Source organism: Sporolactobacillus shoreae, from assembly GCF_004684935.1.
In the GTDB taxonomy this organism is placed as follows: Bacteria; Bacillota; Bacilli; order Bacillales; family Sporolactobacillaceae; genus Sporolactobacillus; species Sporolactobacillus shoreae.
In genome coordinates, this window is sequence record NZ_SRJD01000002.1 from 115,343 (window position 1) to 173,013 (window position 57,671).

General features: G+C 43.8%; 52 protein-coding genes, 3 pseudogenes and 2 riboswitches (2 of these 57 running past the window's edge). Of the genes and pseudogenes, 43 read left to right on the forward strand and 12 right to left on the reverse strand.

The annotated features are described in order from the left end of the window. A protein-coding gene (locus tag E4665_RS02475) for an ABC transporter ATP-binding protein (RefSeq protein ID WP_135347229.1) crosses the window boundary here: on the forward strand, positions 1-759 show its 3' portion. 339 nt of this gene lie to the left of the window's left edge; the window shows 759 of its 1,098 coding nt (coding positions 340-1,098); the start codon falls outside the window, past its left edge; the stop codon is at positions 757-759. 347 nt (positions 760-1,106) lie between these two features. Beyond that, positions 1,107-2,234 carry a glycosyltransferase family 4 protein gene (locus E4665_RS02480; protein ID WP_135347230.1) on the forward strand — a complete coding sequence of 376 codons (1,128 nt, stop codon included), beginning with the start codon at positions 1,107-1,109 and terminating at the stop codon, positions 2,232-2,234. 205 nt (positions 2,235-2,439) lie between these two features. Here the strand turns inward: E4665_RS02480 and E4665_RS02485 are convergent, their stop codons facing one another. Continuing rightward, entirely contained in the window at positions 2,440-3,003 is a 564-nt protein-coding gene (locus E4665_RS02485) for a sigma-70 family RNA polymerase sigma factor (protein WP_167815080.1), read from the reverse strand. A gap of 478 nt (positions 3,004-3,481) precedes the next feature. Here E4665_RS02485 and E4665_RS02490 point away from each other — a divergent pair, with 478 nt between their 5' ends. From E4665_RS02490 to E4665_RS02510, 5 genes are all read left to right on the forward strand, one after another. Then, positions 3,482-4,558 (forward strand): ROK family transcriptional regulator, encoded by a 1,077-nt coding sequence (locus E4665_RS02490; protein ID WP_135347232.1) that lies wholly within the window; start codon positions 3,482-3,484, stop codon positions 4,556-4,558. Between the two features lie 24 nt (positions 4,559-4,582). Then, positions 4,583-5,956, forward strand: coding sequence for an APC family permease (locus E4665_RS02495; protein ID WP_135347233.1), 1,374 nt, complete (start codon positions 4,583-4,585; stop codon positions 5,954-5,956). 50 nt (positions 5,957-6,006) lie between these two features. Then, complete coding sequence (locus E4665_RS02500) at positions 6,007-6,906, forward strand: ROK family protein (protein WP_167815081.1); 900 nt, start codon at positions 6,007-6,009, stop codon at positions 6,904-6,906. A 376-nt stretch (positions 6,907-7,282) separates the two neighbouring features. Then, positions 7,283-8,365, forward strand: coding sequence for a BMP family lipoprotein (locus E4665_RS02505; protein WP_174845435.1), 1,083 nt, complete (start codon positions 7,283-7,285; stop codon positions 8,363-8,365). A 188-nt stretch (positions 8,366-8,553) separates the two neighbouring features. Then, entirely contained in the window at positions 8,554-9,492 is a 939-nt protein-coding gene (locus tag E4665_RS02510; RefSeq protein ID WP_135347235.1) for a nucleoside hydrolase, read from the forward strand. A 6-nt stretch (positions 9,493-9,498) separates the two neighbouring features. On the opposite strand, the pseudogene E4665_RS18415 reads toward E4665_RS02510, so the two are convergent. After that, positions 9,499-9,588 (reverse strand): annotated as a pseudogene (locus E4665_RS18415) (adenine phosphoribosyltransferase); the annotation flags it as partial. Between the two features lie 139 nt (positions 9,589-9,727). On the opposite strand from E4665_RS18415, the gene E4665_RS02520 reads away from it, so the two are divergent. The 3 genes and pseudogenes from E4665_RS02520 to E4665_RS18420 form a co-directional block, all read left to right on the forward strand. Further along, positions 9,728-10,381 carry a helix-turn-helix domain-containing protein gene (locus E4665_RS02520; protein ID WP_135347236.1) on the forward strand — a complete coding sequence of 218 codons (654 nt, stop codon included), beginning with the start codon at positions 9,728-9,730 and terminating at the stop codon, positions 10,379-10,381. Further along, positions 10,350-11,297, forward strand: a complete 948-nt coding sequence (locus E4665_RS02525; protein WP_135347237.1) for a nucleotidyl transferase AbiEii/AbiGii toxin family protein — start codon at positions 10,350-10,352, stop codon at positions 11,295-11,297. The genes E4665_RS02520 and E4665_RS02525 overlap by 32 nt, the downstream gene beginning before the upstream one ends. 78 nt (positions 11,298-11,375) lie before the next feature. Beyond that, positions 11,376-11,504: pseudogene (locus tag E4665_RS18420) on the forward strand (nucleoside hydrolase); the annotation flags it as partial. A 6-nt stretch (positions 11,505-11,510) separates the two neighbouring features. On the opposite strand, the gene E4665_RS02530 reads toward E4665_RS18420, so the two are convergent. The 3 genes and pseudogenes from E4665_RS02530 to E4665_RS02540 all read right to left on the reverse strand — a co-directional run. Next, positions 11,511-12,056, reverse strand: coding sequence for a phosphoribosyltransferase family protein (locus E4665_RS02530; RefSeq protein ID WP_135347238.1), 546 nt, complete (start codon positions 12,054-12,056; stop codon positions 11,511-11,513). Positions 12,057-12,298: 242 nt separating this feature from the next. After that, positions 12,299-13,270, reverse strand: coding sequence for an AEC family transporter (locus tag E4665_RS02535; protein WP_135347239.1), 972 nt, complete (start codon positions 13,268-13,270; stop codon positions 12,299-12,301). Between the two features lie 22 nt (positions 13,271-13,292). Beyond that, positions 13,293-14,945 (reverse strand): annotated as a pseudogene (locus tag E4665_RS02540) (malolactic enzyme); the annotation flags it as partial. A gap of 134 nt (positions 14,946-15,079) precedes the next feature. Between E4665_RS02540 and E4665_RS02545 the strand changes: the two are divergent. From E4665_RS02545 to E4665_RS02585, 11 genes are all read left to right on the forward strand, one after another. Next, positions 15,080-15,961 carry a LysR substrate-binding domain-containing protein gene (locus E4665_RS02545; protein WP_135347241.1) on the forward strand — a complete coding sequence of 294 codons (882 nt, stop codon included), beginning with the start codon at positions 15,080-15,082 and terminating at the stop codon, positions 15,959-15,961. A 117-nt stretch (positions 15,962-16,078) separates the two neighbouring features. Continuing rightward, positions 16,079-16,687: a hypothetical protein gene (locus E4665_RS02550; RefSeq protein ID WP_135347242.1), complete on the forward strand. Its 609-nt coding sequence runs from the start codon at positions 16,079-16,081 to the stop codon at positions 16,685-16,687. A 174-nt stretch (positions 16,688-16,861) separates the two neighbouring features. Further along, positions 16,862-17,221, forward strand: a complete 360-nt coding sequence (locus tag E4665_RS02555; protein WP_241654631.1) for a 3D domain-containing protein — start codon at positions 16,862-16,864, stop codon at positions 17,219-17,221. 330 nt (positions 17,222-17,551) lie between these two features. After that, positions 17,552-19,348: an SH3 domain-containing protein gene (locus tag E4665_RS02560; protein WP_135347244.1), complete on the forward strand. Its 1,797-nt coding sequence runs from the start codon at positions 17,552-17,554 to the stop codon at positions 19,346-19,348. Between the two features lie 115 nt (positions 19,349-19,463). Continuing rightward, complete coding sequence (locus E4665_RS02565) at positions 19,464-21,563, forward strand: Ig-like domain-containing protein (protein ID WP_135347245.1); 2,100 nt, start codon at positions 19,464-19,466, stop codon at positions 21,561-21,563. Between the two features lie 335 nt (positions 21,564-21,898). After that, positions 21,899-22,240 carry a hypothetical protein gene (locus E4665_RS02570; protein ID WP_135347246.1) on the forward strand — a complete coding sequence of 114 codons (342 nt, stop codon included), beginning with the start codon at positions 21,899-21,901 and terminating at the stop codon, positions 22,238-22,240. 87 nt (positions 22,241-22,327) lie between these two features. Beyond that, a complete protein-coding gene (locus E4665_RS18425) occupies positions 22,328-22,525 on the forward strand; it encodes a hypothetical protein (protein ID WP_241654632.1) in 198 nt (65 codons plus the stop codon). After that, complete coding sequence (locus E4665_RS18780) at positions 22,522-22,992, forward strand: T7SS effector LXG polymorphic toxin (protein WP_422067240.1); 471 nt, start codon at positions 22,522-22,524, stop codon at positions 22,990-22,992. Before E4665_RS18425 ends, E4665_RS18780 begins: the two co-directional genes overlap by 4 nt. Continuing rightward, entirely contained in the window at positions 22,922-23,224 is a 303-nt protein-coding gene (locus E4665_RS02580; RefSeq protein ID WP_135347247.1) for a hypothetical protein, read from the forward strand. The genes E4665_RS18780 and E4665_RS02580 overlap by 71 nt, the downstream gene beginning before the upstream one ends. Before the next feature lie 57 nt (positions 23,225-23,281). Then, complete coding sequence (locus E4665_RS18045; protein WP_167815082.1) at positions 23,282-23,458, forward strand: hypothetical protein; 177 nt, start codon at positions 23,282-23,284, stop codon at positions 23,456-23,458. Positions 23,459-23,509: 51 nt separating this feature from the next. Beyond that, positions 23,510-24,295, forward strand: coding sequence for a tyrosine-protein phosphatase (locus E4665_RS02585; RefSeq protein WP_135347248.1), 786 nt, complete (start codon positions 23,510-23,512; stop codon positions 24,293-24,295). A 52-nt stretch (positions 24,296-24,347) separates the two neighbouring features. Here the strand turns inward: E4665_RS02585 and E4665_RS02590 are convergent, their stop codons facing one another. Beyond that, positions 24,348-24,944, reverse strand: coding sequence for a sigma-70 family RNA polymerase sigma factor (locus E4665_RS02590; protein WP_135347249.1), 597 nt, complete (start codon positions 24,942-24,944; stop codon positions 24,348-24,350). Positions 24,945-25,368: 424 nt separating this feature from the next. Here E4665_RS02590 and E4665_RS02595 point away from each other — a divergent pair, with 424 nt between their 5' ends. Then, positions 25,369-25,566, forward strand: coding sequence for a hypothetical protein (locus E4665_RS02595; protein WP_135347250.1), 198 nt, complete (start codon positions 25,369-25,371; stop codon positions 25,564-25,566). Between the two features lie 237 nt (positions 25,567-25,803). On the opposite strand, the gene E4665_RS02600 is transcribed toward E4665_RS02595, so the two are convergent. Then, positions 25,804-28,368 carry a glycoside hydrolase family 32 protein gene (locus tag E4665_RS02600; RefSeq protein ID WP_135347251.1) on the reverse strand — a complete coding sequence of 855 codons (2,565 nt, stop codon included), beginning with the start codon at positions 28,366-28,368 and terminating at the stop codon, positions 25,804-25,806. A 938-nt stretch (positions 28,369-29,306) separates the two neighbouring features. Between E4665_RS02600 and E4665_RS02605 the strand changes: the two genes are divergently transcribed. Next, positions 29,307-29,597: a hypothetical protein gene (locus E4665_RS02605; RefSeq protein ID WP_135347252.1), complete on the forward strand. Its 291-nt coding sequence runs from the start codon at positions 29,307-29,309 to the stop codon at positions 29,595-29,597. Positions 29,598-29,872: 275 nt separating this feature from the next. After that, positions 29,873-30,352, forward strand: a complete 480-nt coding sequence (locus E4665_RS02610) for a VanZ family protein (protein ID WP_167815083.1) — start codon at positions 29,873-29,875, stop codon at positions 30,350-30,352. Positions 30,353-30,515: 163 nt separating this feature from the next. On the opposite strand, the gene E4665_RS02615 is transcribed toward E4665_RS02610, so the two are convergent. Beyond that, entirely contained in the window at positions 30,516-31,502 is a 987-nt protein-coding gene (locus E4665_RS02615; RefSeq protein WP_135347254.1) for a choloylglycine hydrolase family protein, read from the reverse strand. Between the two features lie 129 nt (positions 31,503-31,631). Between E4665_RS02615 and E4665_RS02620 the strand changes: the two genes are divergently transcribed. After that, positions 31,632-32,543, forward strand: a complete 912-nt coding sequence (locus E4665_RS02620; RefSeq protein WP_135347255.1) for a LysR family transcriptional regulator — start codon at positions 31,632-31,634, stop codon at positions 32,541-32,543. Between the two features lie 43 nt (positions 32,544-32,586). Here E4665_RS02620 and E4665_RS02625 read toward each other — a convergent pair whose 3' ends face one another. The 3 genes from E4665_RS02625 to E4665_RS02635 form a co-directional block, all read right to left on the reverse strand. Further along, entirely contained in the window at positions 32,587-34,134 is a 1,548-nt protein-coding gene (locus E4665_RS02625) for a CapA family protein (RefSeq protein ID WP_206663546.1), read from the reverse strand. 92 nt (positions 34,135-34,226) lie between these two features. Further along, positions 34,227-35,504, reverse strand: a complete 1,278-nt coding sequence (locus E4665_RS02630) for an MFS transporter (protein ID WP_135347257.1) — start codon at positions 35,502-35,504, stop codon at positions 34,227-34,229. 193 nt (positions 35,505-35,697) lie between these two features. Beyond that, positions 35,698-36,249 carry a TetR/AcrR family transcriptional regulator gene (locus E4665_RS02635; protein ID WP_135347258.1) on the reverse strand — a complete coding sequence of 184 codons (552 nt, stop codon included), beginning with the start codon at positions 36,247-36,249 and terminating at the stop codon, positions 35,698-35,700. 651 nt (positions 36,250-36,900) lie between these two features. Here E4665_RS02635 and E4665_RS02640 point away from each other — a divergent pair. From E4665_RS02640 to E4665_RS02665, 6 genes are all read left to right on the forward strand, one after another. Continuing rightward, positions 36,901-37,224, forward strand: coding sequence for a Na-translocating system protein MpsC family protein (locus E4665_RS02640; RefSeq protein ID WP_167815084.1), 324 nt, complete (start codon positions 36,901-36,903; stop codon positions 37,222-37,224). A gap of 115 nt (positions 37,225-37,339) precedes the next feature. Continuing rightward, a complete protein-coding gene (locus E4665_RS02645; RefSeq protein ID WP_135347260.1) occupies positions 37,340-38,107 on the forward strand; it encodes an ABC transporter ATP-binding protein in 768 nt (255 codons plus the stop codon). A gap of 169 nt (positions 38,108-38,276) precedes the next feature. After that, positions 38,277-39,032, forward strand: a complete 756-nt coding sequence (locus E4665_RS02650) for an ABC transporter permease (protein ID WP_241654646.1) — start codon at positions 38,277-38,279, stop codon at positions 39,030-39,032. 17 nt (positions 39,033-39,049) lie between these two features. Next, complete coding sequence (locus E4665_RS02655) at positions 39,050-40,075, forward strand: ABC transporter substrate-binding protein (protein WP_135347262.1); 1,026 nt, start codon at positions 39,050-39,052, stop codon at positions 40,073-40,075. A gap of 38 nt (positions 40,076-40,113) precedes the next feature. Next, positions 40,114-40,752 carry a cysteine hydrolase family protein gene (locus E4665_RS02660; RefSeq protein ID WP_135347263.1) on the forward strand — a complete coding sequence of 213 codons (639 nt, stop codon included), beginning with the start codon at positions 40,114-40,116 and terminating at the stop codon, positions 40,750-40,752. A 234-nt stretch (positions 40,753-40,986) separates the two neighbouring features. Further along, positions 40,987-41,652 carry a GntR family transcriptional regulator gene (locus E4665_RS02665; protein WP_135347264.1) on the forward strand — a complete coding sequence of 222 codons (666 nt, stop codon included), beginning with the start codon at positions 40,987-40,989 and terminating at the stop codon, positions 41,650-41,652. 78 nt (positions 41,653-41,730) lie between these two features. On the opposite strand, the gene E4665_RS02670 is transcribed toward E4665_RS02665, so the two are convergent. Further along, a complete protein-coding gene (locus tag E4665_RS02670; RefSeq protein WP_135347265.1) occupies positions 41,731-43,113 on the reverse strand; it encodes a hypothetical protein in 1,383 nt (460 codons plus the stop codon). A 559-nt stretch (positions 43,114-43,672) separates the two neighbouring features. Further along, a riboswitch (SAM riboswitch) is annotated at positions 43,673-43,781 on the forward strand. Between the two features lie 387 nt (positions 43,782-44,168). On the opposite strand from E4665_RS02670, the gene E4665_RS02675 reads away from it, so the two are divergent. The 12 genes from E4665_RS02675 to E4665_RS02730 form a co-directional block, all read left to right on the forward strand. Next, positions 44,169-44,750 (forward strand): ANTAR domain-containing response regulator, encoded by a 582-nt coding sequence (locus E4665_RS02675; protein WP_135347266.1) that lies wholly within the window; start codon positions 44,169-44,171, stop codon positions 44,748-44,750. Position 44,751: 1 nt separating this feature from the next. Beyond that, entirely contained in the window at positions 44,752-46,167 is a 1,416-nt protein-coding gene (locus E4665_RS02680; protein ID WP_135347267.1) for a sensor histidine kinase, read from the forward strand. Positions 46,168-46,371: 204 nt separating this feature from the next. Then, positions 46,372-47,781, forward strand: coding sequence for an ethanolamine ammonia-lyase reactivating factor EutA (locus tag E4665_RS02685; protein WP_135347268.1), 1,410 nt, complete (start codon positions 46,372-46,374; stop codon positions 47,779-47,781). Positions 47,782-47,809: 28 nt separating this feature from the next. Then, entirely contained in the window at positions 47,810-49,168 is a 1,359-nt protein-coding gene (locus E4665_RS02690) for an ethanolamine ammonia-lyase subunit EutB (RefSeq protein ID WP_135347269.1), read from the forward strand. Positions 49,169-49,180: 12 nt separating this feature from the next. Then, entirely contained in the window at positions 49,181-49,951 is a 771-nt protein-coding gene (gene eutC / locus E4665_RS02695) for an ethanolamine ammonia-lyase subunit EutC (RefSeq protein ID WP_206663547.1), read from the forward strand. A gap of 143 nt (positions 49,952-50,094) precedes the next feature. After that, a complete protein-coding gene (locus E4665_RS02700; protein WP_167815085.1) occupies positions 50,095-51,522 on the forward strand; it encodes an APC family permease in 1,428 nt (475 codons plus the stop codon). Positions 51,523-51,602: 80 nt separating this feature from the next. Beyond that, positions 51,603-52,193 (forward strand): cob(I)yrinic acid a,c-diamide adenosyltransferase, encoded by a 591-nt coding sequence (locus tag E4665_RS02705; protein WP_135347272.1) that lies wholly within the window; start codon positions 51,603-51,605, stop codon positions 52,191-52,193. Positions 52,194-52,312: 119 nt separating this feature from the next. Next, entirely contained in the window at positions 52,313-52,807 is a 495-nt protein-coding gene (locus E4665_RS02710) for an ECF transporter S component (protein ID WP_135347273.1), read from the forward strand. A gap of 3 nt (positions 52,808-52,810) precedes the next feature. Next, positions 52,811-52,882, forward strand: a riboswitch (adenosylcobalamin-variant (AdoCbl-variant) riboswitch). A 97-nt stretch (positions 52,883-52,979) separates the two neighbouring features. Continuing rightward, positions 52,980-54,365, forward strand: a complete 1,386-nt coding sequence (locus E4665_RS02715) for a prenyltransferase/squalene oxidase repeat-containing protein (protein ID WP_135347274.1) — start codon at positions 52,980-52,982, stop codon at positions 54,363-54,365. Beyond that, positions 54,362-55,084 carry a DUF4430 domain-containing protein gene (locus E4665_RS02720; RefSeq protein ID WP_135347275.1) on the forward strand — a complete coding sequence of 241 codons (723 nt, stop codon included), beginning with the start codon at positions 54,362-54,364 and terminating at the stop codon, positions 55,082-55,084. Before E4665_RS02715 ends, E4665_RS02720 begins: the two co-directional genes overlap by 4 nt. Positions 55,085-55,156: 72 nt before the next feature. Beyond that, positions 55,157-55,534, forward strand: a complete 378-nt coding sequence (locus E4665_RS02725; RefSeq protein ID WP_135347276.1) for an OsmC family protein — start codon at positions 55,157-55,159, stop codon at positions 55,532-55,534. Between the two features lie 628 nt (positions 55,535-56,162). Continuing rightward, positions 56,163-57,671, forward strand: partial view of a BglG family transcription antiterminator gene (locus E4665_RS02730; protein WP_167815086.1) — the 5' portion only. 438 nt of this gene lie beyond the right edge of the window; 1,509 of the gene's 1,947 nt are visible here — the first part of the coding sequence; it begins with the start codon at positions 56,163-56,165; its stop codon lies off the right edge, out of view.

A 57,671-nucleotide genomic window follows, 5' to 3' on the forward strand; every position in this document is an offset into this window, starting at 1 on the left:
CGGCGTGTAACAGAGGCCGCAAATGTTCTCGGACTCAATGAATTTCTGAATCGTAAACCAACAGCTTTATCTGGCGGACAAAGACAGCGTGTTGCTTTGGGAAGAGCAATGGTGCGGAATCCAAAGGTTTTTTTAATGGATGAGCCATTATCTAATTTGGATGCTAAGTTAAGAATACAAATGCGTTCAGAAATAATTAAGCTGCACAGAAGATTAAATGCAACAACAATTTACGTCACACATGATCAGACGGAAGCAATGACAATGGCAGATCGTATCGTCATTATGAGAGAAGGTGAAATTCAGCAAATTGGTACACCCAAAGAAATATACGATAATCCAGCCAATATTTTTGTGGGTAGTTTTATTGGTTCACCAGCAATGAATTTTATTCCCGCTATGCTGTCTTTGGAGGGCCAAATACACATCGGTAATCATACGATTTCACTGCCCGAAAACAAGCAGGCGGTATTGAAAAAGAAGAACTATTTTGGAGTAGAATTGGTGGCTGGAATACGTCCTGAAGATATTCATCTTGAACATGATGACAGCAGTGATTCAAGTACTGTTCTTACAGCCAAGATAGATGTTGCTGAATTATTGGGCTCTGAATGCATTCTGTACACCAAAATTAATAATGTTGATCTAGTGGTCAAAGTTAAATCCGGAGATTTTAAAAGTGGTGATGAAATTAAATTAGCTTTTGACATGCAAAAAATGCGTTTCTTTGATCCGGAAACAGGGAAGTTGATAATATAAGGATGTAGCGAAAATACATGATCCATTAAAATAGTCAGGTTTTATACACGTGATTGAAGTAGCGTATAGTTCTTCTTTTTATTTCGTAAGCGCCAAAAAACCTCCACCTGCTTTTTTAGGTGGAATTTTTTGACGCTTTATTTGCTGATTCAACGAGGATCAGTGACTCTTTACTTCGCGAGAGTGGAAGTTATCGAGGCATCCCAGTCGTCAGAAAAGTATACGTTAATAAATTTTTATTGAAACTAATGGTTTTCATTAATATAGGTATGATATTCTTGTGCTTGATAAATTGGATGTATCAATAAGAACATGGCTCCAATATCAATGGAAAGGTGAGCACCTTAATGCTTAATGTAAACTTCGGAATGCAGGACGTGAATCACTTCAGTACGGGCATTGGCGTATTTGGAAACAAAATCATTATGGAACTTATGAAATATGACGACTTAGATTGCACGGGACATATTTTTTTTACTCCGGGGCTAAGAAGAAAAGACTTCAAGCGGTTTCGGTTTTCGACGAAAATTTGTTATTTGCCGGCCCGATGGATGTATAACGTCCGGCTGAAGCTGCTGCCTCTTTCGATGCGTCAGATTTGCCACAGAAAAAATGATGTCCACGTATTTTTTAATTATAAATTGCCCAGAGTGAAGTTAGATGGAAAAGTCGTGGCAACGATTCATGACCTAATTCCTCTGAAAACCGAAATGGAGAATGAGGCAATCAGGAATCAGTATTTGGCGCGTGTTCAGGATGCAGTGAAGCGTTCGGATGAGATTTTAACCGTGTCCGAGTATTCCAGAAAGGACATCTCGGATTACTTTCAGATTCCAGAAAATAACATACATATCATTCCTAATGGCGTAGACTTTGCCGCGTTCAATACACCGATTGATTCAGATCGACTGAAATCCGTTCGGGAGAACTATCAGCTTCCGGACAAGTTCATCCTTTACTTCGGTTCATCAAGAAAACATAAGAATGTGGAATCAGTTATCAAAGCGTATGCCCGGTTAACGGACACGCTGAAAGATTCCTTTCATCTGGTCATTACGAACGCTAATGAACCGCTGAAGCAATTGGCGGAGAAATTGGGTATTCAGCCGTATGTCCGGTTTGTCGGGAAAGTGGACGACTCAGACAAGGCTGCGTTTTACCAGTTGGCCGATCTGAAGCTGTTTCTCTCGCTGTATGAGGGATTCGGTATCCCTATTTTAGAGGCGATGGCGGCCGGAACTCCGGTCATCACGTCCAATGTTTCCTCATTGCCTGAGGTGTCCGGTGATGCCGCACTGCTCGTCGATCCTCTGGACATTGATCAGATCGCGGAAGCAGTGACCCGGGTATTAACCGATTTCGAGTTGCGGCAGGACATGATCGACAAAGGCTTGGCAAATGCACGGAAATACACCTGGGAGAACGCCGCCAAGATATTGCATGATTTCCTGATCCATGAATTGGATCACCAATAATAATGAAGAAATAGAGCCGGAGGTAAATTTCCCCTCCGGCTCTTCATGTTATTAAGATTGGCTATGTTTAAATTAATGTTGCTTTTGCTCTTCGTTGATTGGAGCGGAAGGCGCGAGACTCCTGCGGGATCGCCCGCGGAAAGCGAGCACCTGAAGCAAAAAACAACAGACAAGTTTAACAAAGCCTTAAGATTAAAAGTAATGATTACTCATCCTCTTTGTATCTGAGGCTTAATTTGGCGAAGGTGCTCTTCTTCCATTTACGGACGGTACTGCGATGGACGCCATGGATGTCGGCGATTTGCTGGATCGTGTAGCCCTGAATCATATGCAGATGATAAAAGCTGCGTTCGTTGCGGTCCAGAGTTGCGAGCAGGCATTCCAAAACGACTTGTTGCTGGAAATCATCCGGCGCCATGTATTCTTCAATGGAATCTTCGAAGTTATGTCTTGTGTGGTATTTATAATGCTTGTCCAAATAGCGCTTCAATCTCCGGTCAATGGTTGTTTTCAAATACGCAATAAATCTTGAGCAGGTATTGTATTCCTTAGGTACCAGATCCACATCAAAAGCATCATCAGCTCTCCAGAGGGCTTCCCTAGCCTCCTGTTTCAGATCTTCCTCGTGGTTCCCTTTCAGATAAGGATGTTCCTCACAAAATCTCTTTACCTGGGAATGAATCAGCGGATTGAATTTCTTCAGTAAGGTTTCGTAAGCGATTTCTCGGGACCGATGACAGACGGGTGACAAAGTTTCAGAAAACTTCATGAACAATATCCTCTCGTTTGTGAATTTGCTCTGGAGCATCCAGATGTCATTGAATGGCCTTGCTGAAAGAAGCTGCGAAATAGAAGAGATGCGGGCAGCCGGCCGCTGTAGGAAATTTGATGTGGTTAAAATGTCTTGCTTATTCAATATATATCAGAAATTGGTGAAAGTTGTCTACCATTTTTTTCAATTATCCGAATTGAAAAAAAGAGGAATTCGAAATTTGTTCACAAATTGGGATGTGTCGGTCGAATTTATTTCCACACGGGATACAAAAAAGTAAAGGCTTGAGTGATCTTGTTTAACTATTGATGATATGAGGGTTGATCAAACAGTGGTAAGGATTTCTGTCTGATAAAAACTATGTCAGAAAATATAACAAAAACAGTTTATTTTCTTTAACCAGAATTATAATAATGTCATTAGTTAGTTTGTTCTTAGACCAAACAAACTTAAATTTACGGAAAGAGGGCCTGCTGTGAAAACGGGAAATATGGAATTGGTCAGGAATATCAATCGTCGGCGTGTATTGGATGTCATTAAGCGTTATCAACCTGTCAGCAGGGCAGTTATTTCAAGAAGGCTTTCATTAAGCCGTTCAACGGTTTCCATGATCGTGAACGATTTAATTGCGGATCAATCGGTTATTGAATTAGGTACAGGGGAGTCAACCGTCAATGGCGGAAGAAAGGGCACAATGCTGGGCTTTAATCCACGGTCTGCTTTCGGTATCGGCATTGATCTTCAGGGAGAATGTTCGCGCATGGTACTCACAGATTTGGATGGAAACGTAACGATTACCCGTATTTTTTCGTGTAACCACAATCTGGAAGAATTTAAAGCTATTTTAAAAAAATTTCTAAAAGAATTATCTGATGAAGGGACAAGCTTAGTAGGAATTGGCATTTCTGTGCCCTCGTTTGTGAAAGATCATGAGATTGTTGTCGATGCACCTTCACTCGACTGGCAGAATCTTAATTTGGTTGAGGCATTGGCTGATATTACAGATCTCAATGTATTTGTGATGAACGATGTGAATGCCGCGGCATTCGGCGAAAGATGGGTGGGACAAAGCAGACAGATTGATAATCTGTTCTATGTATCGATCGGAACCGGTGTTGGTTCGGCGATTATTGCGAATGGTGAGTTAGTCTCCGGTGCCGATCAGGCGGCAGGAGAGATCGGCTATACACTGGAAAAAAGCGATATCGATCAAAACGATACCTACGCTGCAGGGAGATTCGGAACTTTTGAAAAAAAAATCACGACGCTGCTTACAGCTGAGAAAATAACGCGGGAAATTCATGATCAGTTGGTTACTCTATTAGCTGTCGTCATAGCCAATGTATCCAGCTTATTGAATCCTGAGAAGATTATCATCGGTGGATCGTATCAGGAGATTCTGCAGCCCATAATCGATCAGGTCCAGAAAAGAGTGGAGCTTTACACTCCACTGCCGGCTGAGATCTCTTATTCTGTTTTAGGTCAGGATGCAGCGGCTATCGGTTCTGTGGAAGGATTATATCGGTATCTTCGGGAACAGGAAATCTATTAAATAACTTTGCAGAGGTGAATAGTTATGGAAAAGTCAGGCAATGGATTAGTTCGCAGTATTGGTACGGTACAGGCGACAGCGATTAATATGTCACAGATGATGGGTGCCGGTCCCTTTATAACCATCCCAATCATTTTGTCCACCATGGGCGGTCCGCAAGCGATGTTCGGTTGGATTGCCGGGGCTTTGCTTGCCCTCTTAGACGGGCTTGTCTGGAGCGAACTTGGCTCCGCACTCCCCGGTGAAGGTGGTACATACGTGTATTTGCGCGAAGCGTTCCAGTACCGGACAGGAAAGCTCATGCCGTTTCTATTCATCTGGTCGACATTGATCGCAACACCAATGATGATGGCCACAGGCGTGATCGGGCTCGCCAATTATTTTGGCTATTTCTTTCCCCATATCACACCGCTTGAGACGAAGCTTGTTGCAGTAGCCGTCACGATCATCACGATCGCGCTTCTGTACCGTCGGGTGACTTCGGTGGCCAAAATAACTATTGTCCTTTGGATCGGTATGATTGTGACTGTTGTCATGGTCATTGGCACAGGACTAACCCATTTCAACCCGCACCTGGCCTTTAGCTTCCCTCAAAATGCCTTTGCACCAGCCAGCTTCTTTGCCGGTCTTGGCGGAGGCATGCTTTTAACCATCTATGACTACATGGGCTATTACACCAGCTGTTATCTGGGAGATGAATTGAAAAATCCTGGCCGGACTATTCCTCGTGTCGTCATTCTGTCAATATTGCTCGTTACGGCCATTGATCTGTTAATGAATATCGGAATCATCGGTGTTATTCCGTGGCAGACAGCGATGAAGAGCACCAATATCGGCAGCCTGCTGATGGCGCACATTTGGGGGACTCCCGGTGCGGTGATCATTACCTTGTTGATTATCTGGACCTGCTTTGCGTCCGTTTATACAGGACTGCTTGGGGCCTCACGTCTTCCCTATAACGCGGCTAAAGACGGGCTGTTTTTCAAAGCATTTGCTAAGCTCCATCCCAAGTATCAGTTTCCAAACGTATCTTTGCTGATTATGGGCCTGGTCATGGCGATCTGCTGCTTCTTTGATCTTTCAACCATTATTAATGCCTTGATGGCGCTGATTATTGTTGTTCAATTTATCGGCCAGATCTTTGCCCTGACGGTTCTTCGCAAACGCCGCCCGGATTTAAAGCGTCCTTATAAACAGTGGTTGTATCCGATCCCAAGCATCATTGCTTTTATCGGATGGGGCTATGTTTTTTATTCGTCCGGCTGGTCTGCAATAAGTCTGGCTGTTGCTTGGACGGTTATTGGTTTCGGAGTCTTTCTGATCTGGGCCCGCGTGCATCATGACTGGCCTTTTGGCGAGAAGAAAATTCATGAGACGTTCAAAACACTGCAACAATGATTCATAATGATATAGAGATCAATCCAACTGCAATAGAAGGTGAAAGTCTGATGGGTCAATCGGAGGTCATTCTGGCATACGATTTTGGCGGAACAAAAGTAGGTGCTGCGCTCGCAAATACAGAACGCAGAATAGTGAAGAGAGACAGAATCCGGTCATCAGGGTTGCCAGCCGCGGCATTGCTTGGCCAGGTCATCGAAATGGGCAATCGTTTGTTGAAAAGTGTCAATGACTGCACATTGACCGCTGTCGGTGTCAGTATGTGCGGTGTAGTGATTCAGGATCGCGTCGAGCTCGCCCCCAATCTGATTGGAATTGAAGAACTCAATGTCCACCGTATTTTAACTGATGCATTTCATGTCCCGATTGTGATTGAAAATGACGTCAAGGCTGCGACTTTGGCTGAGCTGAGGCAAGGGAATTTGAAGGGGACAGATTATGGTCTCTATGTTAACTTCGGTACCGGCATTTCAGCCGGATTTACTGCTGGAAACCGCGTGATGCGCGGACATAGCGGAGCTGCGGGTGAAATCGGTTATCTGATGAAGAGCAGGGATGACACGGCAACCTTCAAGTCCGGTCATGCCTCTTTTGAAGAATTCTCCAGCGGTTCCGGTATCGCAAAACGCTATGCTGATCAGTATGGCAAAACACTGACCACGAAGGAAATATTCGAAATGAGTCAGCCGAATCCGGAAACGAGGACGTTTATATCTGAGATCGGTCATGAAATCGGGTATCAGGTCGCTAATCTGGCCATTATGTGGAATCCGGAGAAAATTGCAATCGGTGGCGGTATGGCAGCATCATACCAACTGCTTCATGATCCGATTATGTCCGCACTTGTAGAGAACGTTCCCTATCCGCCTGACTTAGTCCGCTCCAATTTTTTACAGGATGCCAGTTTATATGGAGCTATGGAGTTAGCCTTCTCGGCAAATACGGATTAATGCATCCATTAAGCCGGATGGCTAGATATTCTTAAAATGCCGGTTATCAGAAGAGGCTGGGGATTTAAAAGTACGAGGGACTTCTCCCGTACTTTTTTAGTTTAATCCATATGAGATTACCTCAGTATCTTGAGGTCAATCTCTTTTTATGCCTTCTTCCCTTTATTCTGATAGTGTGATAAACATTTTCGAGAATAAGAATGGACTGTCTTTTTCTGTAATGAAAAAGGGGAATAATCATATGAAAGACGAACATTAATAGTTAATCAAACAAAAATATTCGCAAATATTTTGTCGAATGGTGTTCCTTTTTGCCGAATAATACTTTATAGTACATATATTGATGTAAATAACTGGATGAGCAGGAGGATGTTTTGTGTTAAAGAAGGCAGCGGTATTGATGGCATGTGTGATGGCTCTGGCGCTCGTTTTGTCCGGGTGCGGCAGCAGCGCGGGTAAATCCGGAGACTCTCAAAAAGCGCCTTTCAAGGTAGCCATGGTAACAGGTATCGGCGGTGTGAGCGATAAATCGTTCAATCAGTCTTCGTGGGAAGGCCTGAGCAAATTCGCGAAGGACAATAAGCTTAAGACAGGCTCAGACGTTAAGTATCTTGAATCACAGCAGCCGAGTGATTTTGCTCCGAACCTGAATCAGCTTGTGATGCAGAAATATAATCTGATTGTCGCGATTGGTTTCCAGATGCAGAGTGATCTTCAGACGATCGCCCCGCAGCATCCGGATTCGCATTTTGCCATTGTCGACAGCGTTGCAGTGGACAAGAATAACAAGCCTCTGAAGAATGTGACGAACCTGACATTCAAGGAACAGCAGGGCTCATTCCTCGTCGGTGTTGTTGCCGGGCTGACGACAAAGACAAACAAGGTTGGCTTTATCGGCGGTGTCAATACCGCGCTGATTAAGAAATTTGAAAGCGGGTTTAAGGCTGGAGTTAAGACCGTCAACCCGAAAGCGCAGATTTATACGCAGTACGCCGGCGCATTCAACGCACCGGATAAAGGTCAGAACATTGCGTCCACTTTTTACAGCAAGGGTGCCGATATCATCTATGCGGCGGCCGGGGACACCGGCAACGGCGTCTTCACGGAAGCCCGGTCACGGACAAAGAGCGGCAAAAAGGTCTGGGTCATCGGTGTTGACCGAGATCAGTATGACCAGGGCCTTCCTGAAAACGTGACACTGACTTCGATGGTCAAACGTGTCGATCAGGCGATCTATGATGCAGCGACGAAAGCCAAAGCCGGCAAGTACCAGGGTGGCAAGGTAATCGAATACGGCCTGGCTGAAAACGGTGTGGGTATCGCGCCGACGACGAAAAATGTCAAACCGGCTGTGCTTGATCAGGTGAAAAAATATCAACAGGACATCATTAAGGGCAGCATCGTTGTACCGACAACAGACAAAGAATATGCGGCCTATGTTGCTTCGTTATCAAAATAAAGATGAATCAGCTTGATCTGAACGGTGGGAGAGGTTTGTCCTTCTCCGCCGTTTGTTTTTTCTATTTGGTTTTAAAGTTGAACGCGATTTTGCTTCTCTATGGATCGCCCGCGGAAAGCGAAAGCCTGGATCGAAAAAATAAAAGACACGTTTAACAAAACCTAAAGTCTAACAGGGGAGAGAAGATCATGACCAGAAAAACCATCTATTTTGTCCATGACGCGGATATTGATGATCTCGTATCGCTCTTTCTGCTCACGCAGATGGACGATGTGACACTGAGCGGTGTATCTGTCATACCGGCGGACGGATTTCTAACACCGGGCACGGAGGCCAGCCGCAAGATCATCGACCGGTTCGGCAGTGAGCAGGTGGAGGTGGCGCGCTCAAGTTCCAGAGGCGTGAACGCTTTTCCGAAAGAATGGCGGATGCGATCCTTCTTCGTTAATGCGCTGCCGCTCTTGAATGAATCGGGGAAAGTAGAAGCTCCGGTCAGCGAGCTCCCTGCCCATCAGCACCTGATCAAAAAGGTGAGGGATAATGACGGAAAAACAACGCTGCTCTGCACCGGGCCGCTTACGGATATCGCGCGTGCACTGGATGAAGCACCAGATATTGAGGATAAAATAGAACAACTGATCTGGATGGGTGGAACGCTGAATCCCGTCGGCAATGTTCAGGAGCCGGAACATGACGGTTCGGCGGAATGGAACGCCTTCTGGGATCCATACGCAGTCGCCAGGGTATGGGAAAGCAGTCTGAACATCCGGATGGTTGCCCTTGAAAGCACGAACCAGGTGCCGCTGACGGTGCCGGTTCGAAATAGCTGGGCCGCACTGCGGAAATATACTGGTATTGATTTTATCGGGCAGTGCTATGCGGCCGTTCCGCCGCTGGTTCACCTTGAAACGAATGCGACCTACTTCCTCTGGGACGTTTTGACAACGATGGCGGCCGGTAATCCAGATTTAGTTAAAACCAAAAAGGCCCTGACCAAGGTTCATGTCGATGAACCAAGCCAGGGTAAGATTGAGGCCGTGGACGATGGACGTCCTGTTGAAGTTGTCTATGATGTCGATACGGAAGCGTTCTTTGCGTCAATTATTGAGCTCGCCAAAAAAGCGTGACTGGACTTACCGTTTCACCGGAAAGATCGGCAGCTTTTCAAGATAAATAATATCTTCACGATCAGCCGCATTCCCCTCCGCGAGAATTGCGGCTTTTCCGGTACGTACATAGTAGAAAATAACAGAACGATGCAAAATGGTTTATAGGACGAACAGATTTTGATACACAAGTTTATAAAATATTTGTATAAATACGTTACATCAAGGTATACTCTTAAGTAAGAGGTGATGACAAATGGATCTGCAGAAGTATTTGGAAAATAATTATAAATTTGAAGAGCCTATCCTCGTTGAGGAGCTAAAAAAAGAATTAAACATGAATCCAAACACATTGCGACAATATTTAAAAAGGGCGACTGATTCCGGAATGATTGTTCGCTATGAAAAGAAAAAGGGCATCTATTATAAACCAAATCCGAAAGCAGTATTTAAATCTGTTTTGAGCCTTAATGACATTCTTAAGAAAAAATATTTATTTGATCAAAGCGGAAATAGGATGGGCTATCGGTCCGGATTATGGCTTGCCAACGCTTTAGGCCTGACTGTGCAAAACTCACCGGTGTTTGAAATCTCGACGAACAAAGAAAAGACGGCAGTGAGGGAAGTTAAATTCGGCGAATCTTCTGTATTCTTGAGGAAACCGCGAGTCCCGGTCAACAATAGTAACTACAAACTGCTTCAGGTATTTGATTTGATCAGTAAATTCCAGTATTACAGCGAATACTCACTTGAAGAATCACTGGAAATCTTGATTAACTATTTAAAAGACACACCATTGAGTAAAAAAGAATTTAATAAGTGTCTGCAGGCCTATAGTTATAAAGTCCAAACCATGGTACTGAGGAGTGGCTTAAGAAATGAAGTGTCACCAGAACAAGCAGTTCTTTAATGAAATAGTTAAAGTCGTGGCAGAGGATACTGGACTGGATGCATCAATCATTGAAAAAGATTACTTTGTTTCATTACTGCTCCGGTCAATTCAGTCATTTTTTCCAGATATTATTTTTAAAGGCGGAACATCATTAAGCAAATGTTATCATCTCATTAATCGTTTCTCAGAAGACATTGATATTAATTTTAAAAGTACGATACCAAACAGCGGTTCAAACAAAAAGAAACTAAAACAGTCCATTGTTGATGCGGCTCATGAAGTCGAGATGGTACTTGAAAACGAAGATGAGATAAAAAGCGGCCTGGATTTTAATCGTTATAAGTTTTCTTATCCGAACAAAATCAATGAGGAAGGCTTTCCGAGAATTATTTTTGTGGAGACATACGTTCGTTTGAAATCATTCCCATCTCATGCAATGGAAGTAACAAATTACATTTCTGATTATTTGATAAAAACACATGATACCGCAACATTGGACAAGTATGAATTAAGACCTTTCACAATCCAGGTGCAAAGTATCGAACGAACATTTGTTGATAAGGTCTTTGCTCTTTGCGATTATAGCGAGGCTAAAAAATACGATCGGAATTCACGCCATTTATATGATCTATATATGATTTATAGACATAGTGATTTCGACAGGGACATTATTAGCCCACTGTTTCAGCGGGTGGCTGAAGAACGCTCAAAAAGTGGACGAGCTGTTTCTTCGGCGAATGGCTATCGATTATCTGACGCAGTGTGTCGTATTGTTGATGAAAACAAATTCAAGTCTGATTATGAAACAGCAAAAACAACTCAATTGTTTTTTCCTGGGACAAAAAAGATCAGTTATGAAAAAGTGATCGAAAACTTAAAAGAGATTTCTGAATCCGGGCTGATTCCAATTGAAATTCGTTACACATATGCTTAATCGATTCTATGTCGAAATTTTAAACAATCACTGAATGCATCATAGGGTGCATAACAAGCAAAAAAGGCCCTGACCAAGGTTCATGTCGATGAACCAAGCCAGGGTAAGATTGAGGCCGTGGACGATGGACGTCCTGTTGAAGTTGTCTATGATGTCGATACGGAAGCGTTTTTTGCATCAATTATTGAGCTCGCCAAAAAAGCGTGACTGGACTTACCGTTTCACCGGAAAGATCGGCAGCTTTTCAAGATAAATAATATCTTCACGATCAGCCGCATTCCCCTCCGCGAGAATTGCTGCTTTTCCGGCAATCCGTCCGCCGGCTTTTAAGACAAGTGACTCCAGTGCTTTAATCGAGTCGCCGGTACTGATCACGTCGTCAATGATGATGACACGTTTTCCTTCGATCAGCTTACTTTCTTCATTATCAAGGCACAGAATTTGCTTTTTTTGCGTTGTGATGGAAAAGACTTCAGTGACGAAGGGCTCGGCCATGTACGGCTTGATACTCTTTCTTGCGACGAAATAACGCTTCATCCCAAGGATGCGCGCTAGCTCCTGGACAAGAGGAATACCCTTCGCCTCTGCTGTCATCAGATAATCAGCTTCCGGCAGCTTGTCCTTAAGCGCCGCAGCTGCATGAATGATCAGCTCCGCATCGCCAAGAATGACAAAACTCGCTATTTCAAGATCATCGGTAATTCTGACCATTGGCAGGTCCCGTTCCACGCCTGCTACATTCAAGTGATAAAAAGACATGATATTTTCTCCTCAATTAATCGATATGGGCAGATTATAGCATTGGGAAAAAATTGAAGCAACAAAACACCGCATCATTTCGGGGTGACCCCATAATTTTGGACACAAAATTATGGGGTCACCCCGAAAGTGGCTGGTAAACCTGAAGCATGCTTGAGCACGCAGAGGGTTTTTCATGCTCGCAAATAAAAAAACCGGCAATTCCCTGATTGGAAATTGCCGGTTTTACTTAAAAGTACGGATCAAACAAACTGTATAAGCTGCATGAGCACTGGAACGACAATAACAAACAGGACCGTGCTTGTTGTCACGACATTAGTGGCGTACTTGACGTCGCCATGTGACTCGTTCGCCAAAATCGGCAGGACGGCCAGCATGGGGGTTGCCGACTGGACGATCTGTGTTTGTGTCAGCATTGTCGGCAGCTGGACACCTGAAAGATGCGTACCCGTCAGGATCAGTACGATCAGGATAAACGGTGAGATCACGAAACGGCCTACTAGGGCAAAGATCGTGTCGCGGTCAAAGCGGATGCTTGAGAGCCCGGCGTTATACAGGACAATTCCGATGTAGATCAGGGACAGCGGTGTGACGATTCCGCCGACGTAGGTCAGCGTCGAATTAATGAAGCCCGGGATCGGGATGCCGGCGAGCAGGAAAACCAGACCAGCAATAAAGCCGAGCAGCGGAGGCGGCAGTATTTTTTTCCAATTGATCTTATGCGGCCCTTTGTCTTTGGACTTGTCTTTCGTGGGGTCGTCGTTAGAGATCAGGAAGACACCGAATGCCCAGGTTGAAACGGTATTGGTGATGTAGTAAATCAAGAAATACGGCAGGCTTTTCTCGCCGAACAGGGCGATATTCAGCGGCAAGCCAATGAATATGGTATTGGCGTTCACCACGGCGTTCATGAAAATACCGCGGCGCCCCGGACGAATTTTTAACAGTTTCACGAGTCCGAAAGCGATGATGTAGGAAATCGTCACAGCGATGACCGGATAGATCAGGCTGCCGGATAACTGAATTAGACTGTCGCGGGTCAGATACTTCAGTACGGATACAAAGATGGATGCCGGCAGCGCAATTTTTGTAATTAATGAAGAAATGCTTTTGCCGAAATTGTCATCGAACCATTTGAACTTCTTCAGGAAATAGCCCACGGCGATCATGAGAATAATGGTGATGACGCTCTGGATAGACTGTAGAAATACCACGGATGCTCCCCCTCTCTTAAGCTTAACCTAAGCTCAGCTCGGTGTACTTTGGTTCCCATTTCATATCAACAACGGCTTGCTTGATGTCTGTAATGGCTTCTTTGTTCAGCTTCTGGTCGAGGACACTCTGGCCAACGACTTCGGCGATGGTCTGAGAGAATTCGGTCAGCTTCGCAACCGGAGGCAGGACGGCAGCTCCGGGCTGCGTGGTGTCCACGATGCCACCCAAAGCGTGAGCTGCCTGCGACAACATCTCTCCATTGACCCGTTTCGCGGTTGAGGCGATGATGCCGAAGCCCAGTCCCGGATACATCAGCGCATTGTTGGCTTGTCCGATCTCATAAGTGACACCTTTGAACTCAACGGGAGCGGCTGGAATTCCGGTCGCGACAAGCGCTTTGCCGTCGGTCCAGGCAATCAGGTCTTCAGCTTTCGCTTCCGCCAGCTTGGTCGGGTTGGAGAGCGGGAAGATCACCGGACGATCCGCATGAGCGGCCATTTCTTTAATGATGGATTCTTTGAAAGCGCCGGGCTGTGTGGATGTCCCGATCATGATCGTCGGGTGAACGGCTTTGACCACAGCTTCGAGGCTTGTAAGTTCTTCACTGTTCTTAAATTCGGAACGCTGACGGACAAAGGCTTTCTGGCCGGGTGTCAGATCCGGTGTATCGCTGAAGAGCAGGCCTTGTTTATCGACGAGGAAGAAATGGCTTTTCGCTTCTTCTTCGGACAGACCTTGACGCTTCAGCTCGTCCAGAATCTGGTTGGAAATACCGACGCCAGCAGTGCCCGCACCGAATATCAGAACACGCTGATCGGTCAGTTTTTCTTTGGAAATGTTCATCGCCCCAAGCAGGCCGGCCAGAACGACAATACCTGTCCCCTGGATATCGTCATTGAACGTGGTAATCTTGTCCTGATATTTTTCAAGAATCGTCGCCGCGTTCGAACGGCCGAAGTCTTCCCAGTGCAGCAGCGCTTCAGGGAATAATTTGACGGAAGTTTTGACAAACTGATCAATGAAATCGTAATATTCAGCACCGCGGACGCGTTTGTGTCGGTTTCCGAGATAGAGCGGATCGTTCAGAAGTTTTTCGTTATTCGTACCAGCGTCAATGACGACCGGAAGCACCTGCGCCGGATTAACGCCGGCAGCGGCGGTGTAGACCATCAGCTTGCCGATGGCGATATCCACACCGTTCACGCCCCAGTCGCCAATACCGAGAATACCTTCTGAATCGGTGACGACGATCAAACGGATATCACGGCCGCCCGCCGCGTTTTTCAGAGTGGCTTCAAGGTTCTCCGGCTCGTCGATTGACAGGAATGCCGCATCCTGCGGTTTGAGAAAAAGTTCATTGTATTGTTCAATCGAATCAGCGACCGTCGGATCATAGACGATCGGCATGAATTCAACGACGTGCTCGCTCATGAGATGATAAAATAATGTGCGGTTTGTATTGAATAAATTCATTAGGAAGATTCTTTTCTCAAGGTCGGTTGGTTTACTTTGGTACTGGCCGTATACCTGCACCGCCTGCTCTTCAATCGTGCGGACGGTTGGCGGAAGCACGCCTTCAAGATTGAAGGCTTTGCGTTCTTCTTTGGTAAAAGCTGTGTTTTTATTCAGAAAAGGGTTATTCAGAATTTCCTGTGCGGATAATGCCATGGTGTTTTTCCTCCTTGAGCGAAAATATTTTTCATCACAAAGAGCACTTTAACAAGTCTCAAAAACTATAGTCAAACTTTCGGGTCATGATATATTTTGATAATATGAGGGATAGAAGCCGGTCAATAAGGAGTTTTCGCGTGAACATCAAAGAGCTGAGTTATTTTACACGCCTGTATCATGAAAATAATTTTACAAAAGTGGCGCAATACTTCAACGTGAGCCAGCCGACGATTACGGCGGCGATCCAGAGGCTGGAGAAGGAGCTGGATACGCAGCTGGTTATCCGTGACCAGTCCCATAAGGAACTGATTTTCACAGAAAGCGGCAGACAGTTTGAAAAGCACGCGGAACAGATTTTGCAGGAGCTGAAGACTGCCCGGTCGGAAATCCGGGCGTTGAATAAGGAGAAAGTCCGGTTCGGTCTACCGCCGATTATCGGCAGCTATTATTTCCCGTTCTTGTCCGCTCGGTTATCCGAAAAAAAATTGCTTCAGAATCTGGAAACCTATGAGAATGGATCAAAAGTGCTTCTGAACAGGCTGATCAATGGCCAGCTCGATATGGCGCTGCTCGGTTCGGTCCGCTCAATTGAGGATGCACGGCTGACGCAGCTGGGACTTGCCCGTAAACAATTTAAAATCATTGTTGGCCCGCAGCATCCACTGGCTGAAAAAAGGACAGTGGCTTTTAAAGATTTGATCCATGAATCGTTTATACAGCTCGACGAGGGCTTCGTTCATTCCACTGCGTTCCATCTCCTCACGCGAAGAATGCGGAGAAAACCGGAAATTATTTACCGGTCCAATGATATCCAGATCATTAAAGGAATGGTTGCTAATAACGTCGGCATCAGTTTTCTTACAGAAATGGCAGTCTTTCCTGCTGATTCGGTGGTCGCGCTGGAGTTGAGCGATGAAAAACAACCGGAATTTCTGATCTCGCTTGCTTATCGGGCAAACCATATCTTGACACCGATGCAGAAGGGGATTGTCGATCTGCTGACAGAGAATAAGCTGTAGTGTGAGGTGTGTCTGAATGGTTACAGTTTCCAATTTATAGTTGACGAGGTGCTGGAAGACACTTATATTACAAATGTTTCATTAATATTACATTCGTATTACAAAGGAGTTTTTAAAATGAAAAAGCGTCTTTCAGCGTTACTCATCATCACGGCTCTTTTGTTTTCCAGTCTGACCTTTTCATCGTTTGCCTCTGCTGCGGTTCCGAAAGCCGTCACTTATTACACGACGCAGAGTACACATCTTTACAAAGATAAAAAAGGTTCCAAAGTCATCCGGACTTTGCCGACGAATGCGAAGCTCTATCTCCGCTACAAACCGTCAAAGGGCTTCATCCGCGTCACCTACAGCAAAACAGCCGGTTACATCAATGTCCGAGACCTTTCAAAATCCCGGTTCGCTACCTACAAAGATTTTGAGGGATCCTGGTATTTGGGCAACAAGACGAAACATATTGTCTATCAGATTATGATCACGAATAGTGGTATTTTTTACAATGATGATCCAGAAACGGTAGCGGGATTTGTTAAGCTCAGCGATATTGTCGTGAAAAATAATACGCTGTATTTAAACCATGTGACGCTCCGCGGGGATGGCACGCAAACCTTTGGAAAGCTGACACAAACGTTGAAGCTGAACACGAAGAATGGTAAGAAAGTTCTTGTCGTGAGCAAGCCAAGTAATGAAGAAATCAGCGGATTTCAGGGCGCTGGGATTAGAAAATAACAACATTTTTTAAGCGAGGGCATCTGCTTAGGCAGGTGCTCTTTTTCGCAGTCAATGAAGTAAACGTTACCAAAGCTGTCATTGAATCAAAATAGGTTTGTTATGTGCCTGTTACATGCCTGTCACATTCAACTGGTAAATTATAGTCATAAAGGAAGAGTGAGGAGTACGAATTTGAGAAAAATCCTAATGACGCTTGCCATTGCCTTTTTGATCATATCCGGATTCTCTGATCAGGCACAGGCCCAAACACCAACAAAATCAATGACGGTTTCAGCATCAGCATACTGTGAAATGGGACGGACGGCCACAGGCTTCAGCTTCAAAAAGTATCCGAATGCGAAAGTCGTCGCTGTCGATCCCCGATACATTCCACTTGGTTCCAAAGTGAAAATTCCGGGCTATGGCATCGCCATTGCCCGAGACACCGGCGGAGCGATCAAGGGCAAGAAGATCGACATTCATTTCAAATCGCGCCACCAGGCACTCATGTGGGGCAGAAAAAATGTGAAAATAACGATTTACAGGAATTGAATTTCATAGAGATGAAGAATCGGGGAGAAAAGCAATGAGCTTTTCTCCCCGATTCTCTTTTCCCTTCGTCAAAAAAAGGATTTAATTGAAAGCCGTCAACTGAATTAGTATTTGAATCGTTTGTTATCCGTCATGAGATATTATAGTAAGTAGGTACGTTTTGTAATATTTTCTTTACCTTTAGTCCCTTGAAATCAGGGAAAAAAATTCCGATAATTAAAACATACTTGTTACTGACATTTTTCGACTTAGAACCGTCAATTGTAAGATTTTGTCACGATCAAGCTTACTTCAGCGAAGAAAATCTTTTTTTAGAAAGGAGAGTGAAAATTGAAAAAATGGTCTAAAAGTCTGGCAGCTGTTCTTTTATTTCTTTCAGTATTTGTAGGATTACTGACCACTCCCATGACAACGGAAGCTGCCTCTTCCTACACAGCATATGTTACAGCTTCTTCTCTCCGATTACAGAATCAGGCAGGCAGCCGATATAAAACAGTGCGGACGCTGTACCGAAGTACAGCTGTTACTGTTACCGGGAAAAAAGGAAGCTATGCCAAAGTCAGATACGGCAGAGAGTCTGGCTATGTTCAGTCCAGGTATCTCAGCAAGTTCAGGCCATATAGCGCCTATGTCAGCGCACCCTCACTAAACGTGAGAAACCGCGCAAGCACTCACTTTAAATCTGTCGTTCTGTTACGCCGATTGACAAGAGTCACTGTATTTGGGAGAAGTGGGAGTTACTTAGAAGTTAGTGTGGGCAGCCGATCCGGTTATGTCCAATCCAAGTACATCAGCACATTTAGGCCGTTCAGCGCCTATGTCAATTCTCCGACCCTCAGTGTTCGTGACCGTGCGAGCAACCGCTTTAGAACGGTAACTCTATTACATATGGGCGCAAAAGTTACTGTGTTCGGGAGAAGTGGTAGCTATTCAGTGGTTCTGGTTGGTAGCCGAGTCGGCTATGTTCCTTCTGGCTATCTCGGCAATTTCATTCCCTATGGCGCTTATGTTACGGTTTCATCACTCTCGGTCCGGACTGGCCCAAGTACTCACTATAGTGTGATAAGGTATCTTTACAAAAATACCAAAGTGACTGTTTATACGGCAGGGGGCGGATGGAGTAAGGTTGTTGCCGGTGGAACTAATGGTTATGTATCAAGTACATACATAAAGAGAGGCAGTCCGCCTAAACCGGTTGTTAAGGTACAGCCACAGCCTGTCGTCTATAAACCTCAAGCGGCAGCACCCCAAGTCCAGGCTTTCAAAGTCTATAGTGCTTATATAGGCTACGATAATTTGAATGTCCACAAATCACCGGATACTCAATCCACGGTTGTTATGCAGCTACGTGAACGGACGAAGATCAGCGTGATCGGACAGAGTGGGAGCTGGGTTAAAATCTCTTATGGTGGGAAGACCGGCTATGTTCTTAAGGATAATGTGACAACTAATTTGAGTGACTTTAATCTGCCTCGACCGTCAGGAAGTCAGCTGGGAATCGATATTTCCCATTATCAGGGGACAGTCAATTTCACAGGAGTGAAAAAAAGCGGGATAAGCTTTGTGGTTATTAAAGCCAGTCAGGGTAGTGGCAGCAGCAGCATCACGGACAGTTATTTTCTGAACAACGCAGTTGCTGCGCAGAAAACCGGACTCAGCATCAATGCCTACCATTTCTTCACCGCAGCGACTATTTCAGATGCTAATAAAGAGGCAGATAATTTTGCCAGGATCCTGAACGCCGCAGCGAAAAAAGGGGTAAAGTTCCAGAATCTGTATCTGGATGTTGAGACGTCCAATAATATTCCTACTAAATCTTTAAAATCGACTTTGACGAACAATGTCCTTGCATTCCTATCTCGGATGAGAATCAACTATCACTATAGTAATCTTGGTATCTACTCGAATAGCTTTTATTTCAACAACAATCTGGATTTGAATAAAATTGAGGCGCAGCCCGGCCAGCAAAGAATTCTGATCTGGCTGTCGCGATACCGTGGGGAAAGCACTTATTTAGGCCCAGGTTTCAGTGCGGATCTGTGGCAGTATACGAGCAATGGAACCGTAAGCGGCGTGAATGGTGCAGTCGATCAGGATATTGCCTACTTTACAACTTATACAAATTGAGAGAGAAAAATCAGGGTGATCCGGCTCTGATTTTTTTTGATCTGTGCGGTTTTAATGGCATGTTATAATAGAAACAATCAAATCTATGAATCTGTGAAATTTTGGGAGGTACAGCATGTCAAAGTTGAAAAAATTCTCGGCCATGCTTATCGCTTCCCTGGTCATCTTTTCTTTTTCTGCGGGAGTTATTCCAGTAGGGCAAGCCAGGGCACAGACGACCACTGTTCCTGTTTTGATCAGCAATGAATCAACCGATGGGAACAGTACGGTCAGTGGCATAGTCTTTGACCGGCGTTCCGGTGGGAGAACGGATTATGTCAAGCCGTTTACGCCACCGGCTGTTACAAACAATCTGTTCCGAAAAAATTCGCTCCTCCGCTCTGTTTCCAAATCGGAGCAAATGGGTGCGACACGCACTTTCTACGTTTCCAATCTCTCAACGAATCTATACTATACTGAAAAAGCGACGCTGGAATATGTGGGGACACACGCCGATGTCTGGGTTGGAGATTCTCAGCTTACCTCAGCGGACGCAGCGAAACTGGGTCAGGAATTCGACAATAAGATTTACGCGTCGGACGTCAATAATTTCGGCGATCCGTCGGATGTGGATCGAAACGGCAAGGTCGAAATTCTGTGTTATGACATTCAGGACGGATTTAATTTAGATTCAGGCGGCGCATACGATGCAGGATATTTTGACCCGAGAGATCTATTCCCGATAGAGGATTCAAATCAGTCCGAGATCTTTTACATAGACACGAATCCCTCAATGGGGACCGGTCCAGTCAAAGATGTGAGTGAGGCTTATACGACACTGGCCCACGAATTCCAGCACATGATTAACTTTAATCAGAAAGTGTTTGTGCAGAACGGGGCGCCCATGGACACCTGGATGAACGAAGGCTTGTCAATGGCGGCGGAGCAGATTTACAGCGGTAGTCCGGAGCTGGATCAAATTGACAACTATAACAGTGATGAGAACATCGCCGATGGTCAGTCGCTTCTTTATTGGGATTACTCTGGAGACACGATCGCCAACTATGCGCTGTCCTATCTATTCATGGAGTATCTCCGAATCCAGTCCGGCCAAGGAAACAGTATTTATAAACAGCTGATTGACGATCCGCACAGTGATTATCTGGCGGTTCAGGATCTCATTCATAAGTATATTGATCCGAAAATGTCCTTCGGCACGTTCATGAATGATTTTCGAATCGCATTATATCTGAAAAGGAGTACGGGAAGATTCGGCTTTCACAATGAACCTGGATTTCAAGCTCTGAAGTCATTAACCGATACAGACTCAAGTTCATTAAGTCTGCGGGGTGGTGGTGCCATCGTCAAATGGATGAATCCGTCATCCATACCGAAACAGCCCGCGAAAGGCATTACTTATACCAATCTTGATAACGGGCAGCTCTATGACACGACCCCTCCGGCTGTGCCCGGAGTCAGCCCGGTGGCGAATAATAACACGTCGGTCAGCGGTACGGCTGAAAAGAATTCGGTCATTACTATTACAACAGGTGGCCAGCAAATCGGCATCGGCAATACAGATGGATTGGGCAGATACACCGTTAAGATCCTCGCGCAAAGGGCGGGAACATGGCTGGCTGTCAGTGCCACCGATGCAGCCGGAAATGAAAGCGGCACGAAATCAGTCAGGGTTATGCAGCAGTCCAGGGCTTTAAGCAGCTCGCAGGTGAAAGTGGCGAATAACCACGGGAGATCTGACGCGATCTACATCAGCCACTTGCAGAACGGATCGGTTATCCGCCTCTACGATGCCCGGAAACATTGGATAAAAACACAGACGGTAAAAGGAAATTCAACCGCTTTATACGTCCGGCAGCTGGGCAGCCGGTCGGGAGATATCTATGTATCGATCACGCAGCCTTACATGGGCACAAGCAACTGGACAAAAATCTACTTCAGCGGTGAAGTCTCCGGAACACTCAGCTCTAGCCAGATCAAAGTTTATAATTACAGATATCATGACGATCAAGTCAGAGTTTACCGAATTACTAAAGGGGATTACATTAAAGTCTATAATTCGAGAAAGAGATTAATTGCGAGAAAGACATCAACTGGCCGCTCGACCATCCTGTACATCAGGCAGCTTGGGAAAGGCGCCGGACGCGTTTACGTGACGGTGACCCATTTCCATATGCGGGAAAGCGGCATGAAGAGGGTGGGTTACAGGAGAGAATAAATGAGTTTTTTAGCTATAGGTGTAGGGTCAGAAATTGTTGGGAATGGCGACCATGACCTTTGTAACCAACTAAAGATACAGGGAACATCAGGTAACAGCGACCGGAGAAGACCGGCCACCTGTTGCCTTTTTTAATTGGAGTAGGGAAAAAGGCAGGGTGTTTTTTGTCGAAAAAGACAGAATCGCCCTTAACAGGCATAATATTCCGGATTTTTAGGCATAACGGCCGTGTTCAGGACTTTTCCAGATTTCTATAATACAGGAAAAGATGCCATTTAAAATGGGATGGACTTTGGCTTTTGGATCAAATCCCGATGAAAGGGAGATACGAAATTATGGGGAGATCGGACGTACTGGAATCTATTTTCCGTACACTGGCCCATCGATCGGCTGATCTGGACGATCAAATCAATCGGCTGAAGCGGGCAAAGCAGGAGCTGGCACAGGAGCAGGAAGCGGATTTACAGGATCTCCACCTTTTACTGAACCCCGAGATGGGCGGGGAATGGGAAGGATCCCGTGCCCGCGCCTTTAACCGTAAACGGGATGACGCACGGGACGCGATGAAAAACCATTTGAGCCATGATCTCGCTCTATATCAGCAGCGGATTGATGATCAAATGGCCATTCTGAAGCGGGAGGGGAACCACCTTCAGACCATCGGGGCCCATGGCTAAGGACGCCGAATCCCTGCTCACTCAGGGTAAAAAAGGTTTGGATGCTTTTGATCATCAACTGGTACAAATCAGGAGGCGGATGTACCAGTGTACGAAATTGAGCTTCATAAAGATGCGGTCGATGTCCGAATGGATGAGACGGAACGTGCCCTTGATCGGTTGTCTCTTCCTTCCCCGCCATCTCACAGAAAGAATCATCTAGCGGTCACCGGTGCCTGGACATTGCCGGCCTCCATAAAAGTATCACGGCAGCCCAAGCCCGTGCTAAAGACTATGAAACGCTGAAAGGCCAGTTTCAGGAGTTAAAGACGGCATTCCAGCAGATCACCGGCCTCGGCAAGGATTTCCAGGGCAAGGGGGCTGATGCGATCAAACAATTTTACCGTGCGCAGGCTAACGTTGTTGATACCTGGCTTGATCTGATTGATCAACAGATTGTCTACTACCGGAGTATCCCCGGTGCAATCAACAAAAAGCATCTGGACGAGCAAGCCTCTGTCCAGGTCCCTTTTCTTGAGGATGATCTGGCCACCGGCTACTATCGCTCGAAAGAAATGATTACCCAGCAGCGCGAGGCGATCGGAAAAATCCTGAGCCGTATCTCTAACCTCGTACCGCTCACGGTGTTTTCCAACCGCGCCGTGGACCAGGCGGAAGATAAGCGGCGCAAGATGGTCACGGATGTCCGCGACCTTGATCAGCACCTCAACGCAGAATACCAGAAGGCCACCGAAGGCCTTCCATGCAAGTAGAACCTATCAATTGTACAACGAAGGGCAAAAGCAGAGAAAAGCGAGGATGGAAAAAGAGGCCGAGGCCAGTCTCCCGTTTGATCTGAAAATGAAATTAGTGGAGAATAAAATAGAAAGAGGCATTGGTCAGGGGCTGATCGACACCGTCAAGGATACGGCCCTCGGCATCATCGAGACGGTTCAACACCCCATCCAAACCTCTGTGGGGATCTATGGTACCCTTTCAAACTGAAATCTGACTTCGGCGCTGCTTGCTCAGTCGATTTCCGATTCCTACGAACGGAATATAGTGTATGGCGACGCCTATACCCGGTCCAGATGGATCACCTATGCGGTGACCATGATCGCGACTTCAGTTGTTGGCACAAAAGGGATTGACAAGGTCGGCAAAGCAGCAGACGTGGCTAAACTAGGAAGCCTGGCCTCCGGTACCGTCACAAAGTGGGCAAAGCCGCCGGAGAATTAAAAGATATGACTCCCTACTCCTGTATGATAATTTTTGAAGGGTGGGTTTGCCATGATTGATATCCATTGCCACATACTGCCTGGTATTGACGACGGTGCTGAAAATGAACAGATGTCACTGGCGATGGCCAGGCAGGCGGTGTCTGAAGGCATCACACAGATTGTTGCCACACCACACCACAATAATCGTTACTGGAATAATCCCCGTTCATCTATTATGAAGATGGTACAGTCTATTAATCGGTTATTGAAGCAAAATCAGATTAATCTTACCGTTTTACCAGGTCAGGAACCGAGAATTTTCGGTGAAATGGCAAACGATGAAACAGAGCGAGAACTGTTAACGGTCAATGATAACAAGAAATACATCCTCGTGGAATTCCCGACTCACCATGTTCCAAGGTATGCTCAGCAGCTCTTTTTCGATCTCCAAGTTAAAGGCATCACACCAGTAATAGTACATCCGGAACGTAATCAGGAGATCTTCGACCATCCTGAGATTCTCTACTCCTTCATTACGCATGGTGCACTTTCCCAGGTAACAGCATCTAGTTTGATCGGTGAAAACGGGAGAAAGGTAAGAAAGCGCACCATTCAATTTATTGATCATAATCTGGTCCACTTTATCGCATCAGATGCACATAATGTGACTAAACGGCCTTTTTTTATAAAACGAGCCTTCAGGGAATTGGACAATGAATTTGGCCAAGAACTTTCAGATATTTTTAAGAAAAACGCTGAATTACTGATTAAAGGCAATCAGGTAAATCGGAATGAACCTGTAGAATTAAGAGAGAAGAAATTCCCGAGGCTATTCTCCCGAGGCTATTCTAATTAATGGATTGAATCAAAACGGTCTTGATTACGGGCTTATTCCTCATTTAGAAATATTAATTTTTCTTTTTCAGCAACTCTTCCTTCAAGGGTTTCAACTTTGTCCGTAAACTCTTTTTCCAGGAGCGGACGGTATGCTCGGAAACTTGTGCGGCTTCGGCAATTTGCCGGGTGTCCCAATCGCCGAATAACGTGAGGTTGAGGTACTGGGTTTCACGAGGACTAAGCGTGGGGAGATGATCTTCGAGGAGTCGGAGCATTTGGATTCTTAGCGGTTCTGTGAATTCATCAGGGATGTCGTATGAGGTATCTGTACTGCTGTACGCTTCACGGCTTGCATTTTTATAGTGCTTTCGGAGGTAATCGGAGAGTCTGCCGTTCATAGTTATTGTCGCAAAGGAGATAAATACATTTTCTGGATGCTTTTCATGGCCAACTTTGGTGATGTCGAACTTCTCATTGGCTTCCCAAAATGCGTAGCGGGCAATTTGAAGCAGGTCATCGTAATCGGAGGTGCTGTACAGATAGCTGGCGTACTTGAAGGTGTTCTGTTTCACAACTTTAAGAATCTTCGGTTCGTACTTCTTCATCAGTCTCTCAAAAGAATCGTGTGCAGGCTCAAACGGGGCGGCAAAATAGTCGGTAAATGGCATAATGGTGGAGCTCCTTTCGGGGATTCATTTTTTTATCACTCTTAATGGGGGTGAAGCGGAGAGAAGAGAGGGCTTGCCAAAGAATGATGCGGCTTCTGTCATAAATTGCTCTTTAATCTATATATAGGGAGGACAATGAAAAATGGTGGGAAGAGTAGGACCAAAATTGTTTTTCTCCAGAATATGAGGATAGAAAAGGGGCAGCCATCTCAGAAATAGGGATGGCTGCTCTCGCAGTTATCTTGTGGATTGGTCGAATAAGATGTTCGGGAAGAGTTGCTGTATTGACATGTAAGGGGTCCGGTGATCGCCAGAATTTAGAAGCTTTTGTATTGCCTGTCTCATTGAGGCCTCCTATGTATGCCGAACGCCGATGTCGGTCATATTGCTAGTAGCTGTTTAATAAGAAGGAGATGCATTGGCGATGAATAATGATGAGATTATTACGGAACTGGGATCGGAAGCGGTTCTAAACTATGAGCGGATCACGGCAATTTTTTACTTGCTCATGGAAAAAGGGATCATCACGGAAGCTGAGTTCAGTGAGAAATTCAAGGAGATTCACAAGCATTTTGACGAGCACCTGAAAAGTATCCTTGGCGAAGATGTGCAAACGGAATAATGGTGAATCAGTCCTACAAAGGCAGTGAGGAGATTTCCAATTGACGGAGATCTCCCTTTTTATTGGGGGACTGCGTAGGGTATGGTTGGGGCAGCCATTTCATGGATCAATCGAACAAGATTGTTCCGTAAGGATCGTTGGTCTCGCCATGGAAAAAGCCACCATCTTTTGATGGCGGCTCAAATTCGTATATTGGTAATCTATCTCTTTATTGATTCTTCTCTTAGTGCCCGCTGGTTACTTTGAGGAAATGTTCCATGCAGTTCGCATTTGGTTTACCGTGAGCGATTGAAGTTCTGCTGTTCCTCCTGTAGAAAATACGGATATGCCGTTACTGCTTGGATCCGGAAAGATCTGATCCGTGAGCAGGACCGTTCCGTGATTAGCGAATAGTTCAACAGATGACCAATCAACCAATATGGTGAACGTCACTTTGCCATCATGGCTGACTTCCAATGGAGCGCGCTGCACACCTGAAAAGTCCGAATTGAAACCGACATTTCCTGAGGCAGTACGGTCAATGTACACTTCTTTGGTTGTGTTGTTGTAACCGACAATCGTTTTCTGATTCGGTCCCGTTCGTAAATTGAGACCAAAAGTTTTTGCTGAACCGGCTTTGAAAGTGGCAACAAGCTTGTAAGCTTCACCTTTCACTGGTAATGGAGTAGTTCCTGAACTGATTTTAAAGTTTTCAAGATGCGATGCAGGTCCGCGCAGTTCGTTCAGCTGCTGAACTGGTTTTTGTGCTAACACTAGCGTTCCATTGACGTCACGAAGTGTCAGCTCTTTAGGAATCGTCATGGCACTGCGCCAGGGAGAAGTAGGGATGGCCTGGCCATAGTTCCAGTTATTCATCCAACCGATTATGATTCGTTTGCCGCCAGGCACGTTATTATAGGTATTCACTGCATAGTCATCGGCGCCGTAGTCGATCCAATGCGCCCGCTGAATGGATGATAATGCAGGTGTGTCTGACAGGCTAAATTGGTCTGCAAGGATGTGTCCCCAGCCGCCCGTCGCGTTGTCGCTTATCTCAATCTGAGCGGTCTTCCCAATCAAGTCGTGAACATCCCAGTTGGTCCAGTCAAGATTCTCACTATTCTGGCCGGTGCTGCTGCGCACGACCTGGCCGTCGACGATCAATTTGACGGACGTGTCTGTTGCCCAGGGTGACACCTGTTGGTCAGAGAAAATCATGTCACCAACCATGAGATGACCCCATCCGCTGTCGCCGCTATTCTGATCGACAATCTGAATTTGCGCCTGTTTGCCCAAGTATGAGCTGGTATCCAGGGATTTCCAGGTGAGGCTTCCGCTGCCGGTTCCCGTGGCTGAGGCGACGACCTTACCGTCAACGATCAGATTGACGGCGGTTGGATTTGGCTGATCATTCGGGTGATTGCCACCTGCAATCTGAAGACTGATATACTTGTTATTAATGGTAAAGATAGGCGAGGTGATCGTGCCGGTGCCGGTATCGCCGTCAGGTGTATAGGTGTCAACCACTTTGGCTCCGATTTGACTGGGCAGGTTCTCGGTGGTAGGTCCAGAATTTGCAAAGGAACCGGTGGCAGTCCATCCGTCCCCATAAGTGCTGCCCTGGAAGTCGGCAAAGACCGTTCCGTTTGGAATGGTTCCCACCGGAACGGAACCTGGAACATAAGGATTGTTGCCACCGCCGATTTGAAAGTTAAGGTAGCTTTTATCAATGGTAAAGGTCGGTGAAGTCATGTTTCCTGTCGACTCATCACCGCCGTTAAAACTATTGATGAATCCCTGACCACTCCATCCGGTGACGGGTGTCTGTCCGGAAAGGTTGCTCGTGGCAGGTGTACTGCCAAAAGCATTTCCGGTTACCGCCCAGTTGTTGAATGTACCATGATCAAAATCACCAATCGATTTGCCGCTTGGTGCCGCATATGGTTTGTCGTCGGAAGTGAATGTCTTTCCATTGAACGTTCCTATAAAATACTGAGCGCCAGAGCCGCCGGCAATTCCACCCGGGTTCAAGTTAACGAGCAGCACCCATTTTTCCTGACGGTGTTTGTTAGGGTTGGGCAACGGAAATAAATCAGGGCACTCCCAGACGCCGGCAGTATCACCTGCAGGACCAAATTCGCTCAAATGAGTCCAATCTTTTAGGTTCGGAGAACTGTAGAAGCTGATCTTGTGCTGATCAGAAAGGGCTACGGTCATGACCCATTCATGATCCGGGGCGTACCAGAACACTTTCGGATCTCGAAAATTATCAGAACCAATATCGAGTACCGGGTTTCCAAAATATTTTGTAAAGGTTCGGCCGTTATCCGTACTATAGGCGAGTGCCTGCGACTGCTTACCCGTACTCTTGTCTACGCTTGTATAGATAGCGACCATCGCCGGATTTCCTTTTTTCCCAAAGCCGGTCGTGTTATTTTGATCTACAACAACACTGCCGGAGAAAATCATTTCCTTTGCGTCCTGAGGTATGGCAACCGGCAGTTGTGTCCAATGTACTAAATCGCGGCTTACGGCGTGTCCCCAGGACATATTCCCCCAGGTGTTACCCAATGGATTGTATTGAAAGAAGAGGTGATATTCACCATGATAATAAACGAGCCCATTCGGATCGTTCATCCAGTTCTGGGCTGGTGTGAAATGAAATTGCGGACGATAGGTTTCCATATAAGCAGTACTCCTGGCATTGGCAGGTCCGATCATCGCAAACGATGTGACGACCATTGCGATCGTTATGATGGCAGTGATCGCTGATCTTCTTACTGATCGATGTCTGAAAGCTTTACAGACAGAGTTTATAAGCATAAGATACACCTACTTTCACGAGTTATCAAAGTTCCATGTTTCATAATCTTTGTCTCACATCCATGTCGGGTATTTTTTCTTTTTCCTTGTTGTCTGGCTCAGCACCTGATCAAATCATCATCCGGGTCGGGTCAATCAGAGGTCCAGAAGAAATTGTCACCAGCAGTAACAAAGCTCAAGTCATGCCTCCTCTCTCGTCTTCGCTTTTCTCGTGCAACTTTTATGCCATTTTATGTATTAAAACAGGTATTTTGGAAACGCTTTCATTTAGCCGCTCTCACAACATCAATTTATTAAGTTAAAACAGTAACGGCCCTTTCTGAAACAGTAAGGGCAAAAAATGATTCACTATATTTGGCAGATCGCTGCTTTTTGACACACATTTTAGATCTTGAACCGACAATAAAACACTGTCTGAAGTTGGGCGTCAGGCAACTTAAATAACCTTAAATGATGATTGGATCAGAGGCGATCCTCTAAGTCCACGGAATAGATCACTCATTACTACATACCCTTTTAATGCCGGTGATTATAAATAAATGATTACAGGATGGGGTAGTTTTTGATCTAAATACCTTTGATAGCATTTATCAAATTGTGGAAAATGAAAGTGTAAAGAAGAGAAAAGTACGCCGGCTTGGCGGCATTTTTATGAATACGTGGAAGTGGCTCATGTCCATCGTGTGATGATGATCAGGATTGCATTTTTGAAGCGATACGAACGTTTTGATCCCCACACGGGTGGCGATCATGATCTTTCGATAGAGCAGAATCATCAGAGTAAGTACAGATCGATACATTGAACTGTTCGATAACATCACTTCAATTGAGAAACAAATAATAGCCATATTTTACATCTAATTGATAATATTTACAGGCTATTATATATTAATCTTTGAAACTATGCTCTTAAATTGTAAAAGGAAGAAGGTTTTTATTTGAAAACCAGCCGAATCTTGAAATGGGTCAGCGGTGGCTTTGAAGCATTGCTCGGCTTCCCGATTCTCGGTGGATCAATCATTATTGGGATGCTTTGGACGCCTCTCCTTATCGCTCTTGCTCTACATATTGTAACGCTTATTTTTTCCATCCAGGATCGTACGAGATACCATGGCAGCGTTCTGGGAATTATTACGAGCATTATTGGTGTCATTCCATTTGTCGGCATGATTATGCATATTATCACTGCTGTGCTTCTTTTTGTTAACGCCGGAACTGAAAAAGATTAATGCTTAAGGGACCTATTAGCAGGTCCTTTTTGTTTCATCGACTTGTTCAGAAAGTGAAGATGTTTGAAACGATGGTGAATTTGCTGAAGAAGATGGAAGTGCAGAGAAAACATTTGAGAAATTGGAGGGCGTACTGATGCTATGCGCAAAATTTTGCCCTAGGGATCATTTATGAGGGAGTTCTGACGCATTTTTTAGAGTCATTCACCACAGATGATGTACGAACATTATAATCAATCGTGCATTTTACCTATTGAGTGATGAAGGTGGTTTTATTGAAAGAATTGAGACAAGGGCTTGTCAATCTATGTCTGATGTTCTCCATTTTGTTCGTTCTCTATCTAACGCTGATTCCCCATCACAGTATCGACACAGGAACGGCTCTTGGCCCCGCCCATTACTTCGATTACAATCTGAATCCGTTCATTTTATTTGAAAGTCTTCCACACGTTTCACTCTTTTACCTGGTCGTAGATGTCATCGGAAATATTGTGCTTTTTCTTCCGTTCGGCTTTTGCCTGACGATGAAATTTCCGGAACTGAAAGGGGTGCAGATCCTTTTTCTGGGCGCCTTTTTTTCCTCAACAATCGAGTGTATTCAGCTCTTTCTGCCCAACAGAATAACCGATATTGATGATGTTATTCTGAACACCACAGGAGCGGTTATCGGTTATTTCCTTTTTCGAAGGATCGAAAAGGAACAAAAAAAAGAAGAACTGGAAATGGCACATGCTCATATGAACGACCATTCGTGAAAAACATCAGATTGCATAAAAATGAGAGGCTGATGTTTTTTTACTGTGATCAGAATGAGCCAGCAATAAAAAAATGGCTCATTTAGATGAGCCACAATGACAATTGCCGAACTTACAGCTACGGATGTCTGCTCCGATTTTATGGGCTGACCAATAGCCGGATTCAGTTTTCATCATGAATGTACTGAACCCGGGGATAGGGATAGACTTTAACATCTTCCGAATCCAGGTTCTCATTAAATAAATGGACGGCTGAAATTTGCTGGCAGTCATAGCTTTGGTAATAATAGGTACCCGATTCGAGACACATAGCCGATGTGTAGATTGTAACATCCTCAGTACTTTGAGGAGTGACAACGATCCCTTTAGGGACGGAACAGTTTGATAAAATGTGAAAAAGTCCGGTTAGCCCATCCGATTCATTCTCAATTCCTGTAATATTCTGCTTCAGGTAGGCTGCTCTGACAAACCTGGATGGGGGTGTAAAGTCACCAGGCAGTCCGAATGAACCTGATCCCTGACTGAACGCGCTAAGCTTCAAATCAATCCACTGAGTAGGATCAAACTGCCGTGATTGAAGTCCGATATATTGTCTTAAATTTTGCAGATGCCAGTCAAATTCAGGGCTGTTGGTTAACACACCAACCGGGTTATCATAAATTTGTACGCCCTTGCCAGTTGATTCAATGACGATACACTTTCCGGATTTATCCGATAAAATCCAGTGCAGGGGAGGCGTGATGCCCAGGGCGGGCAGTGGAGCATCTAAAAAGGAAACCCCATCCATGGCTTCTTTTACAGCTTGGACAGAGTCAAATTGTGTCAGACACCAGAGCACAAAATCCTGTGGAGGCAGATTCGTTTTGTTTTTGACCGCTTCTTTGTGATAGGAAGCAAAACCCTGTAAATAGAGTGTGGCACAGGTCAGACCGGATTCATTCAGTCCATCGGCAAATGTGACCTTACCCTGCTGTTGAATACCCATGCCGACGACACCTTGTTTTGCTGAAATTACTTCTTTCGTTGTGTTGATCCATTTATAACGGCGCGGTGTAATGATCACACTTTGGTTTAAGTCCATCGTAAAATCCATTGTTCTGCCAAACAGATGATGACCGTCTCTAGTTTGTAGTGTCAGACTCGTACACATAGGTTCAATCGCTCCTCCAATTAAGTATTTGCTCTTTCATTAACCAGTTTACACAGCTCTATTAATTAAGTAAAATTAATTATAATTGACTTTAAATTAAACAAAACTTAATCAACAGGGGATAAAGCATTGAATTTTGAACAACTGGAAATTTTAACGATACTGGCTCAGGAAAGACAGTTCTCCAGGGCAGCGAACAGGTTGCATATGACCACTTCTGCGGTCAGCCAGGCAGTCTCCAAACTCGAAGAGGAGTTAGGCATGACATTGTTTCAGCGGTCTAGGAAGAATACTTTTCCCACAACAGACGGTCAATATATCATCAGAATCGCGCATATGATCCTTGAAAAGAGACAAGAGATTTATGACTATACATCGGATCGCCACCATCTGTCCGGGTTAAAAATTAAAATTGGCGCTATTCCGGGAATCATTGATCATTTGATTCACTCGCTTGAACGGCTTCAACATGAATTTCCGATGATAGAGATTGAAATGATCGAATTGAATACACAAGATTTGATTAAGACACTAAGGGAAGAAAAATTAGATTTTGCTTTACTCGGTTTTTCGGATTCGTTGCCGAATTATCATTTGCCCTATGATCTGACAAAGTTGACTGACGGAGCCTATTATTTTGCCGTGAATCAGCAATCACCCTTAGCGAACTATAAACAATTGACCTATGCACAGGTCGTTCAGTGTCCCTTTGCTCTTTATCAGGATAGTTATATTTCGAATTATGTGAGTCATATCGAAAATAAAACACATCAATCGGTCCGTGTGTTGTTCAAAACGAACAACATGAATGCGATCATCAAGTCAGTGAATCATAATATGGCGATTACCTTCGGGCCGTATTATACGTTATTTAATAGTTTTTATGATCGTCTGCAGCGTGTAAAGGTCATTCCGATCGAGAAGGATCCTGAGGTGTTGACCACCTATTTGTGGTTTATTTGTTCGCGGGATCCAACGCTTGCATCTCTGAGTCAGACACTGCTCACGCTCGTCAGGCAGGAACTTCGGATTTCGCATTGAAATGATCTTATGATGCAGTTAAGGATGAGGCGACTTTCCATCTTTATTCGACTAATAAACCGTCATGCTTTTTCGGTAGCAGAATTTCGTTAAGAACGACATCATGCAAGTGCGGAAGCTGCTTTTTTTCCAATTCTGTCAGTCCGTATTTTTGGGGATTTTTGTAGACATCATCAAATTTAAGAATACGGCAATCATAGCTTCCATCGGGAAGTTTTTCGTTAAGTATATAAATAGGAAGCATCTTTAAGTCGGTGATTCGGGTCTCTGTCACTCCACCCAAGCCAAACCTTCCTTTTACTATATCAAATTTGGTTACGTAGGCAATTTTGGAATTTCTGCTCTCCGGATGGTAGCTGACAAAATCCCCATAAGCATAAACGATGAGTCCATTTGGACAATTAAGGGATTTGTCGCGCAGCGAAACGTGCTCCATGGGCTGACTGACATGAGGATGATTGCCCAATATCACATCTACGCCACTGGCGAGAATTCTTTTTGCCACGCGAACGATGTTCTGATGCGGATACATTTCAAACTCCCAGCCCCAATGGCAACAGGCTATGATGATATCCGCTCCCTTTTCTTTGGCCCGAGCAACATGCATTTTAACCATTGATAGGTCACATACCTCATCGTTAAAGCGAACTTCATTAACCAGATATGTTTTTCCGTCAGGGCATTTGTTTCCATTTAGGTCAAAGGTGTAAGAGAGCATGGCCATTTTGATCCCGTTTTTCTCAATAATCAGAACGTCATCTTGTTGCTTCTGGTCATCGTACGTTCCGGAGTGATAAGCGCCAGATTCCTTTAGGACATTCAAAGTCGCTAACACCCCTTGCTCACCCCAGTCAAGTGCGTGGTTGTTCGCGGTGCTAAAGTAGTTGATGCCTCCTTCTTCGCGGAATTTTCGGAACATGGCCTCACTGGTATTCATCTGCGCCGGCTGACTCTTCTCCTGGGTTCGTCCAATGGGGCGGCCTTTGTCCACAGTAGATTCGAGGTTGGCACAGACCAAATCTGCAGAACTGTAAAAATCACGTATCCCGTCAAATAAATGAGGGGTATTCTCAGGTGTAAGGACATCAACGGCGAGAAGATCCCCTGCAGAGGCTAAGGAAACCTTGCTTTCTACATTGAAATTTTCCAGTGTAAAATCAAGATTCTGAGCGCTAAAATAGTCTTCTAAGCCGGCCCCTTTTTCCGCAACTTCTAATTGGTTGATCCAATAACGGTATAGCCATTTCAGTTTTTCGAACTTATTGCCAGCAATATCATATTCTCCAACTTGGGGCTGTGGGTAATGGAATGCATCATAAAAAATATAACTGCAGAGGAGTACAGCGGCCCTGGTGAGCTTGTGCTTATCTATGCCCGACTGGCCTCCAAAGCCTGGGTTCGGAATTCCAGAGCTCGGTTCCATTTTCCAACCCTCGTTTAATACCTCCTTGATTATTTTTTTATCGAAACTTGCCAGTCGGTTAAGCAGACTTTCCACAATTTTCTTTTCTTCATGATTACTGGCATCAGGTAGTTCCCAGGTCCCGTTATAGAAAGGTTCCAATGCCGTTTTGATGACTTCTTCATCCATCCCTGTTAGATGCTTCAGCAGCTTTTCCGTAAACTTTTTTTCTTCATTGTTCATAATCAATTTCCTCTCTAATGCGGAGCAGATCTCTCACATTACTGTTTCATCGAACTGCTTGATGTTTGCACAACCCATTTTTTTGACAATCCGATTGAAAGGATCAACGTAACCATCATAAAAATGCCAATCACAGACAGGATCATCCAACCGAGCGCATAAGAACCAGTAGCATCGTAGATTGTTCCCATCATCAGTGAACCTATGGCGACGCCCAGCATTTCAATCGCTGTGACATAGCCAATCAGGCTGCCCAGACCCTTATTCCCAAATTCGTGAATGACCATCAGAGGCGGTGCAACCGTACCCAGGCATGTACCAAAGCCAAAGAACAGTGCAAACAGATAAGGTGCTACCGTTGTATGCGCAAACAGCATGACGAATGTTGCGAGAATAGTGGTTACGCTGCCCAACACTGTGCCGGTAATAATCCCAAAATGATCATACACAGCACCAAGAGTTATTTTCGCTATAATTAGAACAAGCATTTGTATTGAAATAATATTGGCTACAAACTGTGTTGTATGGTCAGCATCAATCAGGCTTGCCGATATATTCATGATGACGCCGCCGTTGATCAGTCCCATTAAAAGGAAGCCTGCCATCAGCATCCAAAATGCCGCGCTGCGAACCGCTCCTCGCTGATCAACATCTTTGATGGCCCAATTAAAGGTTTTTCTCTGACCAGTGGTTTTGTCTTCCAGATCATGTGCTCCAAACGGCTTAAGGCCGATATCCGAAGGCTTGTTTCTGAATACTGTCGCTGTAAACGGCAAACTGAACAAAAGTGTGATACCGGCTAAAAGTAGAAATGTCGGGCGCCAACCATGCGCCGTAATCATGGCGGCTACAATCTGACTCATGATGACACCGCCGACACCGCTTCCGCTCAGTGCAATGGAAATGGCAAGTCCACGCTTCTTTTCGAACCAATTTGAGACGAGAATCGAAATCAATAAGCGCGTCCCTGAAATAACGCTGAGTCCTGTCACGAGAGAAAGCAAATACATCTGCCAGAGTTGCGTGACAAACGCCCAACAGGCGAGATCAACGACTGTGAGCAAAACACAGAGGGTACCCACAAGGCGCGCACTGTATTTATCGACAAGCTTTCCAATAAAAAGTGAGGCCAGTATACCAATGACTGCGGCAATGCTTGAGTTGGCGTTGAATTGCGCCCTTGTAATGCCCAGATCTTTGGTGATGGGCACCAGAAAAAAACCGAAGCAATTGACAAAAGCGGCATAACAAGTGGCCATGATCAGGAATCCACCTGCAACGATCAGCCAACCGGGAAAAACAGGTTTTACCTTCATTTTTCTTCCTCCAATAACGCATAGTGTGTAAGCCACGGTAAAAGGGGTTTCTACCGGTAGATCGTTTGCTAAAAGGCGTCTTCACGCATCTCGTTCTAAGCTTCGGGTGACAGCAGGATTAAAGCAATTGATTCAGAGGCAATGGGGAAATATAGAAATATCAATCTATTTTGTGGTGAACTTTAGGACGATGCTAACTCCTTAAGATTCCATCAAAGATAATTTTCAATGCCTCGTCAATGGCTTCCCGCGGTTTCAAACGATTTTCTAGAAGAAAATCATAATCCATAAACATACGGCTGATTTTTTCAAGCATCTTTGACAATACGCTTAGATTTATGTCGGATCTGAATACCCCTAGGTTAATACCTTGCTTCAATAGCCCTTGTGTGGCATCCAATTTGAATTGCCTTAATTCTTCAATGGATGCCCATTCGTCCGGATAAAATTGTTTTGTTTCTTCTAATACCGAAATAGGAAGTATGTAATGATGCGTAGAATAAACAATAGCATGAATTTTCTCGGGTACAGAGCAATTCATGGTTAGTGCTTCTTCCGTACTCTTCTTGTCACTTTCAATATAGGATGAAAAATAAGCATGAACAATTTCGTTTTTACTCTGAAAGTGTTGATAAATCGTTTTTTTACTGATTTGCAGTTCTGAGGCAATTTCATCTAAAGTGAATTTTTTCAAGCCATATTTAGCGATAAGTTGTGCCGCTGTGTCTACGATATTTTCTCTCATATTGATTTCTCATTTTTGCAAATTTTATAGACAAATAAGTTGCTGAACACAGTCATAAAAATGAGCCTCCGTTTAACAGATTGTAATATGGTGCATTACTAATTGTGAGGAACATTTAACTAAGTCCCAGACCCAGACTTAATTACAGTAGATAAGGAACGATTACTCAGATTGTTACTCTTCAAATCAGGTCATCAACAATTGCACCGTGGAAACTAATATCGTATTATTAGTTTCCACTATATTAAGTCATTATGTTGCTACTTTTCTAATTTGTCAATCTATAGAAGATATAATACCCATCATTTATTGGAAGCCAATTGGTAGGGAAGTACATCCAGGTTTATGAAAGCGGGAGGTTATGGTAATAAGGACATCTGTCTGTCCTGATGGCCTCGAACTTTCATAATCAAAGTGAAATGTTCAGTAGGTTTTCAATTCCAGCAGGATAGTAATGCGAACAACATTATATTATTTTTCATGTAAGATTATCTTACATAACTGTGACTTTTGATTGAAAGACATGCTATTATTTATTTATAAAATTTTAAATACATTAAAGGATTTGATTATTCCCATACATTGATGGGAGGTGCCGTTGCCATTGCAAAGTTGTTGCCGGTGAACTTGGGCGAATTCAAGCAGGAACTCATGAAAGAGTACAACTTGGTTAATCAGATGATTTTCAAGGTCGGTGTAACCGAACAGAAGGTGAGTGTGTTCGAGGATAAAGTTATAATTATCGCGAAGCACAAGCGCATTCCGGTACTTGAGATCATAGATGAAGCGGACAGAAACTTTTCTGAGGTCATTGATCGACTGCTTATCAAGAGGTACAAAGAGGTTCTGGCAAAAAATATTGCTCGGCGTTTTGGCATCGGAGTTAAGCTGGTTTTAAAAGATTATGATCCGCGAAAAGAAGTTAGCGGTACATTAATTATTTTAGATAAAAATTTGAATGAACGCGGCTGGTAGAATGAACTCATGAGCGATGAGAGCAGGGCAACCGTCGGAAGAAGATCAGAGTACTAATATCTGATTTTTTCCGACGGTTGCCTTTTTTATTTATTTCATAGGGGAGTGATTGATAATGAACAAATTGGAAATTGTGCATAACAGTAAAACTTTCAAAAAGAACGACAAAGAGTTTTGTGCGCTGCAGGAAACAAACATGAGTATTCAGAGTGGAAAATTCGTCAGTATTATTGGCCCGAGCGGATGTGGTAAATCGACACTTTTCAATATCATTGCCGGCCTCTTGCCTCCGTCAACTGGCGAGGTACTCCTTGACGGGAAAAATATTGTTGGCAAGAGTGGCTGCGTCGGCTACATGCTGCAGAAGGACCTGCTACTGCCGTGGCGGACTATCTTAGATAATGTCATTCTCGGCCTTGAGATTCGCGGTGTCCACAAGACTGAGGCAAGAGAACGGGCGCTGCCAATGTTGCAAAAATACGGACTGAAAGGGTTTGAACATCATTTTCCCGCTGAACTCTCAGGGGGAATGAGACAGAGGGCTGCACTACTTCGTACGTTGCTCTATGACAAAGATGTGATTCTTCTTGATGAACCCTTTGGCGCGCTTGACGCACAGACCAGGCTGTTCATGCAGTCGTGGCTGTTAAAAATTTGGAGTGATTTTAAAAAGACGGTTTTGTTCGTTACACATGACATAGATGAGGCTATCTATCTGTCTGATGAAATTTATGTATTCTCGCACCGACCGGGCCGAATCAAGGCAAAGGTGGAAGTCGATCTTCCCCGGCCAAGAAATGAAGAAACGCTGACTCAGGCTTCTTTCCAGCATTTAAAAAAGGGACTACTCATCATGCTGAAAGTTGAGCAGGAAATAAGCTGACTAGTTTTCAGATAAACTTTGTAGCCAATTATTTGGGAGGATGATTCTAATGGATGCGAATGCTGAGAAAATTCCCGTCGAAAGGACAGGGATTGATCAATCGTTGGAAGTTAAGAAAAACACAAGGGTCAAAGCTGCGGTAATAGAAGATGACAGGAAGGGAATCAGCATGCGCCGCAAGGTCGTCATCGGCCAGATGATCGTTGGTGTCACAATCATCTTCTTGTGGGAATTTCTGACGAGAATTGGCTGGCTTGATTCCTACTATTGGAGCAACCCAAGCACAATTGTTCAAACAGGTTGGACAGCCGCCATTCAAGGTACCCTGCTTCAGGATATGGCTTATACCTCAGGGGCAACGATCATCGGCTTTATTCTTGGTACACTGGTCGGTTCTGTGATTGGTCTATCTTTCTGGTGGTCCTCACTCTATTCGAGAATTACGGAGCCCTATATGATCGCTTTTAACGCGGTACCAAAACTTGCTCTGGCACCTGTTCTTGTGATTATGTTCGGTATCGGATTCAATTCAAAGGTGATTATGGCCTTTTTGATGACAGTAATTGTAGCAGCGCTTGCGGCATACAGCGGCGTGAAGAGCGTCGATAAGGATCTTGAGAAAATGTTGTTTTCGCTTGGCGCGAAAAGGCATCATGTCTTTATGAAAGTGGTCGTACCCTCCTCCGTTCCGTGGATGGTGAGCAGTCTGAAAATTAATATTGCGCTCGCGCTGGCTGGCACCATTGTTGGTGAGTTTATCAGTTCAAGGCAAGGCGTCGGCCGGATGATCTTATATGCCGGTCAAGTGATGGATCTTAATCTGGTCTGGGTTGGTGTTATTGTGCTGTCTTTCCTATCCATTTTTATGTATCTCGGTACAGTCTGGATAGAAAAATGGCTGCTCAAGAATAGAAAATATCAATAGAAAATGGGGGCAAAACGATGAAAAAATTAAATGGACTTTGGATTTTAATGCTGACGATCATACTCGTGTTGTCAGGATGCGGTTCCGCATCTGGAGGATCTGTACAAGGAAAGGAAGCAGGGAGTAAAAATATTGTCATTGCCGAGCCGGTACATCTGATTGCCTACCTGCCGCTCTATGCAGCAATTGATGAGGGCTATTTTAAAAAAGAAGGATTGGATGTCAAAACGATTACAGCAACGGGCGGTGCGCATGTCACTTCAGTTGTCAGCGGCGATGCATGGGGCAATATCGGTGGCCCGGAATCCAATCAAATGGCTAATAATGGAAACAAAGATCCGATTGTTTCAATCGTTAATGTTGTTGACCGTGCAAATGTCTATCTCATGGCCAATAAAAAGCTGAAACTGAAAGGCACCAGTGATCAAGACCTCGCGGCTTTTATGAAAGGAAAAAGTATTGCGGCAGGCCGTTATGGCGGGAGTCCGGATCTGCTGACCCGTTGGCTGCTGTTGAAAGTCGGTCTCAATCCAAATAAAGATGTGAAGCTGGATGAACCCGCCGATGCGTCGGCTGTTGTTTCTCTCGTGGCGCAGGGCAAAGATGATATTGCAAACGGAGCGGAGCCTCAGATCAGCGAAGGTATCAAGAAGGGTGCGTGGAATGAGCCGTTTTACGGGTTCCCAAGCCTCGGGGACTATGCCTACTCTGTGATCAGTGTGAAACAGTCAACAATTAATAGTCAGCCGCAGACTGTGCAAAAATTTGTCAATGCAATGCTCAAGGGACTTAAGCTTGTCAACAGCAATAAAACAGAAGCATTCAAGATACTGAAAAAAGAATTCCCGACTTCTTCGAATGCTAGCCTGAAAGCTTCGATGGATCGAGCTTATAAGGATCAGTTGTGGAGCAAAGATGGATTTATCACAAAGGCGGCAGTGGCCAAACCAATGGATGTCGTGAAAAAGACAGGTGTATACACAAAAGGCTATCAGTACAGCAAGCTTGTCGACATGACCTTTGTCAATAAAGCCAATAAATAACGCTACATTTTTCAAAAAAGCGAGGGGAAGAGTCATTTATGGAACTGGAAAATAGTGTCGATCCGAGTAAGACTGCATTTTTGGTCATTGATATGCAGAACGATTATTGTCATAAGGAAGGTAGTCTGGCGAAACAGGGACTGGATGTCAGTGGTGTTAGCGACATGGTACCTCACCTCATGCATTTGATTGACCAAGCTGAAATGTATCACGTTCCAGTCATCTATGTACGTACCATCCATGAAAAAAGCACGGATTCCAGTTCATGGATTCACCGTATGCGCGGAAAAAGCCAGGCTGATTTATGCCGGAAAGGCACATGGGGGAGCGAATTTTACAAGCTTGTCCCTGAGGAAGAAGACATTATTGTCACAAAGCACCGTTATAGCGCTTTTATTCATACAAAACTTGATTCCGTCCTGCATACACTCAATGTCAGAAATCTGTTGATGGCAGGAGTAAGCACAAACGTATGTGTCGAGTCGACGGCACGTGACGGATTCATGCTTGACTACAACGTTGTCCTTCTATCGGACTGTACCGCAGCTTTTACAAAAGAGGCTTATTTGATGACGTTGACAAACATCAGCCAGTTTTTCGGTACAGTGGCTGCTTCAACTGAAGTCATTGACTGCTGGGCAACTCTTAACAGACCCGGAATGAAGATGACAACCTGATCGGTTTCCAATTTTCTGCTGGAATTCGATTGCTTAGCTGATTAATCAATCATGAAGAGCGCAAAGAATTTTTAATATAGAGAGTGGCACATATGGTTCGTGCTGCTCTCTATTTCTGCGTCCGGATCGTCTAAAAGATCTGTAAATAGTGATCAAAACTGATTCAAAATATATCCAAAGGATCGATGATTGTATATTATGTATATTGTATACCGGAGAAACGGAGGGGCGGATATGGCAGACTGGGACGTAAATCAACTTGTGCCCATACGCGAATATGTCTATCGTCATCTGAAAAACCTAATTCTAGAGGGAAAATTTAAAACAGGCGACCGTTTGGTTGAACGAGAGCTGGCAAAGAAGATGCAAATAAGCAGAACGCCAATCCGTGAGGCCCTGTTTCGCCTTGAAGCACAAGGACTGGTTAAAACAATTCCGCGCAAGGGAGTTGTTGTCGAAAGTATCTCGAAGGAAAAAATTGTTGAAATATTTGATATTCTCTCAGTGCTTGAAGGATTGGCAAGCAAACTGGCGGCAAAGAAAACGGATGGTAGAATGTCTGAAATGTGCGGACAGTGGATCGAACGGATACGGCAATTTTTGCAAGATCACCAAGATGACGAGATTGAAAAATTTCATATGGACGTCTGTGATTTTCTGTATAAAGCAGCGAAAAGTCCAAAGTTATACCTGATGCTTATCGATCTGACAGACTACATTCGTGCGTTTGCCAGCGTTGGGTATACGAAAAAAGGGCGGATGGAAGAAGCGATGGGAGAACACATTCAAATATTGGATGCCATCAGAAAAGGTGATGCAGAAAAAGCCAAGCTGCTATCGGAGCGGCACATCGAACAGTCAAAGGCCGTTTACCTTGAAACGGCAGAGTTGGAGCCGTAATCAGGAAGACTAGAAAAATGCAGCGGTACCCAGAAAACCTTTTTTTCAAAAAAATAAAGTTGGGCGCTTTTAACTTCACTATAAAAGATAGAGTAATTGCACAAACAGTGTGAGCAACACGAGATAAAGGCAGGTAAAAGGAAAATTCCAGTTTGACAATTTAATCGGCTTTTCATTGATGATACTGGACATCATGCCAAGTGTAGCGTTGTAAGGACCCATCAGGAAAGCAGGAATAGCGCCGCCTAGCATGGCCACTGTGACGACGATCGGCGACTTGTTCAGTAGATCTGAATGGAGGGCGGCGGAGATCAAAGCGAGTCCTATAGCGGGGTGAAGCCCGATGAATGCAAGCGCAAAAGGAATCAGTGGCAGCAGGATTAAAAAAATACGAATGCCACTAAAATGGATCAGTGTATTTACCCATTGCGTGACAACTGTGTCAGCACCCGAGACATTGAGTGCGGTGATGAAAAAACCGGCTGAAAGAAAGATAAAAAACTGATTTTGCATTTTCGGTATGTAGGTCTGAAAGTGACGGACAACACCCGGAAAAAAAGGTTTGCCTTGTCCAATCAGAATGCACCAGAGAAACGCGAAAGGAATAACGATGAGACTGACCAAAAAAAGGAAGCTGAACGAAAAGAAATGATCCAGTAACGTGATCAAGGCGTTCAATAAAATAATGGCGGCAAGAATATGAAACAGCCTGGCCGGTCGGCCACCGGTCAGCGGTGTCAAAGAGGCTGCGGTTTCTTTCTTTGCTCTTTTCCACTGCAACCGTCTGCGAAAAAGCTGAAGTGGGTGGCTGATCGAGACCCAATCCAGCAAGAGACCGCCGATGCTCATGACGAGAAGAAAAGGAAGAATCTTCGAGTAAGCCGTTCCTGTCAAATAAAGGACTGTCCCGACGATTGGCGTAACAGGACTCCACAAGAGCGGCATGGCATAGCCGTGGGTGATGGCGCGACTCAAATAGCGCTTCTTGTTGTCAATTGGATATTCCTTAACTGAAGAAGAGATCGAGTAATAGGTCATCGGCAGGGCGGCCAGATTCATGAACGAGCTGAAAAAATAAGAGGCAGCGGAAGTCAGCATGTACAGCTGAGTCGCGCTTTTGACTCGTTTGCGAATGATACTGTGCACTTCGTCTGCATAATTTCCAAAGCGGATGGGGATCGACAGAATGGGAATAAGAGCAAATAAAGTAACCATCTGAATCATTTCACCAAATGAGGAAATAAAATGAATGGGTGCCGATCCGCTCCATACCAGCATTGCACCTCCGCCAATCAGAAAAAAAAGTCCAAATATCAGTGCGAGTCCTTTTACAAAGCGAAGACTGATCAGGACGGCTAACATTGATAAAACAGATACGGTCATGTGCAAAACAGGCTGTTTCGGGAAAAAAGATGAGATCATGTAGCTTAAAATAGCAAGAAGATACAGGAAACGTGCCATGAATACTCCCCCCTTAAAATGGATTATAAGATTATTATAATATTTTGGTATACCAAATACCATATAACTTTTTTGAATAATTCTTTATTAGGAAAGATGAGCTGAAAAGAAAATATTGTCTTGAAGCAAATAGACGCTACCTCAATTTGTAAAGGTAAGTAATAGTCGGGTTGTTACTATTCTTTTCATAATCCGCATAAATTAACTGACGACAAGTTTGATTTGTATTAAATTGGATTATAGGCTTTTATTGAGGGAAGAATGTTAGCGTGCTCGGCAGCAGTTAATACCACCGAGGGACTGTTTTCTGTGTTTCATTACATCATGTTTCGTTCAATCGTCGGCTCATCAAGTAGGCAAAGTGTGGGGCGGTCGTTAAAAAATGAACAGTGGCCTAAAGGGAGCTTCGATTATTTTCTCAATGGGCACCTGGTTAGAAATCGCAAAAGGTTAAATGTCAAGAGCCACATGAATCGAGAGGTTTACGGACGGTGGAGGTTCGTTCCAAAAAACAAATAAAGAAGATGAAATTAGTCAGAAAATACTTAATAAGATATATTTCTTATCAAGAGTGGCGGAGGGACTGGCCCAAAGAACCCCGACAACCAGCACGTGAAGGTGTATGGTGTTAATTCCAGGAGCACAAATGTGTGTCCAAAAGATGAGAAGGACAGAGAACAAACAAGCCCTTTTTATTTCAGCGGCTTGTTTTTTTATGTCTAGACTGCGTCAGAGGAGGCATGGGTCTTAGTGAAAGACAAATGGAGATGGGACACTATAATGATGAAACGGCTCTATTAGAAAAAAAGTTTTTTCTTATCAAAATAACGCTTTTGGACATTTCAATGTATCTATCTGCACTTACATGGTGTAACTCAATGGGATTATGTTTATGACGGTGAGAACGACATGTTTATTCCATCGATAGAGAATGGTCAAAATTTGACTGGAAAGAAAATAGAGATACCTGATTGCTATTGCAATCAATAAATTGATCATTTTATAATAAAATAATGATTTTTTCGAATATTTGTGTTAAAGGGGTGATTTTGGAGATGAAACACCGGATCGTTCTAGCGGAAGATGAACCGATTACGAGAATGGATATTTCCGAGATCCTGACAAGTTCCGGTTATGACGTGGTTGGAGAGGCATCCGATGGACTTGAAATCGTTGAATTGTGCAGAATACATAGACCTGATTTAGTGATTATGGACATAAAAATGCCAAAGCTGGATGGCATTCAGGCTGCACAGATGATCCTGAAGGAAAATCTTTCAGAATCCGTCGTCATGCTCACCGCGTACAGCGGTAAAGAATTTATCGATAAGGTCAAAGAAATCGGCGTGATCGGTTATATTGTCAAACCGATTGATGATCGCAATTTAATTCCGCAAATAGAAATTGCGATCTCAAAGGGAAAAGAAATAAAGGAAATGAAAAAAGAGATAGCTGAATCCAAGAAAAAGATAAAAGATACGAAAATCATCGATCAGGCCAAAGAAGTTATGATGGAGAAATATTCGATAACCGAAAATGAAGCATACCGCAGAATCAGAAAACTAAGTATGGACAGACAGTGTTCTATTCTTGAGACTTCAGTGAAATTGCTTAAACTGTATGGAGAGGTTGATTGATGTGCTGCGAAAGCTATGCGAAAAATATACGTACCTTTCTGAAGATGATATATCCTTATTGGAAAATATAGCACAGTATCTCCCCAGTATCGCAAATTTAGTTAAAGCGGATATTTTTATTGACTGCATCATCAAAAATTCCGACATGGCAATTGCAGTAGCGCAGGCGAAGCCCTCGAACCATTTGTCCTTATATCAAACCACAACGGTTGGTGAATTTGTTTTCAGAGAAAACGAACCGGCAGTTCTGAGAACCCTGGAGATCGGAATGGGCACTTCAGATCTGAAAGCTGTCACTCAGGAAAATCGAATGGTAAAACAAAATACGGTACCGATCAAAAATAAAAAGAATTATGTCATCGGTGTTCTGATCATGGAAAGTGATGTCACCGAAGATGTGAGTCAAAACAGGAACATGGAGATCCTCTCCGAAACCACTGAACAGTTAAGCCGCACACTAATGAATTTAGAAAAACCGAATCTGCAGAATACGATTGATTTCAATCTTATTAATGACGCAATACTGATCTTTGATCAGAATGCCGACTCCATTTATGTTAACCATACTGCTGAAAGTCTCTATAAGAAACTTGGCTATAAAGACGAAATAACTGGAATGACGTTTCATAACCTTGTACTCAGTAATACTGGCTTTTCCGAGATTCTACAAAAGAAAAAGTCAATACAATGCGAAGTATCGATCGGAAATATAGCCTTGCAGATTAAATACGCCGTTATAAAGAAATCCGATGAGGCCAATGGTGTCGTGATGCTGATCAAAGACGTGACCGATATAAAAGAGAAAGAAAAACAGCTTATCTTAAAAGCGATCGCGATCAGAGAAATCCATCATCGGGTAAAAAATAACCTTCAGACCATCGCCAGTATTTTAAGGCTGCAGTCCAGAAGGATTAATAGTCAGGAAGCGAAGAGGGCATTCGATGAATCGATCGGCAGGATCATGAGTATTGCGGCGACCCATGAGGTGCTGTCCCAGAACGGGATCGATGATGTTGATATTAAGACAATTCTGTCGAAAATCAGGGACAATGCTTTAAGAAATATCGCTCAGTACAATAATAGAATTGATGTAAGACTTGTTGGGGACAGTTTTCATGTGGACTCAGATAAAGCGACATCCATTGCGATCGTCTTGAACGAACTACTTGAGAATTCACTTCAACATGCCTTCAGAAATAAAAAAGAAGGGTATACTGAAGTGATAATCAAAAAGGGCATCATGTATTCCAATATATCAGTCATTGATAACGGGCAGGGATTTGATGTTGATTTAACCAGGAGTAACAGCTTGGGTCTGGACATTGTTAAAAGTATTGTCAAAGACAAACTTAACGGAGAAATTAATATTGAATCAACAGAAAAAGGAACAAAGGCCGCATTCTATTTTAAAAATTGATTAAAGTCAAAAAATAAAAAATATATTTTACATTATAAGATCATTATGCTAAACTGATTTCGAGGGAAATGCAATGGCGCATTCCCTTGGTTAGATGGCTGAATTTGAAATTTAAAATAAATAGCGACTAATAAGCAATGGGGCTTAAAATATGACCAATATTTTAAGCCCCATTTTTCGTATTTTCGGGGGTGATGCCTAGTAATGGCAGATAAAATCTTAAGCGTGGGCATCGACATTGGTACAACAACGACACAGGTTATTTTCAGTGAATTTACGGTACAGAATACGGCGAGCGCTTTTCTTGTACCGAAAGTTCAGATCGTTGGGAAAGACATTATTTATAGAAGTGAAATCCACTTTACTCCTCTGGTTTCCAGAGAAATGATCGATCTGACAAAGTTAAAAGAGCTGATTGGCAAAGAATACGTACGGGCACGGATACACAAAGAGGATATTTCAACAGGCGCCATTATCATAACTGGAGAAACGGCAAGAAAAGAAAATGCAGAAAAGGTCCTGAATGCTTTATCAGAGTTTGCTGGTGACTTTGTCGTGGCCACAGCGGGGGCCGATCTGGAAGCCGTTCTTGCCGGGTTTGGTTCGGGAGCAGCCGCTGTGTCTCGAGCGGCCTTCAGGAAAGTGATCAATTTTGATATAGGCGGCGGAACGACCAATGCATCCGTATTCTCTGAAGGAGAACTAGTGGATTCATTTGCACTTGATATCGGAGGCAGGCTGATCAGGTTTAACAAGCAGGGCAAAGTTGCTTACATATCCGACAAGATTGGAAAAATCATCGATGTTTTAAAATTGAATCTTCAGGTGGGAGAACGGCCGGAATTTGAAGACTTGAATGTACTTTGCATGAAATTCGCCCGAATAATACTGAAGATTGCGTCCAATGAAAAGTTAACCCGGGAAGAAGAAGGCCTTTTCATTCAACATAAAAACAAGAACTTAAAAGCAGAGACATTCATGTTTTCAGGAGGCGTTGCCGAGTTCATTTATAGTAACGACACGATCGCGACATTGGCCGATACTGCAAAGTTCGGAGATATAGGCCCTCTTTTTGGCTATTCGATCAGGAGAATTTTCAAACAGAGCGGCGATCAGCTTCTGGAGCCAAAGGAGAAAATAAGGGCCACAGTAGTCGGAGCGGGTACTCATTCGATTAAACTGAGCGGAAGCACGATCCTCTTCGAGGAGGATATCTTGCCGATCAAAAATATTCCGATCGTGAAGGTTTTCAATGGTGGGAGTGAAGACATCGATTTTATGGATCAAAGTATCCGTGAAAAAATCAGCTTGTATACGGATGAGGATGTAGCCATCGCTTTCAGAGGACCCAAGTCGCCAAGGTATCTGCAGATTAAAAAAATGGCGGAATCCATTGTCAGCGTGTTTGAAGACCGGGCCAATCCGATCATTATTGTTGTGGAAAATGATTTTGCGAAAGCATTGGGACAAACCATTCAGGACAGGGTCGGGAATACTAAGAAAGTGATCTGCATTGATAATATTAAGGTGGATACGGGTGACTATATTGACATTGGAAAGCCGATCGAAAACACTGTGCCGGTAGTCATTAAAACGTTAATTTTTAAAAACTGAAGAAGCAAGTATGAGAGCGGGTGACTTTTTGATTTTAAAAACAAAGCTGTTTGGGAAAGTCTATTCTTTTAAAAATATAAAGGATGTACTAGCCAAGGCAAATGAGGAGAAGGCGGGCGACGCACTGGCAGGTATCATTGCCGGAAGCTCGGCAGAAAGAGTCGCCGCAAAAGTCGTCCTATCAGAGATCACACTTGAAGAATTGCGGAATCATCCGGTTGTCCCTTATGAGGAGGATGAGGTAACCAGAATCATTGAGGACAGTATTAACGAAGAAGCCTTTAACAAGATAAAATCGCTTACGGTCGGTGAATTCAGAGAATTCCTGTTAAGTTCGGATGAGCCATCAATCAAGAAAATTCGAGACGGCCTGACATCGGAAATGGTGGCAGCTGTGACCAAACTGATGAGTAATATGGATCTGGTTTATGCCGCTCAAAAAATAAAAAATCCGGCGACCTGTAATACGACGATTGGTAAACAAGGCACATTTTCAGCGAGGCTGCAGCCCAACAATGCAAAGGATGATATCGAAGGGATTATGGCATCCGTCATGGAAGGCGTTAGCTATGGTGTCGGCGACGCGGTGATCGGACTGAATCCTGTGGGAGATAACATCAATATGGTTACCCTAGTTTTAAATAAATTTAAGGAATTTGAAGAGAAGTGGTCCATTCCAACCCAGAATTGTGTGCTTGCCCATGTATCAACCCAGATGGAATCGTTGAAAAGGGGAGCACCGATGGATCTGATGTTTCAAAGTATTGCCGGTTCCGAGAAATCAAACAGAGCTTTCGGTATCGATGTAGCAGTTCTTGATGAGGCATATGCGCTCATGCAGGAAAAGAAAAGCTGCATCGGAAACAATTTCATGTATTTTGAAACGGGTCAGGGATCTGAATTGTCATCAGAAGGACATCATGGCGCGGATCAGGTAACTATGGAAGCCAGATGTTACGGCCTGGCAAAAAGATATCATCCCTTTCTTGTCAATACAGTGGTCGGCTTTATCGGCCCGGAATATCTGTACAATGGCAAACAGACCATCCGGGCCGGACTGGAGGATCATTTTATGGGTAAACTTACAGGGCTGCCAATGGGTGTCGACTGTTGTCACACCAATCATATGGCCTCGGACCAGAATGATTCGGAAATTCTGGAAATGCTGCTAGCGGAGGCTGACTGCACCTATATCATGGGGCTGCCTGTTGCGGATGATGTGATGCTTATGAATCAGACGACGAGTTTTCATGATGTCGCCACGATCAGAGAAATCACAAATAAAAGGCCGATAAAAGAATTTGAAGAAAGCATGGAATCTCTTGGCATAATGGAAAACGGAAAACTTACAGAAAAAGCCGGAGATCCTTCCATATTCATGGTTTAGGAGTGAATGCGTGTGGACGAACAATGGGTAAGAGATATTTCTGCTGTTGATTATACTTCCAGAGTTACTGTAAGAAATCCTAAAAGTATAGAAGCATGCGTCAAACTGAAAGAATCGACAAATGCCCGGGTTTGCGTCGGGAGGGCTGGAACAAGATACAGGACGGAGACATTACTCAGGTTTCTCGCCGATCACGCGGCGGCCAATGATTCTGTCTGGTCCGATGTAGACGAAAGTCTTGTTGATCGATTAGGGTTCTTTAAGATAAAGACGCTTGTCAGAGACAAGCAAGAATATATTACAAGACCTGATTTAGGCAGGAAATTTTCAAAAGATACAATAGAGGAAGTCAAGGCCAGGTGTATCGTGAACCCTGATATCCAGATTATAGCCGCCGACGGGCTCAGCGCCTTCGCTATTGATGCCAATTTGGAGGATACCTATTCAATCATTTCTGACAGGGTCAGGGCAAAAGGATATAAAATGGGCACACCTATCTTTGTTAAATATGGCAGAGTGGCCACAATGGACGCGATCAGTGAGGCCCTGAATGCCAAAGTAACTGTTCTTTTAGTCGGCGAAAGACCCGGATTGGTCACGAATGAAAGCATGAGCGCCTATATGGCCTATGATTCCAGCACTGTAAAGCCGGAATCACAGAGGACGGTCATTTCCAACATTTATAACGATGGTACACCGACCGTGGAGGCAGGAGCACAGATCGCCTACTTAATCGAATTGATGATGAAGGAAAAGAAGAGCGGGATTGATTTAAAACTCTAATCAGGCATAGTCCGCAAAAGGGGGGATTTTATGGACAGACGGTCTGGCTGAGTTGATCGCGTTGATTGAGATGGAATCATTGGGGAACGGGTAAGAATGTGTGGGCAATTAATTTTTTGAAAATTATGTATAGGAGTGAAATTATGAAAAATGAATCTTTGGAAGGATCCGATTATAAGCAGGAACTCAAAAGAAATCTGAAATTATTCAGTTCCTTTGCCGTCGCTTTTTCATTTATTTCGATTACAACCGGTATTTTCGCTAATTATCAGTTTGTGCTTACTACCGGCGGGCCGGCCGGTATCTGGTCATGGGTTGTCACGTTTATCGGCCAGCTTCTTGTCGCTCTTATTTTTGCGGAATTGGCCGGTGTCATTCCTATTTCCGGATATTCGTATCAATGGATTACGCGATTGTCTAACAAAATGATGGGCTGGATCACTGGCTGGATCTGTATCTGCTTTCTAGTGCTTGTTGTTCCGGCAATTGACTCAGGCGTTGCGCCAATCTTTGCCACGTTAATTGGTCTTAAGGGAACCCCTTCTGAAATAACAACGATCATTATTGTCACGTTAATTGTTCAGGCAGCGATCAACATCGTTGGCGTAAAACTTGCTTCTTATATAAATAACGCGGCAGTATTTACCGAAAGCCTTGGAATTATTGCGCTAACGGTTGTGTTATTAGTCGTTGCTTTGAAAAACGGCAACGACCCGTCAATTCTGTTGAATACGGTAAATAAAGGCGAAGGAGCATCTTATATTGGTCCATTCATGATGAGTATGCTGATGGGTGCCTTTACTCTGGTAGGGTTCGAATCGGCGGCCAATTTAAGTGAAGAAACGATTAATCCTGGCAAGACCGTACCGAAGGCGATAATAAGCTCCGTATTCCTAGCTGGTGTATTCGGTACGGCATTCTTAGTTGCTGTAACGCTTGCGATTAAAAGTCTTCCGGCAACGCTGGCCTCCAGCAGCCCGCTACCCTATATTTTGCAGACAAGCTTAGGATCTGTAATAGGCAAACTGTTTCTGGTCATCGTGAGCATTTCTATATTTGCCTGCGGTACCGTAGCCATGACTTCCGGTTCAAGACTTGTCTATGTCATGTCACGAAATCGCGCCTTCTTTTTCAGCAATCTGTTTAAAAAAGTATCATCCAGAACCTCGTCGCCAATCTATGCGACAATCCTGATTCTTGTATTTGGCATTGTGGCTACGGTATTCTCAAGTTCACTGACCACATTGATCGGTGTGACGGCCATACTTCCTGCCATTATCTACTTCATAACCATCGTATGTTATGGATTAGCGAGAAAAAATGTAAAAATTAAAGAAGGCAATTTCAATCTTGGAAAAGCCGCAAAGCCGGTATTTATTCTGGCTATTCTGTGGCTGATTTTTGAACTTGCGATACTGACTGTTCCTACCCAGTTTCATATGACGGCGCTCTTGTCCATTGTATTAATCCTGATCGGATTCGTCATCTATTTTGTTGTAATTAAAAAGAAAATAGGGAGTGCGGATTCAGAGGAAAAGGTGGATCGTATTGTAAAAGATTTTGACGACTAAATTTGAACTGCGCTCACAGAAGCAAAATGGGCTGAATGAAAATCTTTTTAAAGGTCATTGCTGACAGAAAGGGGAGTCTGATGAAGATTTACACAGGTAATGGTGACCTTGGCAGAACAAATACTCTGAATGGATCACGTCCGTTGAAAAGCAGTCCGCTTATTGAATTGAACGGCAGTATAGACGAGGTCGCCGCATCCATCGGCTATCTGTCGTCGCTGATCAGCAAATATCTGAATTTGAATAACCATCGGGATGATCTGAGGGCTGAACTGAAGAATCTAAGCTGGATTCAGAACGCGCTTTATCATATAGGGATCGAGATCAGCTCAAATTTTTCAAAAATTTATATTGATCAAAGTCATGTCACATCGCTCGAGTCAAAAATCGATCGATTGGATCAGCGTGTTGATCCGCTGACTGAATTTATTCTGTACAGCGGCACGATTCTGGCCAGTTACGCTCAAGTGACCCGCGCAATTACCCGTCGGTGCGAGCGGGACTATGTAGCTTTTTTAACCGGACTGAATTCAGATGTTCCGCAAAGCTTTGTTTTAGTAAACCGTCTGTCGGACTACTTCTTTGTACTGTCGCGGTATCTGAATCAATGTGCCAGTATGAAAGAAGAGAACGTAACCAAGTGGGAGCAGACCGGTCACAAGGAGTTGTAAGCTGGTTTTAGTGCCTTGATAGTGTATTCGTTTGTTCAGACTCCTAAAAGAGCCCGATAGAAATCGAAAAATAATTTGAAATTAAATGTATATTTTATGATCATTGAGAAGGGATTAATTTGTTAAGGGTTCGTAAAATAACCTTACTTTCATTGCTGACTTCAGCCGCTGTAGCCGGACGACTGCTCATTCATGGTGTTAATATACAACCGGCAACCATTATCATTATTCTCACTGGATGGTTTTTTGGTTGGAAAATGGGACTTATTGAAGGTTTGATGGTTGCTTTTTTATCCGATCTGATTTTAGGCCTTGGTCTTTGGACGCCTTTTCAAATGGCTGCCTGGGGGTTAATCGGATTGATTTCCAGCTTTCTCCCTAAAAAAAAGTTATTTTACGTCGGATGGTTAGCTGTTTCCGGTTATTTATTCGGTTTGATTATGGCTTGTTCTTATTTTCTCATGTCATCAAATATCTGGACCGTCATAAGCATGTATCTCAGTGGATTGTTTTTTGACACTTATCATGCTGTAGGAAACTTAATGTTTGGCCTTCTGTCTCCTATGCTGTTTAAGCTGTTCAGGAAAGAACAAGAATCATTAAAAATTAAATAAGAAGATTGAAGGATGGAATCAGGTGAAATTCCTGAACGATCCCGTCACAGTTAAAGTCCGATCTTTCCTTCAATCCCGAATTTCAAACCACTTGCGGTAGACAGGTCAGGAAATAAGCCTCCATTCTATTCAGTGGGGGCTTTATTTATACAGTTATAGAGGAGTTTTTAAAATGAAACGATACACAACAATTATTCTAGCCTTCTTTTTAGCCATTTTGTTTCCTTTTACGGTTTCAGCCGCAACACCTAACGATTTTGAAACTCATCTGACCAGCCTGGAAAATTACGTACAATCCGGACAACTGACGCAATCTTTAACAGATACAACCGGACAATTGGACGATTGGGCAGTCATTGCGTTAGCACGGAATGGTGTGCTGACTCAGGAGAATCAGGATGCCTACCTGAGTAAGCTCCAATCAGAGACTAATCTCTCCGGTACATCGCTGGAAAAGGTGATCATCGCTCTCAAGGCTCTGAAACAGGATCCAATGAGTTTTAATGGAAGAAACTTGATTGGCGAACTAAGTAAAGACAATTCATTGAGCACCCCTTCTGCTAATATTTATGCATTGATCGCACTCAATACATATGAGGACAAACTTCCCGTCGATGCGGTGAATACGCCTGCCGGTCTGATTCAGAAAATATTATCCCAAACCGATCAGGATGGAGGCTGGGGTTATGCTGGGCCACCTGCTGATGTGGATACCACCGGTGCCGCTTTGGCTGCTTTGGCTCCGTACCAGAGCCAGGCTGATGTAAAAAACGCGATTAATAAAGCTGTCCAGTATCTGGCAGGATCTGAATTGCCTGATGGAGGTTTTTCCAACTATGGCGAAAACTCAAATTCAGCAGCGGAGGCGGTTATCGGTCTGACTTCTGTCGGCATCGACCCAACAACCGGACCATTTGATAAAAACGGTAAAAATCCGGTAAGTAATCTTTACACCTTCCAGTCCGGAAATGGGTACATGTGGCAGTCCGGCTATCCTGAGGATCCGATGACAAACGACGAAGTGCTTAAGGCACTTGTCGCTTACAAAACTTTTTTTTCCGGTGGAAAATTGTTTGTCTTTCCTAAGGCAATATCTTCAGATCCTGTAGTGAAAGTACCTGCACCAGTAATTAAGCCTTCGTCTGAGACGTCAGGGATCAGTAACAATACGTCATCAAAAAAATCCGTTGTCCAGGTTACCTCTGAAACAAGTCATCTGGCTGGAACTCGGAAAACGTCGCCAGTCAAGATAACATCTGTTGTACAGAATACAACTTCGACTGTTCCTGCTTCCAAAGCCGCGGTCCATTCTGCACTAGGGAAAACTGAGAAAAGTCCCGATTCAAAAGCAAAAGTATCAGGTACACAACCAAAAACGCACAAAGCAGTAAAAAAACGGCAGGCACAGGCTACCAGAAATAAAAAAAATACACCACAAACTAAAGCAACACGAAGTATGGCTGTAAATCCCGTTTTTTTGTTGACCGGAATCATTATTTTTCTTCTCGGAGCAGCAGCATTGATCTATAGACTCACAATCTGGAGACGAAGAGCGTGAAAAAGACACTCATTACTTTTGTCATCCCTATATTAGCAATTGTTACCGGCATTGGTTTGGTTATCGGGAGCTTTCAGGTACAAACGAAAACTGCTCCATCATCTGCGCCGATTACAAATCAGGATATATCGTCTCAGTCCTCTGTGGCCCCTGATAGTCACAACACTGAAAAAAAATCACCCGATCCGAAAGAAAAAAAAGAGAGAGAATCGGATCGAATGGCATCTGCTGCCAGCTCAGAGAATACAAAAAGTGATGTACCGGAAGTATCAAAGAAATCTTCTGTCAACAATCAGTCATCAAAAAGCGGTACGATCAAAACAAATGAATCCGTAACGCATGAATCGGACCAGACAAAAAGCAGCCAGCAGATATCCGCATCATCAAATTCCTCATCAAGACCAGCTTCAATTGAGGGAAAGGTGTCAGTTACGATTCATGGCCTAAACGGTTTTAATACTCAGGGCAGCGTCATCTATCAATCCAATGACAGTGTATTTTCTGAACTGCAGCGATTCACATATACAAAGAATATTGAGTTCAGCTATTCCGGTTTTGGAAGCTCAATCTATGTAAGCAGTATTAATAACCAGAAAGCCGGCCAGACATCGCCCGCCAGTGGGTGGATGTACACCGTAAACGGAAAGGCCCCTAACATCAGTGCCGGGGCATATCGTGTACGGCCCAATGACACGATTAACTGGTATTATTCAAAATAAAAGCTCAATACTTTAAGAGAAGTCTTATTCACTCAGGGAAATTGGTGCACTCACAATTAGTGTTCGTACACATTGCATGTCGAACTGGTTCATGAAAGCGGAAATTGGATTTTATTGAGAGAACTCGGGTTTTCACCGATTCAAACCGTTGTCGCTGTGACGGCAGCATGCAACGCTTATGTGTATGAAGGCATTCTCAAGAAACAGAAAATTCCGTTCAAATTAATCAGTGTTGATGTGGATTATGAAATTAACGAGAAACTGGGAACCCATCCGATATCGGCGATTCATGTGCATCTTGTCTTAAATGTCGACGAAGCGGATCAGGAAAAAGCGATAAAAGACCTGCGGCTGATTGCAAAGAACTGTCCTGTGGTTCAATCGCTCAATCCATCGATTGAAATTGACGAAACGGTATCATTTTCTGATGAGGTGGCTCTGACTAAGTAACCCTTCATAATGTGTCCGATCAGCTGAATGGGTAATCGCTTCCAGAGAAATTGCTTACTAATAACCGTCTTATGGACCGGCATTGCCAAGCCGTTCCATAAGGCGGTTAATTATTATAAGAAAAATTGAAGCGATTCATCAGAACACGCGATGGCTTATTCGCTGCCGCAGCATTTTTTTAAGATGGCAGGGGCAGGATTGTAGGCTGCAATTGAGAGCCAATTTCCTACCCAGTGCCATCAAGATTGTTCTTCATTAGTTCGTCTTCTTGACAGATGGGCAGATGATGTAGAAAAACATATTAATCTTTTATTCATTACTATAATGTTGATCAAGCGGCGAGTGAATGGAATCTCTTACTCAACAGTAAATCTACTGAATCTTACAGCGAGTATTGGTACAATAATTTTGAGTACCTATGAGTACTTGAATTGATCTCGGTTCAATCAATCTTTATCATTCTTCCTGTGCTTTTTATAACTTTACTTTTATGCATACTTATTTTGTGTTATCGTTCTGAATTCAATATAGGTACCTAAATTTTGCACTTTTAATAGTGCATTTTTTAAAATATGCAGGGTTGTTAATTGAATTTATACTAATAAGTGAGCTCAGAAGGATGATTTTTATGAAAGCGATATCAAATCCATGTGGTGTTAAGGAAGCCCAAATAATTAAATTTATTCTGGCCCAGAAGAAGACTCGTTATGCTGACATTTCTAACTATATGAAGTTATCGAAAAGAACGGTTGCCAAATACCTTGATGCTATTGATGACATCATCAAGCCGTTTGATCTGAAACTAGTTAGGAAACAGAATAATGGGATCTATTTTGAGGGAGACGTGCGGCCGCTGTTCCAACCTCTCGTTACTTCTGGTAACGGGATCCCTGGTACAAAAGATGAAAGAGTCCTTTATATCTTTTCCCAGCTCCTTATGAATTTTGATTTTGTCACGATTCAGCAATTGGCGGAGAATATGTTCGTGAGCCGGAGTACTGTTGAAGGTGATCTTAAAGAAGTTAAGGCATTTCTAGAAAAAAGCCATGTTAGCTTAAGCTACGGACAGAAAGGAATACGAATTGAAACTACAGAGCGGCTAAGACGGGATTTGGTTTCGAAACTGATCCGGATGTATTGGGGCAGGGGATCCTATGCAAAAAAGGAAAACGGGAAGTTGACGCGGGATATTAAACTGCCCAGTGATCTCGAACATTTATTTGACAGCGACACACTTAATAAAGTACTATCATCGCTTGATGAATTTTTCTATCGCAGCAGATTGGATTTTACTGACTATGAATTTCAATCATTAGCCATTCATCTGATTATTGCGGTTGAACGAATCAAGAAGAACAAGTTTTTAGCAACGAATAATACAAAGTTTGAGCTTGAACAGAACACACTGATGTTAATCGAAATTCTGCAGGAAAAATTCCAAATCAAAATTCCTGAAGAAGAAAAGAACTATATCAATATTCATATTATTGCCGTTCAGCGAAAAGCGATGAAGCAGGACGATTTAATTTGGGAAGATGATTTAATCAGAAAGAATTCAGTTGCCAAATTTTTAAAAAGTAATTTGAATTTAACATCCTATGATGACGAACTGATCAAAGGATTAACACTGCATTTGCTATCAGCATTGAAACGTCTTCACCTAGGATTAACTATCTTTAATCCATATACTTCGCAGGCAAAACGATTCTTCCCTGAAGCCTATGAGTACGCCCTGGACCTGAAGTGTCGGATTCTTCAGAAATATGGAGTGGATTTGAATGAAGATGAGACAGCATTTATTGCACTTCATATTGAATCTTATTTGGAAAGAAACAAGGCGAATCCGGAATTGAAAATTGTTGTGGTCTGCAGTAGCGGTATCGGTACTTCAAGGCTTTTGGAGCAGCGAATTCATAAGTATTTTCAAAATGATATTAACATCACAAGAGTGCTCTCATTACAGGAATTAAATGAGACCGAGATCACGGAGGATATCATTATCAGCACGATCAATATTGATGCAGTCAGTGTCCCAGTGGTTGTAGTCAGTCCGTTTTTGAACAATCAGGATATCGAACAGATCAGACGAATAAAGAACTCATTAACTGGCAGCATGATAAATTCAAGCCATTTTGTC

Excerpts from the sequence above, each read along its gene's own strand:
- E4665_RS02480 (WP_135347230.1), top strand. The coding sequence starts at position 1,107 with ATGCTTAATGTAAACTTCGGAATGCAGGACGTGAATCACTTCAGTACG.
- E4665_RS02485 (WP_167815080.1), bottom strand. The coding sequence starts at position 3,003 with ATGAAGTTTTCTGAAACTTTGTCACCCGTCTGTCATCGGTCCCGAGAA.
- E4665_RS02495 (WP_135347233.1), top strand. The coding sequence starts at position 4,583 with ATGGAAAAGTCAGGCAATGGATTAGTTCGCAGTATTGGTACGGTACAG.
- E4665_RS02500 (WP_167815081.1), top strand. The coding sequence starts at position 6,007 with ATGGGTCAATCGGAGGTCATTCTGGCATACGATTTTGGCGGAACAAAA.
- E4665_RS02510 (WP_135347235.1), top strand. The coding sequence starts at position 8,554 with ATGACCAGAAAAACCATCTATTTTGTCCATGACGCGGATATTGATGAT.
- E4665_RS02520 (WP_135347236.1), top strand. The coding sequence starts at position 9,728 with ATGGATCTGCAGAAGTATTTGGAAAATAATTATAAATTTGAAGAGCCT.
- E4665_RS02525 (WP_135347237.1), top strand. The coding sequence starts at position 10,350 with ATGAAGTGTCACCAGAACAAGCAGTTCTTTAATGAAATAGTTAAAGTC.
- E4665_RS02530 (WP_135347238.1), bottom strand. The coding sequence starts at position 12,056 with ATGTCTTTTTATCACTTGAATGTAGCAGGCGTGGAACGGGACCTGCCA.
- E4665_RS02550 (WP_135347242.1), top strand. The coding sequence starts at position 16,079 with ATGAAAAAGCGTCTTTCAGCGTTACTCATCATCACGGCTCTTTTGTTT.
- E4665_RS02565 (WP_135347245.1), top strand. The coding sequence starts at position 19,464 with ATGTCAAAGTTGAAAAAATTCTCGGCCATGCTTATCGCTTCCCTGGTC.
- E4665_RS02570 (WP_135347246.1), top strand. The coding sequence starts at position 21,899 with ATGGGGAGATCGGACGTACTGGAATCTATTTTCCGTACACTGGCCCAT.
- E4665_RS02580 (WP_135347247.1), top strand. The coding sequence starts at position 22,922 with ATGTCCGCGACCTTGATCAGCACCTCAACGCAGAATACCAGAAGGCCA.
- E4665_RS02585 (WP_135347248.1), top strand. The coding sequence starts at position 23,510 with ATGATTGATATCCATTGCCACATACTGCCTGGTATTGACGACGGTGCT.
- E4665_RS02590 (WP_135347249.1), bottom strand. The coding sequence starts at position 24,944 with ATGCCATTTACCGACTATTTTGCCGCCCCGTTTGAGCCTGCACACGAT.
- E4665_RS02595 (WP_135347250.1), top strand. The coding sequence starts at position 25,369 with ATGAATAATGATGAGATTATTACGGAACTGGGATCGGAAGCGGTTCTA.
- E4665_RS02600 (WP_135347251.1), bottom strand. The coding sequence starts at position 28,368 with ATGCTTATAAACTCTGTCTGTAAAGCTTTCAGACATCGATCAGTAAGA.
- E4665_RS02615 (WP_135347254.1), bottom strand. The coding sequence starts at position 31,502 with ATGTGTACGAGTCTGACACTACAAACTAGAGACGGTCATCATCTGTTT.
- E4665_RS02625 (WP_206663546.1), bottom strand. The coding sequence starts at position 34,134 with ATGGATGAAGAAGTCATCAAAACGGCATTGGAACCTTTCTATAACGGG.
- E4665_RS02630 (WP_135347257.1), bottom strand. The coding sequence starts at position 35,504 with ATGAAGGTAAAACCTGTTTTTCCCGGTTGGCTGATCGTTGCAGGTGGA.
- E4665_RS02635 (WP_135347258.1), bottom strand. The coding sequence starts at position 36,249 with ATGAGAGAAAATATCGTAGACACAGCGGCACAACTTATCGCTAAATAT.
- E4665_RS02640 (WP_167815084.1), top strand. The coding sequence starts at position 36,901 with ATGAAAGAGTACAACTTGGTTAATCAGATGATTTTCAAGGTCGGTGTA.
- E4665_RS02645 (WP_135347260.1), top strand. The coding sequence starts at position 37,340 with ATGAACAAATTGGAAATTGTGCATAACAGTAAAACTTTCAAAAAGAAC.
- E4665_RS02650 (WP_241654646.1), top strand. The coding sequence starts at position 38,277 with ATGCGCCGCAAGGTCGTCATCGGCCAGATGATCGTTGGTGTCACAATC.
- E4665_RS02655 (WP_135347262.1), top strand. The coding sequence starts at position 39,050 with ATGAAAAAATTAAATGGACTTTGGATTTTAATGCTGACGATCATACTC.
- E4665_RS02660 (WP_135347263.1), top strand. The coding sequence starts at position 40,114 with ATGGAACTGGAAAATAGTGTCGATCCGAGTAAGACTGCATTTTTGGTC.
- E4665_RS02665 (WP_135347264.1), top strand. The coding sequence starts at position 40,987 with ATGGCAGACTGGGACGTAAATCAACTTGTGCCCATACGCGAATATGTC.
- E4665_RS02670 (WP_135347265.1), bottom strand. The coding sequence starts at position 43,113 with ATGGCACGTTTCCTGTATCTTCTTGCTATTTTAAGCTACATGATCTCA.
- E4665_RS02675 (WP_135347266.1), top strand. The coding sequence starts at position 44,169 with ATGAAACACCGGATCGTTCTAGCGGAAGATGAACCGATTACGAGAATG.
- E4665_RS02685 (WP_135347268.1), top strand. The coding sequence starts at position 46,372 with ATGGCAGATAAAATCTTAAGCGTGGGCATCGACATTGGTACAACAACG.
- E4665_RS02700 (WP_167815085.1), top strand. The coding sequence starts at position 50,095 with ATGAAAAATGAATCTTTGGAAGGATCCGATTATAAGCAGGAACTCAAA.
- E4665_RS02705 (WP_135347272.1), top strand. The coding sequence starts at position 51,603 with ATGAAGATTTACACAGGTAATGGTGACCTTGGCAGAACAAATACTCTG.
- E4665_RS02715 (WP_135347274.1), top strand. The coding sequence starts at position 52,980 with ATGAAACGATACACAACAATTATTCTAGCCTTCTTTTTAGCCATTTTG.